A 54,843-nucleotide genomic window follows, 5' to 3' on the forward strand; every position below is an offset into this window, starting at 1 on the left:
GTGTCCCCGCGGCGCTCGTCGTTGGAGAGTCCGAAGCCCACCACCGTCCCCGGGCCGTCCCCGGCGTGCTGGGCGGCCAGACGGGCCAGAGCGCGGGCGTCGTAGGGGTGCCGGGTGCGGCTCGCCGCCACCACCACGGCCACGCCGATGCCCTCCTCGGCCGATGCCCGGCGCGCCTCGTCGAGGACGATCTCCAGCGCGGGCGTGATGCCCCCGACGTGCGGGGCGTAGCTCGTGGGGTCCACCTGGATCTCCAGCCAGCGCGACCCCTCGGCGGCGTCGTCCTGCGCGGCCTCGCGCACGATGCGGCGCATGTCGGTCTCGGTCGTCACGCACGCCCTGGCGGCGTCGTAGAGGCGCTGGAAGCGGAACCAGCCGCGCTCGTCGGTGGCACGCAGCACCGGCGGCCAGTCGTCCACGAGCGCGCTCGGCAGCCGCAGGCCCTTCTGCGCGGCCAGCTCGCGCAGGGTGCTGATCCGCATCGACCCCGTGAAGTGCAGGTGCAGGTGCGCCTTGGGCAGGTCCACGACCCTGTCACCGGGCTGGAGCAGGGCGCCCGTGACGAGGTCGTCGGTGCGGGGGGTGGCGGTGCCGGCGTCCATGTCCGGAGTCTGCCACCCGGGCTCGAGCTGCCTCCTCAGGCGTCGTCGGCGTCGACCACGTGGTCCACGGCCGGGTCGCTCATCGCCCCCTCGCCCTCGTCCTCGATGCCGTTGGTGTCCTGCTCGCGGGCCAGGCGGTCGGTCGCGGGCTGGGCAGGGTCGATGCCGGCCAGCGCCCCGTCGGCCTCCCGCCCCGCGTCCTCGACCACCTCGCTGCCGTCCTGCACGAGGTCGTCGGTGCCCAGGTCCTCGGCGGTCACCTCGCCGTACTCCTGCTGGGCGTCCACCTCCTCGGCGGGGCCGTCCGGCTCGTCGTCATAGCTGAGCGTGCCGTCCCCGCTGAACTCCTGGTCGGGGTCCACGAGGTCGTCCACGGCGTCGAGATCGGAGGCGGTGCGGGGGAAGTCCTGGCTCATGGGGGTCTCCTGGGTCGTGTCCACCGGGTCGGCCCGCTGCGGGCGGGGCGTCAGGCCCAGTCTCCGCCCGTGCCCGGCGGTCGTCCACCCGGCGGGGTCCGTCGCGCCACGCGGCGGGGCCGCCCACCACGTGCGTGGTGGGCGGCCCCTGCGGCATCGGTGCGGTGCCGTGTCAGTCGCGGGCCTCGGCCAGCAGCTTCTGGATGCGGCCCACGCCCTCCTCCAGGTCCTCGTCGCCCAGGGCGTAGGAGAGGCGCAGGTAGCCCGAGGGGCCGAAGGCCTCACCGGGCACCACGGCCACCTCGGCCTCCTCGAGGATGAGCGCGGCCAGCTCCAGGGAGGTCTGCGGGCGCTTCCCGCGGATCTCCTTGCCGAGCACGCCCTTGACCGAGGGGTAGGCGTAGAACGCGCCCTCCGGCATCGGGCACTCCACGCCCTCGATCTCGTTGAGCATCCTCACGATGGTCCGGCGGCGGCGGTCGAACGCCTCGTGCATGCGCTCCACGTCCTCCATGCCACCGTTCAGGGCCGCGACGGCGGCGCGCTGCGAGACGTTGGCCACGTTGGAGGTGGCGTGCGACTGCAGGTTGGTGGCGGCCTTGATGACGTCCACGGGGCCGGCCATCCAGCCCACGCGCCAGCCGGTCATGGCGTACGTCTTGGCCACGCCGTTGAGCACCACGCAGGTGTCGGCCAGCTCCGGGACCACCACCGGCATCGAGTGGAACTCCGCGTCGCCGTACACGAGGTACTCGTAGATCTCGTCGGTGACCACCCAGATGCCGTGCTCCACCGCCCAGCGGCCGATGGCCTCGACCTCGTCGCGGGAGTAGACCGCGCCGGTGGGGTTGGAGGGGGAGACGAAGAGCAGCACCTTGGTGCGCTCGGTGCGGGCGGCCTCGAGCTGCTCGACGGTGACCTTGTACTCCTGGGTCTCGTCGGCGAAGACCTCCACGGACGTGCCGCCGGCCAGGGCGATGGCCTCGGGGTAGGTGGTCCAGTAGGGGGCGGGCAGGAGCACCTCGTCGCCCGGGTCGAGCAGGGCGGCGAAGGTGTTGTACACGGCCTGCTTGCCACCGTTGGTCACGAGCACCTGCTGGGGGGTCAGCTCCAGGCCCGTGTGGCGGGCGGTGGCCTCCACGATGGCCTGCTTGAGCTCGGGCAGGCCGCCGGCGGCGGTGTACCGGTGGTTGGCCGGGTCGTGGCAGGCGGCCGCGGCGGCCTCCACCACGTGGGCGGGGGTCGGGAAGTCCGGCTCGCCGGCGCCGAAGCCGATGACCGGTCGGCCCTGGGCCTTGAGCTCCTTGGCCTTCGCGGTGACGGCCAGGGTCGCGGACTCGGCGATCGCGGCCAGGCGGCGGGACACTCGGGCGGGCTGCTGGGCGGGGGACTGGTCGCTTGTCATGCCCGCCATTCTGGCAGCCGGCCCCGCACGGCCGGGGCCCCGTGGGGGTGCCGGCCGGGGCGCGGAACCACCGCCGAGGGGGCGGCAGGGGCCTCGGGTGGAAATCAGGTGCCGCCCTGCAGTAGAGTGCCCGGTCGGTGCACCACCGTGCGCCGACCACGGCGGTCGACCCACCGGCCGCCGAAGGGCATTAGCTCAATTGGTAGAGCACCGGTCTCCAAAACCGGGGGTTGGGGGTTCGAGTCCCTCATGCCCTGCGCAGTCCGTCCCCGCGGAACCAGCACGTGAAGGAGTGAGCGTGACCGAGCCCAGCGCGGCAGCAGCCGAGCGCAGCACGGCCCCGGCCGACCACTCCGAGGTCCCCCTGCGTGAGCGGAAGGCCCAGGGGAGCAACCCGGTCTCCCGCTTCTTCAACTCCATCGTGCTGTTCCTGCAGCAGATCGCGGACGAGTTGAGCAAGGTCGTGCGTCCCACGCGCGAGGAGCTCGTCAGCTACACGCTGGTGGTGCTCGTCTTCGTGGGGGCGATGATGGCCTTCGTCTTCGGACTCGACCAGCTGTTCTCGCGCCTGATCGACCTCGTCTTCGGCTGAGGCCCGGCGCAGGACCCCCGGGGTCGATGCCGACGGGCCCCGCGCCCGTGGCCGACGAGGCCCGCCCCAGCACCGGCAACCAGCACACGTGGAGGAACCAGAGCATGTCCGAGGAGACGCCCGACCAGGCGACCGAGCTCGAGGCCGACCAGGCCGTCGAGGAGTCCGCTGTGGCCGACGAGGTCGAGGCCCCGGAGGCCGACGCCACCGTCGAGGGTGAGCAGGCCGAGGCCGCGGACGACGCCGCCGAGGTGTCCGAGGAGGACGCCGCCCCCACCGCCGAGGACCAGGCCGAGGAGTTCCGCGCCATGCTGCGCGACCAGTTCGGTGACTGGTACGTGCTCCACACCTACGCCGGCTACGAGAAGCGCGTGAAGGCCAACCTGGAGCAGCGTGCGGTCTCCATGAACATGGAGGACTACATCTTCCAGGCCGAGGTGCCCATGGAGACGGTCACCGAGATCAAGAACAACCAGAAGAAGACGGTCGAGCGCGTGCGCATGCCCGGCTACTGCCTGGTGCGCATGGACCTCACCAACGCCTCCTGGGGCACCGTCCGCAACACCCCGGGCGTCACCGGCTTCGTGGGCAACGCCACCGACCCGGTGCCGCTGAGCCTGGACGAGGTCTTCGACATGATGGCCCCCGACTTCGAGTCCCAGGCCGAGGCGGCCGCCGGCTCGCAGGAGGGCGCCACCACGGTCGAGCCGCAGGCAGGCACCCCGCAGATGCCGCTCGTCGACTTCGAGGTCGGCGAGGCCGTCACCGTCATGGAGGGTCCGTTCGAGACCCTTCCTGCCACGATCTCCGAGATCAACGTCGAAGCCCGCAAGGTGCAGGTGCTGGTCTCGATCTTCGGCCGGGAGACCCCGGTCGAGCTCGCGTTCAACCAGGTCTCCAAGATCTGATGCGCGGCGGGGCCGCGGCCCCGCACCCGGACCCCTCGGGGTCCTGACCTGCCACCGCCCGGCGGTGGCGATGCAACCGGGTCATCGCCCACGGCGTCGGCCCACGACCAAGGAGCAACAACATGGCCCCCAAGAAGAAGGTCGCCAGCTTCATCAAGCTGCAGATCGAGGCCGGCGCCGCCACCCCGGCGCCCCCGGTCGGTCCCGCGCTCGGTGCCGCCGGTGTCAACATCATGGACTTCGTCAAGGCGTACAACGCCGCCACGGAGTCGCAGCGCGGCAACATCATCCCGGTGGAGATCACGGTCTACGAGGACCGCTCCTTCACCTTCATCACCAAGACCCCGCCGGCCGCCCAGCTCATCAAGAAGGCTGCCGGCGTGCCCAAGGGTTCCGGCGAGCCGCACGTGAACAAGGTCGGCAAGATCACGGACGCCCAGGTGGCCGAGATCGCCGAGACCAAGATGAAGGACCTCAACGCCAACGACCTCGACATGGCCAAGCGCATCATCGCCGGCACCGCCCGTTCCATGGGCATCACCGTCGAGGGCTGAGGCCCCCTGCGGTGACGGCACCCGCCGTCACCGCGCCCCAGTGGTAGGGCCGGCGCTGGCCCGCACGACCACGACTCCCACCCCTTTCCCGAGGAGAGAACCATGAAGCGCAGCAAGAACTACCGCGCCGCAGCGGAGAAGATCGAGGCCGGCAAGGCCTACACCCCCCGTGAGGCCATCGCCCTGGCCCAGGAGATCGCCACCACCAAGTGGGACTCCACCGTCGACGTCTCCCTGCGTCTGGGCATCGACCCGCGCAAGGCCGACCAGATGGTCCGCGGCACCGTGAACCTGCCGAACGGCACCGGTAAGACCGCCCGCGTGGTCGTGCTGGCCAACGGTGACAAGGCCGAGGCCGCTCGCGAGGCGGGTGCCGACCACGTCGGCTCCGACGAGCTCGTCGAGAAGATCGCCGGCGGCTGGCTCGACTTCGACGCCGTCGTCGCCACCCCGGACCTCATGGGCAAGGTCGGCCGTCTGGGCAAGGTGCTGGGTCCGCGTGGCCTCATGCCGAACCCGAAGACCGGCACCGTGACCATGGACGTGGCCAAGGCCGTCACCGACATCAAGGGCGGCAAGATCGAGTTCCGCAACGACAAGCACGCCAACGTGCAGTTCATCATCGGCAAGGCGTCGTTCTCGACCGACCAGCTGGTGGAGAACTTCAACGCCGCGATGGACGAGGTCATGCGCCTGAAGCCGAACGCCGCCAAGGGTCGCTACATCACCCGTTCGGTGCTCTCCACCACGATGGGTCCCGGCATCCCGCTGGACCTGGGTGCCAAGGCCGACGCCTGAGCCACCCCGTGACGGTCTCGCCGCGGCCGTGAGCACCGCGAAGGGCCCCTCCCGCTCGGGAGGGGCCCTTCGGCGTCGTCGGTCCCGGGGTGTCCGGTGGTGGCGGGCCGTGTCAGGCGCCCTGTCCGTCCGGGGTGTCGGCCTCGTGCTGGGGCTCCTCCTCGGAACGCCCCGTCATGAACCCGAACAGCAAGGCGACGACGATCCCCGTCACCAGCGCCATGCCGGGGTCGAGGACGTTGAGCCAGGTGAGGCCGAGCGTCGCGGCGGTCGCGGCGCCGAGCTGCTGCACCTTGCGCTCGTTCCAGCGGGTGTCCCACGGGGCGAGCGGCGTGCCGGCGGTGCTGCGGGCGCCCTTCAGCGGCGCGAACCACGCGGCCACCATGAGCGCCAGGCTGCTGAGCGCGCTCACGAGCAGTGCGGGCAGGGCCGACTCGACGGTCAGGGCGTCGACACGGTGGACGGCCAGGCCGAGGGTGAGCACGGTGCCGAGGGTCAGGGTCCAGAGGAGCGGGGTTCGCATGGCCCCAGTCTTGAGCGGGGGCGGGCTCGTGGGGCATGACATCCGTCATGGGACGGGGTGAGCGGCCTCACCGTTGCCGAGTTGGTGCGCGGCGTGGGCCTCCGCTACTCTTGCCTGACCAATGACCGCCGGTCGTTGGTGCCCGCACGCCGGAGACGGAGTGGGAGCACCACCGAAGGTTCCGCTCGACGGACGGCCCGCGTAGGTGTGAGACGAGTTCCCGGACCGCTGCGTCCGCCCGTGAGGGTGTCGACGCGGGGTGTCGAGGAGTTTGCCCCGTGCCTGCGCACGGGGTTTTTTCGTTCGTGGGGCCCGGCACCACCACTGTAAGGAGGCCCACATGGCGAATCCCGAGAAGGATGCCGTCATCGCCGAGATCGCGGCTCAGCTTCGCGACTCGAACGCGGCCGTGCTGACCGAGTACCGCGGCCTGACCGTCGCGCAGATGGCGGAGCTCCGCTCCAAGCTGCGCGGCAACGCGACGTACTCCGTGGTGAAGAACACGCTGACCGCCCGTGCGGCGGCCGAGGTGGGCGTCGACGCGTTCGACGGTCACCTGTCCGGCCCCACCGCCATCGCCTTCGTCACCGGTGACCCGGTCGAGGTGGCCAAGGGCCTGCGTGACTTCGCCAAGGAGAACGAGGCCCTGGTCCTCAAGGCTGGTCTCGTCGACGGCCAGGCGTTCAGCGCCGCCGACATCGAGAAGCTCGCCAGCCTGGAGAGCCGCGAGACGCTGCTGGCCAAGCTGGCCGGTGCGATGAAGGCTCCGATGGCCAACACCGCCGCTCTGCTCAACGGCGCCCCGGCCCAGATGGCACGTCTGGCCGAGGCCCTGCGTCAGAAGGTCGAGACCGAGGGCCCGGTGTCCGGCGCCCCGGCCGCTGCGGACGCGCCCGCCGAGGACGCTGCCGCGGACTCCGAGGAGTCCACCACCGACGTCGCCGAGGGTGGCGACGACAACTGATCGCCCGGGCTCCCGCCCAGCGACCAGCCACCACAACTCGCCCGGCCCGCCGGGCACGCCACTCACGGCAGTAACGAAAGGAAGCCACCATGGCCAAGCTCAGCAACGACGAGCTCATCGAGCAGTTCAAGGAGATGACGCTGATCGAGCTCTCCGAGTTCGTGAAGCAGTTCGAGGAGGTCTTCGAGGTCACCGCCGCCGCCCCCGTCGCGGTTGCCGGTGCGGCCCCGGCCGCTGGCGGCGACGCCGGCGCCGCCGCCGAGGAGAAGACCGAGTTCGACGTCATCCTGGCTGCCGCCGGTGACAAGAAGATCGGCGTCATCAAGGAGGTGCGCGGTCTGACCTCCCTGGGTCTGAAGGAGGCCAAGGACCTCGTGGACGGCGCCCCCAAGCCCGTCCTGGAGGGTGTCTCCAAGGAGGAGGCCGACAAGGCCAAGGAGGCCCTCGAGGGCGCCGGCGCCACCGTCGAGATCAAGTGATCTCCGGGGGTCACTGACCCCCTCGCCGCACTGCGGTCACAGCGGGCCCCACCGTCACGGTGGGGCCCGCTGTCGCATGTCCGGAGGGTGCGGAAAACCAGGTGAGCTCGTCGGTGCCGGGGCATAGGCTGACCCCATGCCCGACCCCTCGCGCCCCACCGCCGTCCACGCTGCCGAACGGGCCGGCGCCACCGCGCGTCCCGTCACCTGGCGACGCCTGCTCACGCCGGCGTCCGCCGTGGCGCTGGCCGTGCTGACCGTGGGCGGCGTGGGCCAGTCCGTGGGGGCCGTCCTGGCCGGTCGCCTCGCTCAGGACCCGCAGGCGCCCCTCGTGGGGTGGCTCGCCCTGGCCCTCGTGGGTGGCGTGGTGCTCGATGCCGTGGGCCGCCTGCTGTGGGTGGGGGAGGTCGACCGCGCCGAGGGCGAGCTGCGCCGCGACGTGTTGACCGCCGTGACCGCGCAACCGGTGGCGGCCCTGGGCGACCAGGCGGTCGGTGAGCTGCTCGACCGCATCGACGACGACGCCACGGAGATCGGCTCGCTGAGCCGGGACATGCTGTGGAACGTCCTGTCCACCTTGGTGGCCGTTGTGCCGATGTGGGTCGTGGCCGGGCTCACCTGGTGGCCCGCCTGGTTCCTCTTCCCGGTGGTCGGCGCCGCCACCCTGCTCGTGGTGCGCCCGTTGCTGCCCCGGATCGCCGAGCTCAAGGTGCACGAGGAGGCCGCGTTCACCGCGCACGCCGCGGCCCTCGAGGAGGGCATCGCCGCCCGGGACGACCTGCGCACCAGCCTCGGCCAGCCGTTCGCCGTGCGCCGCCTGGCCGAGCTCTCCGCCGAGGTCCACCGCCGCTTCCGGGCGGTGCTGGGCCAGGAGGTCGCGGTCATCCTCCGTAGCGGGCTGGTGCTGCAGCTGCTCATGGTGGTGCTCGTGGTCGGGGGTGCCTGGGCCGTGGAGGGCGGGCACCTGGGCATCTCCGCGCTGGTCACCCTCTTCCTCGTGAGCAGCCGCTTCGTCGGCGTCATGTCGCAGCTGTCCGAACAGCTGCCGGAGCTCCAGGCCGGTATGGGAGCAGTCATCCGCGTGCGGCAGGCCATCGCCTCCGAGGCCGAGCCCGTCGGGGGTGACCCGCTGCCCGAGGGGCCGCTCGACCTGCGCTTCGCCGACCTGGACTTCTCCTACGGGCAGGGCACCTTCGCGCTGCGGGGCATCGACCTCCACGTGCCGGCCGGCCAGACGCTGGCCCTGGTGGGGCGCACCGGGTCGGGCAAGTCCACCCTCGCCTCGATGGTGACGCGCGCCATCGAGCCCCCGGCCGGCACCGTGCTGCTCGGCGGGCAGGACGTGGGCACCACCGACCTCGCGGCCCTCCGCGGGGGCGTGGGCACGGTCACCCAGCGCACCGAGGTGCTCGCCGGCACGCTGGCGCAGAACATCACGCTCTTCGAGGACCTCGGCGACGAGCACGTGCAGGCCGTCGTCGACGAGCTGGGTCTCACCGACTGGGTGGCCGCGCTGCCCGACGGCCTGCACACCCTGCTCGGCCCGGGCGGCCTGACGCTCTCGGCGGGGGAGGAGCAGCTGCTCGCCTTCGCGCGCTTGCTGGCCCGTGACGTGCAGGTGGTGGTGCTCGACGAGGCCACCGCCCGGATGGACCCGGTCACCGAGCAACGCGTGGTGCGCGCCTCCGAGCGCCTGCTCTCGGGGCGCACCGGCGTGCTCGTGGCCCACCGGCTCGGGACGATCGAGCGGGCCGACCTCGTGGCCGTGCTCCAGGACGGTCGCGTGCTCCAGCACGGCACCCACGCGCAGCTGTCCGCCGACGACGGCGCCTTCCGCGACCTCCTGCGCGCGGCCACCGCCGGGGACCACGCCGCGCAGGAGGAGCCCGACCCCACCGAGGACGAGGCCACCCAGCACGCGGTGGGTACGGCCCGTCGCCTCACCACGCCGCCCCCCCACCCGCGACGCCGGCCGCGCACCGTCGCTGGCCCGTGCGGTCTGGCGCGCCATCACGGCGCGGCCGGCCTGGGGCCTGGTGTCCATCCCGCTGTTCCTCGCGCTCTCGCTCAGCGGCGCCGTCGGAGCGGGGACGGCCTGGGCCTGGGGTCGGCTCGTCGAGGTGCTCGCCTCCGGGGGCTCCCCGTGGGGGTGGGTGACGGCGATCGTGGTGTTGCTGGTCTCGGCCCCGCTGCTGCTGGGGGCGGCGATCCTGCGCTACCCCCGGTGGTGGGTGGAGCTCATGCTGCGCATCCGCATGGCCGTGCTCGTGGGGCAGACCGAGCAACGACGCACGGAGAAGCTGCCGCCCGGCGAGGTGGTGGCCCGGGCCATGGACGGCGAGCGGTACATTCGCTACACCGACCGGTGGGTGGACCTCGTCAACGGTCTGCTCATCGCGCTGTTCACCGCCCTCGTCTCCGGGCACGCCACGAGCGGCCTGGTGCTGCTGGCCGTGCTCGCTGGATCGGCCCTGGTCTCCGCCCTCGGGCGGCCCCTGGCCGGCCGGTCGGCCACGGCGGCCTCCGCCCTGCGGGCCGAGTTCGGGCGTGCGGTCGGCTCCGCCCTGGAGTCCGCGCGCACGGTGAAGCTCTCCGGGCGGATGCCCCAGGTGCGCCGCCACCTGCTGTCACTCGACCGGCGCCGCGTGGAGGCCGCGGTCCTGGAGCACCGCGTGGCCGCAGGCCTCAAGGGCCTGCCGCCGATCCTGCTCCAGCTGGCCGCCGTGGGCGCCTGGTGGGCCCACCAGCAGGGGTACTGGGACCTCTCCACCACCCTGCTCGTGGCCAGCACCGTGCTCGGGTTCGTCTGGTTCGGGCAGGTGGCCGGTGCGGTGATCACCGAGGCCCCCGGTGTGCGCTCGTGGCAGCAGGCCACCCACGGCATGGCCGGTGGCCGCGACCTGGTGTCCCTCCCCGAGGGCGTGGACCTCGTGTCCGGACGGGCACCCGGTCCCGCACCCGTGGAGGTGGAGCCGCTGCGGGCGCTGACGCTCCAGGGGCTGGACGTCGTCCACGACGACGGCACGGTCGGTGTGGAGGGCGTGGACCTCACGGTGCACGCCGGCGAGCTCGTGCTCCTCGTGGGACCGGTGGGTTCCGGCAAGTCCAGCCTCCTGCGGGGCCTGGCCGGCCTGGAGCACACCCGCGGCACGCTGCGCTGGAACGACCGGGCCGTCGACGACCCCGAGACCTTCCTGCGCCCCGGTCAGGTGGCGTGGGTCGCGCAGGTCCCGCGGGTCCTCTCGGGCAGCTTCGCCGAGAACCTCCGGCTCGACCACGAGCGTGCGGTCGAGGCGGCCGTGGACGTGGCCCGCCTTGGCCCGGATCTCACCGCGGCCGGCGGCTCCGAGGCCCTCGTGGGCCACCGCGGGGTGCGCCTCTCCGGCGGCCAGGTGCAGCGCCTGGCGCTGGCCCGTGCACTGGCGGCGGACGCGCAGCTGGTGCTGGCCGACGACGTCTCGTCGGCGCTGGACGCCCGCACCGAGGTGGAGCTCTGGGAGGCCCTGCGCGCGGGGGGCACCACGGTGGTGGGTGCCACGTCCAAGCGGTCGGCCCTCCAGCGGGCGGACCGGGTGGCGGTGCTCCGCGGCGGGCGCGTGGTGGCCACCGGCCCGTGGAGCGAGCTCGAGCGCCAGTGGGGGCACCTCGCGGGGTGAGCACCTGGGTCCGGGCCGGGCCGGGCAGGGCGGTCCGGACCCAGGCCCCGGGTGCGTGTCGGGATTGACCGGGGCCGGTGGTGTGGGGCACAGTTCAACCGCTCGTCGGGGCGGGGGCGGTCCCACGACGCGGACCGACGCCGGGGGAAGGCGGCGGCACGTCGTCGGCGTTTGACGGGCCCTTGACAGGGGTGTACTGTGACTCGTTGCGCTGCCCCTTTGTCTCCAACCCCACCCCCGACGCCCGCGCGCCAGACGTCCGCCGACACCTCCGCCTCGCGTGTGGGGATCCGTGACCGCCCGGCGGGGGCGCAGGCCGACCGGTGCGGGGGAGGAGTTCCCGCGGTGGCGTGACCGCACCGAACATGCACGGCCTTGAGGAAGGACACTCCTTGGCTGCCTCGCGCACTGCTGACCAGAACGTCTCGACCGCACGCACCGCTTCCGGGCGTCTGTCGTTCTCCCGCATCCACGAGCCCCTGGAGGTGCCGGACCTCCTGGCGCTCCAGACCGAGAGCTTCGACTGGCTCCTCGGCAACGAGGCATGGCAGGAGCGGGTGGCCGAGGCGAAGGCCGCCGGCCGCACCGACATCTCCCTGACCTCGGGCTTGGAGGACATCTTCGAGGAGATCTCCCCCATCGAGGACTTCTCGGAGACCATGTCGCTGAGCTTCTCCGAGCACCGCTTCGAGGAGATCAAGTACACCGAGGACGAGTGCATCGAGCGGGACATGACCTACTCGGCGCCCCTGTTCGTCACCGCCGAGTTCATGAACGGCGAGACCGGTGAGATCAAGTCGCAGACCGTGTTCATGGGCGACTTCCCGCTCATGACCAAGCGCGGCACCTTCATCATCAACGGCACCGAGCGTGTCGTCGTCTCCCAGATCGTGCGTTCGCCGGGCGTCTACTTCGAGCGCTCCTTCGACCGCGCGACCGACAAGGAGATCTACTCCGCCAAGATCATCCCCAGCCGTGGTGCGTGGCTGGAGTTCGAGGTCGACAAGAAGGACATGGTCGGTGTCCGTGTCGACCGCAAGCGCAAGCAGTCCGTGACCGTGCTGCTCAAGGCGCTGGGGTGGACCGAGGCGCAGATCCTCGAGGAGTTCGGCCAGTACGAGTCCATCCGCGCGACGCTGGAGAAGGACCACACGGCCAACCAGGACGAGGCCCTGCTGGACATCTACCGCAAGCTGCGTCCGGGGGAGCCCCCGACGGTCGAGGCCGCCCAGAACCTCCTGGACAACCTCTACTTCAACGGCAAGCGCTACGACCTGGCCAAGGTCGGCCGCTACAAGATCAACAAGAAGCTGGGCATCGACGCCGAGCTCACCGACTCCACCCTGGGCGTGGACGACATCGTCCGCACCATCAAGTACATCGTCGCGCTGCACGCCGGCGAGACCACGATGGAGGGCGTGCGCCACGGCGAGGCGGTCGACCTGCGCGTCGAGACCGATGACATCGACCACTTCGGCAACCGCCGCCTGCGCACGGTCGGCGAGCTGATCCAGAACCAGGTCCGCACCGGCCTGTCGCGCATGGAGCGCGTCGTCCGTGAGCGCATGACCACCCAGGACGTCGAGGCCATCACGCCGCAGACGCTCATCAACATCCGCCCGGTGGTCGCCGCGATCCGCGAGTTCTTCGGCACCAGCCAGCTCTCGCAGTTCATGGACCAGAACAACCCGCTGGCCGGTCTGACGCACAAGCGTCGCCTGTCCGCGCTGGGCCCCGGTGGTCTGTCCCGTGACCGCGCCGGCATGGAGGTCCGCGACGTCCACCCGTCGCACTACGGCCGCATGTGCCCCATCGAGACGCCGGAAGGCCCGAACATCGGTCTGATCGGTGCGCTGGCGTCCTACGGCCGCATCAACCCCTTCGGCTTCGTCGAGACCCCCTACCGCAAGGTCAAGGAGGGCTACGTCACCGATGACGTGGAGTACCTGACCGCGGACGAGGAGGACGACTACGTGATCGCCCAGGCGAACGCGCCCCTCACCGAGGATGGCCAGTTCGCCGGGGAGCGCGTGCTCGTGCGCTCGAAGGGCGGCGAGGTCGAGTTCGTGCCGCGCGACGAGGTCCACTACATGGACGTCTCCCCGCGCCAGATGGTGTCCGCGGCCACCGCGATGATCCCCTTCCTCGAGCACGACGACGCCAACCGCGCGCTCATGGGTGCCAACATGCAGCGCCAGGGCGTGCCGCTGGTGCAGGCCGAGGCCCCGCTGGTGGGCACCGGCATCGAGCACCGAGCCGCGCTGGACACCGGTGACGTGGTCCGCGCCGACAAGGCCGGTGTGGTGCAGTCCGTCTCGGCCGACCTGGTGCAGGTCACGAACGACGACGGCACCTACCTGAACTACGCCATCGACAAGTTCAACCGCTCCAACCAGGGCACCTGCTACAACCAGCGGGTCGTGGTCTCGGCGGGCGACCGTGTGGAGAAGGGCGACCTCATCGCCGACGGTCCGTCGACCGACAATGGCGAGATGGCCCTGGGCAAGAACCTGCTCGTGGCCTTCATGCCGTGGGAGGGCTACAACTACGAGGACGCGATCATCCTGTCGCAGCGCCTCGTGCAGGACGACACCCTCTCCTCGATCCACATCGAGGAGCACGAGATCGACGCCCGCGACACCAAGCTGGGCCCGGAGGAGATCACCCGGGACATCCCGAACGTCTCCGACGACGTGCTGGCCGACCTGGACGAGCGCGGCATCATCCGCATCGGTGCCGAGGTCCGCGACGGCGACCTGCTGGTCGGCAAGGTGACCCCCAAGGGTGAGACCGAGCTGACCCCGGAGGAGCGCCTGCTGCGCGCCATCTTCGGCGAGAAGGCCCGCGAGGTGCGCGACACCTCCATGAAGGTGCCCCACGGTGAGACCGGCACGGTCATCGGCGTCAAGGTGTTCGACCGCGAGGAGGGCGACGAGCTGCCCCCGGGCGTGAACCAGATGGTGCGCGTCCACGTGGCGAACAAGCGCAAGATCACTGACGGTGACAAGCTCGCCGGCCGTCACGGCAACAAGGGCGTCATCTCCAAGATCCTGCCGGTCGAGGACATGCCCTTCCTGCCCGACGGCACCCCGGTGGACGTCGTGCTCAACCCGCTGGGTGTGCCCAGCCGCATGAACGTCGGCCAGGTGCTCGAGCTGCACCTCGGCTGGGCCGCGGCCAACGGCTGGAAGATCGAGGGCACCCCGGAGTGGGCCGAGAACCTTGCCGAGGAGCACCAGGAGGCCGGTCCGTGGACCCGCGTGGCCACCCCGGTGTTCGACGGTGCCCGCGAGGAGGAGATCACGGGTCTGCTCGACTCGACGCTGCCCTCGCGCGACGGCCAGCGCCTCATCGACGGTTCGGGCAAGGCGCAGCTGTTCGACGGCCGCACCGGTGAGCCGTACCCGGACCCGGTGTCCGTGGGCTACATGTACATCCTCAAGCTCCACCACCTGGTGGACGAGAAGATCCACGCCCGCTCCACCGGCCCGTACTCGATGATCACGCAGCAGCCGCTGGGTGGTAAGGCGCAGTTCGGTGGTCAGCGCTTCGGTGAGATGGAGGTGTGGGCCCTCGAGGCCTACGGCGCCGCTTACGCACTGCAGGAGCTGCTGACGATCAAGTCCGACGATGTCACCGGCCGCGTCAAGGTGTACGAGTCCATCGTCAAGGGCGACAACGTCCCCGAGCCCGGCATCCCCGAGTCCTTCAAGGTGCTCATCAAGGAGATGCAGTCCCTGTGCCTGAACGTCGAGGTCCTCTCGACCGACGGCCAGAACATCGACCTGCGAGAGCAGGACCAGGAGGTCTTCCGCGCGGCGGAGGAGCTCGGCATCGACCTGAGCCGGCGTGAGCCGAGCTCGGTCGAAGAGGTCTGAGAAGACCCGAGCGAACCCTCTAGCCCCCGGAACACGAGAGAAGGACACCTGTGCTCGACGTCAACTTCTTCGACGAGCTTCGCATCGGCCAGGCCACGGCCGACGACATCCGCCAGTGGAGCCACGGCGAGGTCAAGAAGCCGGAGACCATCAACTACCGCACCCTGAAGCCCGAGAAGGACGGACTCTTCTGCGAGAAGATCTTCGGTCCGACCCGCGACTGGGAGTGCTACTGCGGCAAGTACAAGCGCGTGCGCTTCAAGGGCATCATCTGTGAGCGCTGCGGCGTCGAGGTGACCCGCTCGGCCGTGCGCCGTGAGCGCATGGGCCACATCGAGCTGGCCGCCCCGGTGACGCACATCTGGTACTTCAAGGGCGTGCCCAGCCGTCTGGGCTACCTGCTGGACCTGGCGCCGAAGGACCTCGAGAAGGTCATCTACTTCGCCGCGTACGTCATCACCTCGGTGGACGAGGAGGGTCGCCACAACGACCTGCCGTCCCTCGAGGCCGAGATCCAGTCCGAGATCAAGGCCACCGAGAACCGTCGCGACGCCGACGTGGAGGCCCGCGCCAAGAAGCTGGAGCAGGACATCGCCGCGCTCGAGGCCGAGGGCGCCAAGTCCGACGCCAAGCGCAAGGTCCGCGACTCCGCCGAGCGCGAGATGAACCAGATCCGCAAGCGTGCCGACCAGCAGGTCGAGCGCGTGGAGCAGGTGTGGGACCGCTTCAAGAACCTCAAGGTCCAGGACCTCGAGGGCGACGAGATGCTGTTCCGCGAGATGCGCGACCGCTTCGGCATGTACTTCGAGGGCGGCATGGGTGCCGCGGCCCTGCAGAAGCTGCTGCAGGACTTCGACCTCGAGGCCGAGGCCGAGAAGCTCCGCGAGATCATCGCCACCGGCAAGGGCCAGAAGAAGACCCGTGCCCTCAAGCGCCTCAAGGTGGTCACGGCCTTCCTGACCACCGACAACGAGCCGCAGGGCATGGTCCTGGATGCCGTCCCGGTGATCCCGCCGGACCTGCGTCCGATGGTGCAGCTGGACGGTGGCCGCTTCGCGACCTCCGACCTCAACGACCTGTACCGCCGCGTCATCAACCGCAACAACCGCCTCAAGCGCCTTCTCGACCTCGGTGCCCCCGAGATCATCATCAACAACGAGAAGCGCATGCTGCAGGAGTCCGTGGACTCCCTGTTCGACAACGGTCGTCGCGGTCGTCCGGTCACCGGTCCGGGCAACCGCCCGCTGAAGTCGCTCTCCGACATGCTCAAGGGCAAGCAGGGTCGCTTCCGCCAGAACCTGCTCGGCAAGCGCGTCGACTACTCGGGCCGTTCGGTCATCGTGGTCGGCCCGACCCTCAAGCTGCACCAGTGCGGTCTGCCCAAGCAGATGGCCCTGGAGCTCTTCAAGCCGTTCGTGATGAAGCGCCTGGTCGACCTCGACCACGCGCAGAACATCAAGTCGGCCAAGCGCATGGTCGAGCGCCACAACCCGATGGTGTGGGACGTGCTCGAGGAGGTCATCACCGAGCACCCGGTGCTGCTGAACCGTGCACCCACGCTGCACCGTCTGGGCATCCAGGCCTTCGAGCCGCAGCTCGTCGAGGGCAAGGCCATCCAGATCCACCCGCTGGTCTGCACCGCCTTCAACGCCGACTTCGACGGTGACCAGATGGCCGTGCACGTGCCGCTGTCCGCCGAGGCCCAGGCCGAGGCGCGCATCCTGATGCTCTCGAGCAACAACATCCTCAAGCCGGCGGACGGTCGCCCGGTGACCATGCCCACCCAGGACATGATCATCGGCCTGTACCACCTGACCTCCCAGGTGCTCGGCACCGAGGACACGCCGGTGGAGGAGATGCGCCACTTCACCAGCCAGGCCGAGGCCCGCCTGGCCTTCGACCGCGGTGAGATCAAGCTGGGCACCCCCGTCGTCATGCGCCTGCCGCGCGTCGTGCCGCCGGCCGACTTCGAGGGCGAGGTGGAGCTCGACGAGAAGGGCTACGCCCCGGTGCTCACGCTGCAGACCACGCTGGGTCGGGCGATCTTCAACGAGTCCCTGCCGGAGAACTTCCCGTTCGTCAACAACCCGGTGGACAAGAAGGTCCTGTCCAACATCATCAACGCCCTGGCCGAGCGCTACGACAAGGTCGACGTCGCCGCCTCGCTGGACGCGCTGAAGGAGAACGGCTTCTACTGGGCGTCCCGCTCGGGCACCACGGTGGCCATCTCCGACGTGGTGGTGCCGGACAACAAGTCCGAGCTGCTCGAGGCCTACGAGAGCAAGGCCGCCAAGGTCCAGGTGCAGTACGAGCGCGGTCTGATCACCGACGACGAGCGCCGTCAGGAGCTCATCGAGATCTGGACGCAGGCCACCAACGAGGTCGCCAAGGCGATGGAGGCCAACTTCCCGGCCGACAACCCGATCTACCGCATGGTCACCTCCGGTGCCCGTGGTAACTGGTTCCAGCTGCGCCAGATCGCCGGCATGCGTGGCCTCATGGCCAACCCGAAGGGCGAGATCATCCCGCGCCCGATCAAGGCCTCGTTCCGCGAGGGCCTGACGGTGCTGGAGTTCTTCATCTCGACGCACGGTGCCCGCAAGGGTCTGGCCGACACCGCCCTGCGTACCGCCGACTCGGGTTACCTGACCCGTCGTCTGGTGGACGTGTCGCAGGACGTCATCGTCCGCGAGTCCGACTGCGGCACCGGTCGTGGCGTGAAGGTCACCATCGGCCAGCACGGCGCCGACGGCACCGTGGTCGTGGACGACGAGGTCGAGTCCAGCGCCTACGCCCGCACCGTGGCCGAGGACGTCGTCGTGGACGGCACCACGGTCGCCACCGCGGGTGACGACCTGGGTGACGTGCTCATCGAGGAGCTCGTGGCCGCCGGTGTCGAGACCGTCAAGGTGCGCTCCGTGCTCACCTGCGAGTCCTCGGTCGGCACCTGCGCCAAGTGCTACGGCCGCTCGCTGGCCACCGGCCAGCTGGTCGACATCGGCGAGGCCGTCGGCATCGTCGCCGCGCAGTCGATCGGTGAGCCCGGTACCCAGCTGACGATGCGTACCTTCCACACCGGTGGTGTGGCCGGTGACGACATCACGCAGGGTCTGCCGCGTGTGGTCGAGCTGTTCGAGGCCCGCACCCCCAAGGGTGTGGCCCCGATCGCCGAGGCCGCCGGCCGCATCCGCATCGAGGACGCGGACAAGCAGCGCCGCATCATCCTGGTGCCGGACGACGGCACGGAGGAGCACGCCTACCTGGTCGGCAAGCGCACGCGCCTGCTCGTCGAGGAGGGCCAGTCGGTCCCGGCCGGTGAGCAGCTCGTGGTCGGCGCCGTCGACCCCAAGCAGGTCCTGCGCATCCTCGGCCCGCGCGCGGTGCAGCAGCACCTCGTGGACGAGGTGCAGGGCGTGTACCGCCAGCAGGGTGTGTCCATCCACCAGAAGCACATCGAGGTCATCGTGCGGCAGATGCTGCGCCGCATCACGATCATCGAGGAGGGGGACACCTCCCTCCTGGCCGGTGACCTGGTGGAGCGTTCCCGTTTCGAGACCGAGAACCGCCGTGTGGTGGCCGAGGGCAGCAAGCCCGCCTCCGGTCGTCCCGAGCTGATGGGCATCACCAAGGCCTCGCTGGCCACGGAGTCCTGGCTGTCGGCCGCCTCCTTCCAGGAGACGACCCGCGTCCTCACCGAGGCCGCGATGCACGGCAAGGGCGACCCGCTGCTGGGCCTCAAGGAGAACGTCATCCTCGGAAAGCTCATCCCGGCCGGTACCGGGCTGCAGCGCTACCGCAACGTGACGGTGGAGCCCACCGAGGAGGCCAAGGCGGCCGCGTACGCCATGACCGACTTCGAGGGCTTCGACTTCGCCCAGTTCGGCGAGGGCACCGGCCAGGCCGTGCCCCTCGACGAGGTGGACACCGGCGAGTACCGCTGGTGACCTGCTGACCCGGTCCCCGTGACCGGTGCGGTCCTGCGAGGGCCCCTCCCGCCGGGAGGGGCCCTCGCTGCGTTCCGTACCCCGTCCGCCCCTTCTGGATTTGGAGCCACGCCGCATCTGCCATAAAGTTGCCGATTGGCGTGGGCTCGCCCGCGCCGCCCTCCACCGGGCAGTCGACCTCCACGAGGCCGCCGGCGGTGCTCGACATCCCATCGATGCCGGCAGTCGGCCACGGGTGTGGATCGGAAGTGCAGGTGGGGGAGCGTGTGGCCATCGGCCGCCGGCTCCGCGGGGGTTCCCACCCCGCCGGGTCCCGGGACGGGCCACGCGACTCATCCAGGAGCCGCCACCGCGGCGACAACGACGAAACACGGAGTTTCATCAGTGCCTACCATCAACCAGCTGGTCCGCAAGGGCCGCCGGGACAAGGTCAAGAAGTTTGACGCCCCGGCCCTCAAGGGCTCGCCCCAGCGTCGTGGCGTGTGCACCCGCGTGTACACCACCACCCCCAAGAAGCCGAACTCGGCCCTCCGCAAGGTCGCGCGTGTGCGCCTGACCAGCGGCATCGAGGTCACCGCGTACATCCCCGGCGTCGGCCACAACCTGCAGGAGCACTCCATCGTGCTCGTGCGTGGCGGCGGCGTGAAGGACCTCCCCGGTGTCCGCTACAAGATCATCCGCGGTGCCCTCGACGCCCAGGGCGTCAAGGACCGCAACCAGGCTCGTTCCCACTACGGCGCCAAGAAGGAGAAGAAGTAATGCCTCGTAAGGGCCCCGCTCCCAAGCGCCCCCTGGCCGTCGACCCGGTGCACGGGTCGCAGCTGGTGACCCAGCTGGTGAACAAGATCCTGCTGGACGGCAAGAAGTCCGTCGCCGAGTCCATCGTCTACGGCGCCCTCGAGGGCGTCCAGGAGAAGACCGGCACCGACCCCGTCCAGACCCTCAAGCGTGCGCTGGACAACATCCGTCCGGCCCTCGAGGTCAAGTCCCGCCGTGTCGGTGGCGCGACCTACCAGGTGCCGATCGAGGTCAAGCCGGCCCGCGCGACCACCCTCTCCCTGCGCTGGCTCGTGGGCTACGCCCGCCAGCGTCGTGAGAAGACCATGACCGAGCGCCTCATGAACGAGATCCTCGACGCCTCCAACGGCCTGGGTGCCGCGGTGAAGCGCCGCGAGGACACCCACAAGATGGCCGAGGCCAACAAGGCGTTCGCCCACTACCGCTGGTGATGTACTGGTCACCGGTGGTGGCCCCATGCCACCATCGGTGACCGTCTGCCGTTCCGGCAGGTACCCGCAGCACACCCTGAAGAGCACACCCTCGAGCGAGAAGAGAGACCGTGGCACAGGACGTCCTCACGGACCTCAAGCAGGTCCGCAACATCGGCATCATGGCGCACATCGATGCCGGCAAGACCACGACCACCGAGCGCATCCTGTTCTACACGGGTGTGAACCACAAGATGGGTGAGACCCACGACGGTGCGTCGACGACCGACTGGATGGAGCAGGAGAAGGAGCGTGGTATCACCATCACCTCCGCCGCCGTGACCTCCTTCTGGAAGGGCACCCAGATCAACCTGATCGACACGCCCGGCCACGTCGACTTCACGGTCGAGGTCGAGCGCAACCTCCGCGTCCTGGACGGCGCCGTCGCCGTCTTCGACGGCAAGGAGGGTGTGGAGCCGCAGTCCGAGACCGTGTGGCGCCAGGCCGACAAGTACGGCGTCCCGCGCATGTGCTTCATCAACAAGATGGACAAGATGGGCGCGGACTTCTACTACTCCGTGCAGACTATGGTGGACCGCCTCGGCGCGACCCCGCTGGTCATGCAGCTGCCCATCGGTGCCGAGTCCGACTTCATCGGCATGGTCGACCTGGTCACCATGAAGGCCTTCACCTGGTCCAAGGAGACCCCGCTGGGCGAGGCCTACGAGATCGAGGAGATCCCGGCCGACCTGCAGGACAAGGCCGAGGAGTACCGCACCCAGCTCATCGAGACCGTCGCCGAGAGCTCCGAGGAGCTCATGGAGAAGTACCTGGGTGGCGAGGAGCTGACCGAGGACGAGATCCACGCCGGCGTGCGCACCCTGACCCTCGCGGGCGAGGTGAACCCGGTGTTCTGCGGTACCGCGTTCAAGAACAAGGGTGTGCAGCCCCTGCTCGACGCGATCGTGGCCTACCTGCCGTCCCCTGTGGACCTGCCCCCGATCGATGGCCACCTGCCGAACGACGAGGAGACCACCGTCTCCCGCGCGCCGTCGGCCGACGAGCCCTTCGCGGCCCTGGCCTTCAAGATCGCCACGCACCCCTTCTTCGGCACGCTGACCTACATCCGCGTGTACTCCGGTGAGATCGCCTCCGGTGCTGCCGTCCTGAACGCCACCAAGGGCAAGAAGGAGCGTCTGGGCAAGCTGTTCCAGATGCACGCCAACAAGGAGAACCCGGTGGAGAAGGTGACCGCTGGTCACATCTACGCCGTGATCGGCCTCAAGGACACCACCACCGGTGACACCCTGTGCGCGCCGGAGTCCCCGGTCGTGCTGGAGTCCATGACCTTCCCGGCGCCGGTGATCCACGTGGCCATCGAGCCGAAGACCAAGGGCGACCAGGAGAAGCTGTCCACCGCCATCCAGAAGCTGGCCGAGGAGGACCCCACCTTCACGGTCAACCTGGACGAGGAGACCGGCCAGACCGTCATCGGCGGCATGGGCGAGCTCCACCTGGACATCCTCGTGGACCGCATGAAGCGCGAGTTCAAGGTCGAGGCCAACGTCGGCGCCCCGCAGGTGGCCTACCGCGAGACCATCCGCCGCCCGGTGGAGAAGCTCGACTACACCCACAAGAAGCAGACCGGTGGTTCGGGTCAGTTCGCCAAGGTGCAGCTGTCCTTCGAGCCGCTGACCGGCACCGACGAGGACGGCGAGGCCGCGCTCTACGAGTTCGAGAACGCCGTCACCGGTGGTCGCGTGCCCAAGGAGTACATCCCGTCCGTGGACCAGGGCATCCAGGAGGCCATGCAGCTGGGTGTGCTCGCCGGCTACCCGCTGGTGGGCATCAAGGCCACGCTGCTGGACGGCGCCTACCACGACGTCGACTCCAGCGAGATGGCGTTCAAGATCGCCGGTTCGATGGCGCTCAAGGAGGCCGTCCGCAAGGCCGACCCGGTCCTGCTCGAGCCGATGATGGCCGTCGAAGTGCGTACGCCCGAGGAGTACATGGGCGACGTCATCGGCGACATCAACTCGCGTCGAGGCACCATCCAGTCCATGGAGGACGTCTCGGGCTCCAAGGTCGTCCGCGGCACCGTGCCGCTGTCGGAGATGTTCGGGTACGTGGGTGACCTGCGGTCCAAGACCCAGGGTCGCGCCAACTACTCGATGCAGTTCGACTCCTACGGTGAGGTTCCCAAGAACGTCGCCGAGGAGATCGTGAAGAAGGTTCGTGGTGAGTGACCCTCGCGGGTAGACTCTTCCAGCCTGATTCGCAACAGTTCCCTAAAATCAGCAATACTCACGCACTGACCACCGCAATCCCGCGGTGACCCCAGCGTGACAACACCACAGTCCAACAGGAGGACCCCAGTGGCGAAGGCAAAGTTCGAGCGGAGCAAGCCGCACGTCAACATCGGCACCATCGGTCACATCGACCACGGCAAGACCACGCTGACGGCTGCCATCTCCAAGGTTCTGCACGACCGTTTCCCGGAGCTGAACGAGGCGTCGCCGTTCGACACCATCGACAAGGCGCCCGAGGAGAAGCAGCGCGGTATCACCATCTCGATCGCGCACATCGAGTACCAGACGGAGGCGCGTCACTACGCCCACGTCGACTGCCCCGGTCACGCTGACTACGTGAAGAACATGATCACCGGTGCTGCCCAGATGGACGGCGCCATCCTCGTGGTCGCGGCGACCGACGGTCCGATGCCGCAGACCAAGGAGCACGTGCTCCTGGCCCGCCAGGTCGGCGTGCCCTACATCGTGGTGGCCCTGAACAAGGCCGACATGGTGGACGACGAGGAGATCATGGAGCTCGTCGAGATGGAGGTCCGCGAGCTGCTGTCCTCCTACGACTTCCCGGGCGACGACGTGCCGGTGGTCCAGGTGTCCGCTCTCAAGGCGCTCGAGGGCGACCAGGAGTGGGGCGACAAGCTCATGGAGCTCATGTCCGCCGTCGACGAGGCCATCCCGGACCCGGAGCGCGACATCGACAAGCCGTTCCTGATGCCGGTGGAGGACGTCTTCACCATCACCGGTCGCGGCACCGTGGCCACCGGCCGCATCGAGCGCGGTGTGCTTGCCGTGAACGACGAGGTCGAGATCGTCGGTATCCGCGACGACAAGCAGACGACCACCGTCACCGGCATCGAGATGTTCCGCAAGCTGCTCGACGAGGGCCGCGCCGGTGAGAACGTCGGTCTGCTGCTCCGTGGTACCAAGCGCGAGGACATCGAGCGCGGCCAGGTCATCTGCAAGCCGGGCTCCATCACCCCGCACAAGAAGTTCGAGGGCTCGGTCTACATCCTGTCCAAGGACGAGGGCGGCCGTCACACCCCGTTCTACGACAACTACCGTCCGCAGTTCTACTTCCGCACCACCGACGTGACCGGTGTGGTGAACCTGCCGGAGGGCACCGAGATGGTCATGCCTGGTGACAACACCGAGATGAGCGTCGAGCTGATCCAGCCCGTCGCCATGGAGGAGGGCCTGAAGTTCGCCATCCGTGAGGGTGGTCGCACCGTCGGCGCCGGCCAGGTCACCAAGATCCTGGACTGATCCAGCGCCCACTCGGGCACTGATCGCCGACGTGGCCCGCCACGTCACCGAGACCCCCTGATCCCCACCGGGACCAGGGGGTCTCGTGCGTGCCGGGGCAGTCGTCGACGGGGACGTGTCCTCTGCGCGTGGATGGACTCTTCCCGGGCGCGGGCACCCTCATCAACGTCGTGGCCGTGCTCGTGGGGGCGACCTGCGGCATGGCCTTCGGGGCGCGGCTGCCGCAACGCGTGCACGACCTGGTCACCGACGCGCTCGGTCTGGTGACGCTGCTCATGGCGGGACTCTCCGCGGTCGCCGTCGGGTCGAGCGCGCTGGAGGCAGCCGTGGGGGAGGGGGTGCCGATCCTGCTGGTGCTGGGGGCCCTGCTCCTCGGGGGCGTATCGGGCTCCCTGTTGCGCCTCGAGGCGCGGCTCGAGGTGCTGGCCGGGGGGATGCAGGCCCGGCAGGCGCGTGGGCACGGGGGAGGCCCGGGGCCGCTGAACGACGGCTTGGGCAACGGCATCGACCAGCTGGCCCTGACGTCGGCGCTCGACCTCTTTGCCGCCCTCGCCCTCGCGTCGGCGTTCGGGGTGGGGGTGCTGCTCTCGGCGGTCTCGGTGCTGGTGGTGCAGGGCCTGCTGACCCTGCTGGGGGCGACCCTCGGGGAAGTGGTCCCCGTCTACGCCGTGGACGCGATGACGGCGGTGGGCGGACTGCTCCTCGTGGGCATCGCGCTGGGCCTCCTGCGCATCCGGAGCCTGCCGGTCGGTGAGCTGCTGCCGGCCCTCGTGCTGACCCCGGTGGGGGCCTGGCTGCTGGCGGCCGACTGAGCCGATTTGGCTGCCGGGGCACTGTGTGCCACACTTGGGAAGTTGCTTGTTGGGCGATGGCACTGCGTGTCCCCACCGAGTGTCCCCCAGGCCGGGTCTCCGGAACCGCGGGACGCCGACGCGGACGCAGGACATCGCCTTTCTGGACGAGGCAGGTCCGACCGCGGAGTCGTGCTCCACTTCCACACCCGGTGTGGAGGTCACTGCCCGTCCGGAGCACGAACCCGGTCATGCGGGGAACGGAACTCCGGTCCCCCTCCCAGGAACGGCTGACGCAGCCGTGGTGCGGCCCGCAAGGGCGACACACCCGAGTGCGTGGGTCGGGGAATGACCGCCAAGACCATTAGCGGTACGACGAGAGAGAGTCAACGAACCGATGGCGGGACAGAAGATCCGCATCCGGCTGAAGTCGTATGACCACGAGGTCATCGACTCCTCGGCGCGGAAGATCGTGGACACCGTGACCCGTGCGGGCGCGACCGTTGTGGGCCCTGTGCCCCTGCCGACGGAGAAGAATGTCTTCTGCGTCATCCGGTCCCCGCACAAGTACAAGGACAGCCGAGAGCACTTCGAGATGCGGACGCACAAGCGTCTGATCGACATCGTGGACCCGACCCCCAAGGCCGTGGACTCCCTGATGCGTCTCGACCTGCCGGCTGACGTGAACATCGAGATCAAGCTGTGAGCGCCACCATGACTGAGAACACCATGCAGCGCACCGTCGCCGGCGTTCTGGGCACCAAGCTCGGCATGACCCAGGTCTGGGACGCGGAGAACCGCCTCGTTCCGGTGACCGTCGTGCAGATCGCCCCGAACGTGGTGACGCAGGTCCGCACCCAGGACACCGACGGCTACGGGGCCGTGCAGATCGCCACCGGCGACATCGACCCCCGCAAGGTCAGCAAGCCCCTGCGTGGTCACTTCGAGAAGGCCGGGGTCACCCCGCGTCGTCACGTGACCGAGCTGCGCACCGCTGACGCGGCCTCCTACGAGCTGGGCCAGGAGCTCACCGTGGAGACCTTCGAGGCCGGCGCCGTCGTGGACGTCACCGGCACCACCAAGGGCAAGGGCTTCGCGGGCGTCATGAAGCGCCACGGCTTCGCCGGCGTGAGCGCCTCCCACGGTGCCCACCGCAACCACCGCAAGCCCGGTTCCATCGGTGGCTGCGCCACCCCCGGTCGCGTCTTCCGCGGCACCCGCATGGCGGGTCGCATGGGCGGCGAGCGTCAGACCACCCAGAACCTCACCATCCACGCCGTGGACGCCGACAAGGGTCTGCTGCTGATCAAGGGTGCCGTCCCCGGCGCCCGTGGCGGTCTGGTCCTCGTCCGCTCCGCCGCGAAGGGAGCCTGACATGCCGACGATCGACATCATCAGCCCCGCTGGCAAGGCCGACGGTTCCGTCGAGCTGCCCGCCGAGATCTTCGACGTGGACGCCAACGTGCCGCTGATCCACCAGGTCGTGGTGGCCCAGCTGGCCGCTGCGCGCCAGGGCACGCACGCCACCAAGACCCGCGCCGACGTGCGCGGTGGTGGCCGCAAGCCCTACCGCCAGAAGGGCACCGGCCGCGCCCGCCAGGGTTCGACCCGCGCCCCGCAGTTCGCCGGTGGTGGCGTCGTGCACGGCCCGCAGCCGCGCGACTACGCCCAGCGGACCCCCAAGAAGATGAAGGCCGCCGCCCTGCGCGGTGCGCTGTCCGACCGTGCGCGTCACGGCCGCATCCACGTGCTGAGCGCCGTGCTCGAGGGTGACAAGCCCTCCAGCAAGGCGGTCAACGGCCTGCTGCGCGGTCTCACCGACCGTCGCAACCTGCTGGTCGTGCTGCAGCGCGGCGACGAGCTGGGCCTGCTCAGCCTGCGCAACCTGCAGAACGTGCACGTGCTCTTCGCCGACCAGCTGAACACCTACGACGTCATGTGCGCCGACGACGTGTTCTTCACCGCTGGTGCGCTGGACGCCTTCATCGCCGGTGGCCAGAAGGCCACCGCCGACACGAACGCTGCGACGCAGGAGGTTGCCCAGTGAGCACCCCGATGAACCAGTCGAGCACCCAGGTCGCCAAGGACCCGCGCGACGTCCTCCTCGCGCCGGTCGTCTCCGAGAAGTCCTATGCCCTGCTGGACGAGGGCAAGTACACCTTCCTGGTCGACCCGCGTGCCAACAAGACCGAGATCAAGCTGGCCGTCGAGAAGGTCTTCGACGTCAAGGTCGACTCGGTCCACACGATGAACCGCCCGGGCAAGGCCCGTCGTACTCGCTTCGGCATCGGCCGTCGCAAGGACACCAAGCGCGCCATCGTCACGCTCAAGGAAGGCTCGATCGACATCTTCGGCGCGGGCAACTGAGCCGCTGAGAAGTCGACACGAGACACGAGTACGGAGCTAGGACCCCAACATGGCAATCCGCAAGCACAAGCCCACGACCCCGGGCCGCCGCGGCTCGAGCGCCGCGGACTTCGTCGAGGTCACGCGCAGCACCCCGGAGAAGTCCCTGGTGCGCCCGCTGACCAAGTCCGGTGGCCGCAACGCCTCCGGTCGTATCACCACCCGCCACATCGGTGGTGGCCACAAGCGCGCCTACCGTCTGATCGACTTCCGTCGTGCGGACAAGGACGGCGTGCCGGCGAAGGTCGCCCACATCGAGTACGACCCCAACCGCACCGCGCGCATCGCGCTGCTGCACTACGCCGACGGTGAGAAGCGCTACATCATCGCGCCGAAGAACCTGGCGCAGGGCGCCCTGGTGGAGTCCGGCCCGACGGCCGACATCAAGCCGGGTAACAACCTGCCGCTGCGCAACATCCCCGTCGGTACCGTCGTCCACGCGATCGAGCTCCGCCCCGGCGGCGGCGCCAAGATCGCGCGTTCGGCGGGTACCCGCGTGCAGCTCGTCGCCAAGGACGGCCCCTACGCGCAGCTGCGCATGCCGTCCGGCGAGATCCGCAATGTCGACGCCCGCTGTCGCGCCTCCATCGGTGAGGTCGGCAACGCCGAGCAGTCCAACATCAACTGGGGCAAGGCCGGCCGCATGCGCTGGAAGGGCAAGCGCCCGACCGTCCGTGGTGTGGTCATGAACCCGGTCGACCACCCGCACGGTGGTGGTGAGGGACGCACCTCTGGTGGTCGCCACCCGGTCAGCCCCTGGGGCAAGCCGGAGGGCCGCACCCGCCAGAAGGGCAAGGCCAGCGACAAGATGATCGTCCGCCGTCGCCGCACCGGCAAGAAGCGCTGATAGGAGCACCTGAGATGCCTCGTAGCCTCAAGAAGGGCCCCTTCGTCGACGACCACCTTGCCAAGAAGGTGGACGCCCAGAACGAAGCCGGCACCAAGAACGTGATCAAGACCTGGTCCCGCCGGTCGATGATCACCCCGGACATGCTCGGTCACACCCTGGCCGTGCACGACGGTCGCAAGCACGTCCCGGTCTTCGTGACCGAGTCGATGGTCGGCCACAAGCTCGGCGAGTTCGCCCCGACGAAGACCTTCCGTGGTCACGTCAAGGACGACCGCAAGGCCCGTCGCTGATCCACAGCACCGTGACCGCCACCGGCGATCACACCACTTACCACCAGAACGACTGAAGAGGGACTGACATGGAAGCCAAGGCGCAGGCGCGGTACGTCCGCGTGACGCCCATGAAGGCTCGCCGCGTCGTGGACCTGATCCGTGGCAAGCAGGCCTCTGAGGCCCTGGCCGTGCTGCAGTTCGCCCCCCAGGGTGCGAGCGAGCCGGTGATGAAGGTGCTGCAGAGCGCTATTGCGAACGCCCGTTTCATGGCCGACCGCGACGCGACCGCCTTCGACGAGAACTCGCTGTACGTCAGCGAGGCCTTCGTCGACGAGGGTCCGAGCATGAAGCGTTTCCGCCCCCGTGCGCAGGGGCGGGCGAGCAAGATCCTGAAGCGCACGAGCCACATCACCGTGCTCGTGTCGCAGAAGACCGACGAGAACGCCAAGGGAGGGACCCGCTGATGGGTCAGAAGATCAACCCGCACGGCTTCCGTCTGGGCATCACCACCGACCACAAGACCCGTTGGTTCGCCGACTCGACCGCCGAGGGCCAGCGCTACGCAGACTTCGTGAAGGAGGACGTGGCCATCCGTCGGCTGCTGTCCACCGGCATGGAGCGCGCGGGCATCGCCAAGGTCGAGATCGAGCGCACCCGTGACCGCGTGCGTGTGGACATCCACACCGCTCGCCCGGGCATCGTCATCGGTCGCCGTGGCGCCGAGGCGGACCGCCTGCGCGGCCAGCTGGAGAAGCTGACCGGCAAGCAGGTGCAGCTCAACATCCTCGAGGTGAAGAACCCCGAGGCCGTGGCCCAGCTCGTGGCCCAGGGCATCGCCGAGCAGCTCTCTGCTCGTGTGTCGACCCGTCGCGCCATGAAGAAGGGCATCCAGTCCGCGCAGCGCGCCGGCGCCAAGGGCATCCGTGTCCAGTGCTCCGGCCGCCTGGGTGGCGCCGAGATGTCCCGCACCGAGTTCTACCGCGAGGGCCGCGTGCCGCTGCACACCCTCCGCGCGAACATCGACTACGGCTTCTACGAGGCCCGCACCACGTTCGGCCGCATCGGCGTGAAGGTCTGGATCTACCAGGGCGACATGACCGACAAGGAGCTCGCTCGCGAGCAGGCCAACGCCCCGCAGCAGCGCCGTGGCCGTGGCGACCGTCCGGGTCGTGGCCGCGGTCGTGGCCCGCGTCGCGACGCCCCGCAGTCCGCGCCGGCCGCTGAGACCAAGGCGCCCGAGGGAGGCGAGAACTGATGCTGATCCCGCGTCGTGTGAAGCACCGCAAGCAGCACCACCCCAAGCGTGGTGGCGCGTCCAAGGGCGGCACCCAGCTGGCCTTCGGTGAGTACGGCATCCAGTGCCTGACGCCGGCCTACGTCACCAACCGCCAGATCGAGTCCGCGCGTATCGCGATGACCCGTTACATCAAGCGAGGCGGAAAGGTGTGGATCAACATCTACCCCGACCGTCCGCTGACCAAGAAGCCTGCCGAGGTCCGCATGGGTTCCGGTAAGGGTTCGGTCGAGTTCTGGGTCGCCAACGTCAAGCCGGGCCGCATCATGTTCGAGCTCTCGGGTGTGACCGACGAGGTCGCTCGCGAGGCGCTCCGCCTGGCCATGCACAAGCTTCCGATGAAGTGCCGCATCGTGGCACGTGAGGGTGGTGACGCCTGATGGCGCTCGGCTCCGACGACAAGACGATGACCGACCTGCGCGGCCTGGACGACCAGGCCCTGCGTGACGCCCTGGCCGAGGCGAAGCAGGAGCTGTTCAACCTGCGTTTCCAGTCCGCCACGGGTCAGCTGTCCAACAGCAGCCGCCTCCGCGCGGTGCGCAAGGACATCGCCCGTATCTACACCGAGATGCGCGAGCGCGAGCTCAACATCGGCCGCGCCGCCCAGGAGGCCTGATGTCCGAGCAGACCACCCCCGAGGTGTCCGAGTCCGGCAAGCTGCTGGCTCCCGGTGGCCGTCAGTTCCGCAAGGAGCGTCGCGGCTACGTCGTGAGCGACAAGATGGAGAAGACCATCACCGTCGCCCTCGAGGAGCACGTGAAGCACGCGCTGTACGGCAAGGTCATCCGCAAGACCAAGAAGGTCAAGGCGCACGACGAGAACAACACCGCCGGCGTCGGCGATCTCGTCCGCATCGCCGAGACCCGCCCGACCTCCGCGACCAAGCGCTGGCGCCTGGTCGAGGTCGTGGAGAAGGCCAAGTAAGACCCATCGATGGTGGGGACCGATCCCGAGGTCCCGCCCGGCCCCAGGCCGGTGGGACCTCGGGTCCCAGCCCCACCTTCAGCCCATCCGGTTCGGCAAGGCTCACCCCCGTACGGCGGGGTGAGAACCTGCTCGACGACAGGAGTTTGCAGTGATCCAGCAGGAGTCGCGACTGCGCGTCGCCGACAACACCGGTGCGAAGGAGCTCCTTTGCATCCGTGTTCTCGGCGGTTCGGGCCGTCGCTACGCCGGCATCGGCGACACGATCGTCGCGTCGGTGAAGGACGCCATTCCCGGCGGCAACGTGAAGAAGGGTGATGTCGTCAAGGCGGTCATCGTCCGCACGACGAAGGAGCGCCGTCGTCCCGACGGCAGCTACATCTCCTTCGACGAGAACGCTGCCGTCATCCTCAAGGCCGACGGGGAGCCCCGCGGCACCCGCATCTTCGGTCCGGTCGGACGCGAGCTGCGTGACAACCAGTTCATGCGCATCGTGTCGCTGGCCCCGGAGGTGATCTGAGCCTTGGCGAAGATGAAGATCAAGAAGAACGACCTGGTCCAGGTGGTGACCGGCCGCAAGCAGGAGAACGGCGGTGACCGCGGCAAGACCGGTCGCGTGATCGAGGTCTACCCCGAGCGCAACCGCGTGCTCGTGGAGGGCATCAACCGCGTCACCAAGCACACCAAGGCCGGTGTGGGCGGCGGCGCCGGCGGCATCCAGACCGTCGAGGCCCCCATCCACGTGTCCAACGTGGCGCTGGTGGACCCGGAGACCAACACCCCGACCCGCGTCCGCACGCGTGTCGAGAACGTCGAGCGCAACGGCCGCACCAAGGCCACCCGGACCCGCGTGTCCGTGCGCTCGGGCAAGGACCTGGCATGAGTGAGACCACCGAGATGACCGAGCAGACCGCGGCCGAGCGCCCGGCGCCCCGTCTGAAGGAGCGCTACCGCTCCGAGATCCGCGACGCGCTGAAGTCCGAGTTCGGCTACGCCAACGTGATGCAGATCCCCGGCGTCACCAAGGTCGTCGTGAACATGGGCGTGGGCGAGGCCGCCCGCGACTCCAAGCTCATCGACGGCGCCATCCGCGACCTGACCACCATCACCGGTCAGAAGCCGCGCGTGAACCGTGCCAAGAAGTCCATCGCGCAGTTCAAGCTGCGTGAGGGCATGCCGATCGGTGCGAACGTCACCCTGCGTGGCGACCGCATGTGGGAGTTCCTGGACCGTCTGGTGTCGGTGGCCCTGCCCCGTATCCGTGACTTCCGCGGCCTCTCCCCGAAGCAGTTCGACGGCAAGGGCAACTACACCTTCGGTCTCACGGAGCAGTCCATGTTCCACGAGATCGACCAGGACAAGATCGACCGCGTCCGCGGCATGGACATCACGGTCGTGACCACCGCCGAGACCGACGACGAGGGCCGTGCGCTGCTGCGCGCTCTGGGCTTCCCGTTCAAGGAGAACTGACGTGGCGAAGACCGCTCTGAAGAACAAGGCCGCGAAGAAGCAGAAGTTCGCCGTGCGTGCCTACACGCGGTGCCAGCGGTGCGGCCGTCCGCACTCCGTGTACCGCAAGTTCGGCCTGTGCCGCATCTGCCTGCGCGAGATGGCCCACGCCGGCCAGCTCCCGGGCGTCACCAAGTCCTCTTGGTGACCACGTTCTGAATCCACTCCACTCCATCACAGGTCCCCGGGTGCGCTGCGGCGCCGCGGGAACGCACCCCCGTTCCACCCGGCGAAACCAGGATGAGGAAGGGCGCGACTGCCCATGACCATGACTGATCCGATCGCGGACATGCTGACCCGCGTGCGCAACGCCAACTCGGCGCAGCACGACGAGGTCCGCATGCCGTTCTCGAAGCTGAAGGCCCACATCGCCGACATCCTCAAGACCGAGGGCTACATCGGCGAGTGGAGCGAGGAGGAGGCGGAGGTCGGCAAGACCCTCGTCATCTCCCTGAAGTACGGCCCGAACCGTGAGCGTTCCATCGCGGGTGTGCGCCGGGTGTCCAAGCCCGGTCTCCGTGTGTACGCCAAGTCGACGAACCTGCCGAAGGTCCTGGGTGGCCTGGGCATCGCGATCCTGTCGACCTCCTCGGGCCTTCTGACCGACAAGCAGGCTGCAGCCAAGGGCGTGGGCGGGGAAGTCCTCGCCTACGTCTGGTGAGCCCAGGACGAGGAAGGAACTAGAGAATGTCTCGTATTGGACGTCTTCCCGTCACTGTGCCCAGTGGTGTCGACGTGACCATCGACGGCCAGGACGTGAAGGTCAAGGGCCCGAAGGGCGAGCTGACCACCACGATCCCTGCGCCGATCACGGCCGCGAAGAACGACGAGGGTGCTGTGGAGCTGTCCCGCCCGGACGACGAGCGCGACTCCCGCGCCCGTCACGGTCTGAGCCGCAGCCTGGTGCAGAACATGGTGACCGGCGTGACCGAGGGCTACTCCAAGACCCTCGAGATCAACGGCACCGGTTACCGCGTGGTGGCCAAGGGCTCGGACCTCGAGTTCGCGCTCGGCTACTCGCACCCGATCCTGGTGAAGGCCCCCGAGGGCATCACCTTCGCCGTGGAGAGCCCCACCAAGTTCTCCGTGAGCGGTATCGACAAGCAGCTCGTGGGTGAGGTCGCCGCCAACATCCGCAAGCTGCGCAAGCCCGACCCGTACAAGGCCAAGGGTGTGCGCTACGAGGGCGAGCACATCCGCCGCAAGGTCGGAAAGGCTGGTAAGTAAGCCATGGCAAAGATCGTGAAGCGCCCCAAGGGCTCCGTCGCCTCGCGCGACCGTCGCCACGCCCGCCTGCGCAAGAAGGTCTCCGGCACCGCCGAGCGTCCGCGCCTGGCGGTGCACCGCTCGAGCCGCCACATGTTCGTCCAGGTGATCGACGACGTGCAGGGCAAGACCCTGGCGTCGGCCTCCACCATGGAGACCGAGCTGCGTGGCGCCGAGATGGACAAGTCCGCCAAGGCCCGCAAGGTCGGCGAGCTCGTCGCCGAGCGTGCCAAGGCCGCTGGTGTCGAGGCCGTCGTGTTCGACCGTGGTGGCAACCGCTACGCCGGTCGAATCGCCGCCGTCGCGGACGGTGCCCGTGAGGGTGGTCTGACGCTGTGATGACCGAGAACACCCGTGCAACCCAGGGAAAGGACCTCTGATGGCTGAGACTCAGCAGGGAGGCGAGCTCACCGGCGCGGAGGCCCAGAAGACCACCGCCGGTGACCGCACCAACGAGCGGTCCAACGACCGCAACAACCGCGGTGGCCGCGGTCAGGGTCGCAACGACCGTGGTGGCCGTGACGGCGGCCGCGGGCGCGGTGGCCGCGACGGCGGTCGCGACGAGGGCAACCAGTACCTCGAGCGCGTCGTCACCATCAACCGTGTCGCCAAGGTCGTGAAGGGTGGTCGTCGCTTCAGCTTCACCGCCCTGGTCGTGGTGGGTGACGGCGACGGCAACGTCGGCGTCGGCTACGGCAAGGCCAAGGAGGTGCCGCTGGCGATCTCCAAGGGCGTCGAGGAGGCGAAGAAGAACTTCTTCCGCGTCCCGCGCATCGGTGGCACCATCCCGCACCCGACCCAGGGTGAGGACGCCGCCGGCATCGTCATGCTGCGCCCGGCCGCGCCCGGTACCGGTGTGATCGCCGGTGGCCCGGTCCGCGCCGTGCTGGAGTGCGCCGGCATCCACGACGTGCTGACCAAGTCGCTGGGTTCGGACAACCAGATCAACATTGTGCACGCCACGGTGCAGGCGCTGAAGCAGCTCGAGCAGCCGGAGGCCGTGGCCGCGCGCCGTGGCCTGCCGCTCGAGGACGTCGCTCCCGCGGCCCTGCTGCGCGCCCGCGCCGCGGCTGCCGGAGAGGGGGCCTGATGGCCACGCTCAAGGTGACCCAGGTCCGTTCCGCCATCGGCGCCAAGCCGCAGCACCGTGAGACGCTGCGCAGCCTGGGCCTGAAGCGGATCGGCCACACGGTCGAGAAGCAGGACCGCCCGGAGATCCGTGGCATGGTCAAGAGCGTCACCCACCTGGTGACGATGGAGGAGGTGAACTGACGATGGCCGACAAGAACACTGTCGAGGTGGAGACCACCGAGGCGACCGAGTCGCCGCTGAAGGTCCACGACCTCCGTCCGGCCCCCGGTGCCAAGAAGGCCAAGACCCGCGTGGGTCGTGGTGAGGCCTCGAAGGGCAAGACCGCCGGTCGCGGTACCAAGGGAACGAAGGCTCGTTACCAGGTGCCCGAGCGGTTCGAGGGTGGCCAGACGCCGATGCACATGCGTCTGCCGAAGCTCCGTGGCTTCAAGAACCCGTTCAAGGTGACCTACCAGGTCGTGAACGTGGACCAGATCGCCACGCACTTCCCGCAGGGCGGCGACGTCACCGTCGACTCCCTGGTCGAGGCCGGTCTGGTGCGCAAGGGCCAGCCCGTCAAGGTGCTGGGCACCGGCGAGATCACTGTGGCGGTCAACCTGACCGCCGACAAGTTCTCGGCCTCCGCCGAGCAGAAGATCGTGGCCGCGGGCGGTTCCACCACCACCCGCTGAGGTCCTCGGACCCGACGCACAGGGCCCCGCACCGTCACCGACGGTGCGGGGCCCTGCTGGTGTTAGGGTCTTCTGGCGCCACGTGCGCCCCAGGGGTCGTCGCCGGACGGCGGCCCACGTCACCCGCAGGTCGTGCCCGCCGGCACGCCCGACCGGACGGCCGCCGCGGGTCGGCCCACAGGAGGTTTCGTGCTCAGCTCATTCGGTCGGGCGTTCCTGACGCCAGACCTGCGTGGCAAGTTGCTGTTCACCCTGGGCATCATGGCCCTCTTCCGCCTGGGCTCGCACGTGCCGGCCCCGGGGATCGACTACCAGCTGGTGCAGAAGTGCCAGTCTCTGGGGTCGGGGAGCAACTCGTTGCTCGGGCTGACCAACATGTTCTCCGGTGGAGCGCTGCTGCAGCTGTCGATCTTCGCGCTGGGGATCATGCCCTACATCACCGCGAGCATCATCGTGCAGCTGCTCACCGTGGTGATCCCGCACTTCGAGCGCCTCAAGCAGGAGGGGGCGGCGGGCCAGGCCAAGATGACGCAGTACACGCGCTATCTCACCATCGGTCTGGCGGTCCTGCAGTCGACCACGCTCATCAGCTTCGCGCGCAACCCCAGCCAGCTCTTCGGCGGCACGCCCATGCAGTGCCCGACCGTCATGCACGACGACTCCCTGTGGAGCGTCAGCCTCCTGGTGCTCACGCTGACCGCCGCCACCGGCCTCATCATGTGGCTGGGCGAGCTCATCACCGAGAAGGGCGTGGGCAACGGCATGTCGCTGCTCATCTTCACGTCCATCGCCGCCGGCTTCCCGGCCTCGCTGTGGGCCATCAAGGACCGTGGCTGGGACAAGTTCGTCCTGGTGCTGCTGCTGGGCCTGGCGATCCTGACCGTCGTGGTGTTCGTCGAGCAGTGCACGCGCCGCATCCCGGTGCAGTACGCCAAGCGGATGGTGGGTCGCCGCATGTACGGGGGCACCTCCACCTACATCCCGCTGAAGATGAACATGGCGAACGTCATCCCCATCATCTTCGCCAGCTCCATCCTCATGCTGCCGATGATGGTGGCCCAGTTCCAGACGCCCAACGACGGCACCCGTCCGCCGGCCTGGGTGGAGTGGGTGTCGCGCCACCTGCAGATGAGCACCGACCCGATCTACGTGGCCATCTACGTCACGCTCATCATCTTCTTCACGTTCTTCTACACGTCGATCACGTTCGACCCGGACGACGTCGCGGACTCCATGAAGCGCTACGGCGGCTTCGTGCCGGGTGTCCGGGCGGGCCGTCCGACCGCACAGTACCTGCGCTACGTGCTCAACCGCATCACGGTGCCCGGCGCCCTGTACCTGGGCATCCTGTCCCTCATCCCGCTCTTCGCCCTCGACCGCCTCGGGTCGATCGGTGACTTCCCGTTCGGCGGTGCCTCGCTGCTCATCGTCGTGGGCGTGGGTCTGCAGACCGTCAAGCAGATCGAGTCGAAGTTGCAGCAGCACGAGTACGAAGGATTCCTCCGATGACCCGCATGATCATCCTCGGCCCCCCCGGGGCCGGCAAGGGCACCCAGGCCTCCGGCATCGCCGAGCGCTACGGCATCCCGGCCATCTCCACCGGCGACATCTTCCGCGCCAACATCAAGGCCGGCACCCCGCTGGGGGAGCAGGTCAAGGAGATCACCGCCTCCGGTGGCCTGGTCCCCGACGAGCTGACCAACCGCATCGTCGCCGACCGCCTCTCGCAGGCCGATGCGCAGGAGGGCTTCCTCCTGGACGGCTACCCCCGCAACCTCGGCCAGGTGGAGGCCCTGGACACGATGCTCTCCGCGACCGGCCAGTCGCTGGACGTCGTGCTCGAGCTCGTGGTGGACACCGAGGAGGTCGTCCAGCGCCTGCTCAAGCGTGCCGAGATCGAGGGCCGCGTGGACGACACCGAGGAGGTGGTCCGCCACCGCATGGACGTGTACGCCGAGCAGACCGCCCCGCTGAGCGACGCCTACGAGAAGCGTGGCCTGCTGCGCCGTGTGGACGGTCTCGGCGAGGTCGACGAGGTCGCCACCCGCATCAACGAGGCGCTCGACGCGGCCACCGGCAGGGCCTGACGTGCTCCGACGGGGGAAACGGCTGCCCGGCAAGACGCCCGAGCAGGTGCTGGCCATGCGCCGCGCCGGGCTGGTGGTGGCGCGCACCCTCGAGGCCGTGGGGCAGGCCCTGGCCCCCGGCCGCACGACCGCCGAGCTCGACGCCGTCGCCGAGGACCTGATCCGCGGCGACGGTGCGGTGCCCAGCTTCAAGGGCTACCAGGGCTTCCCCGCCTCGCTGTGCGTGAGTGTCAACGAGGAGGTCGTGCACGGCATCCCCGGCGAACGGCGCCTCGAGGCGGGTGACCTGGTGAGCGTGGACTGCGGGGCCATCCTGGACGGGTGGCACGGTGACGCCGCCCGGTCGTGGGTGGTGCCCGGGGCGCCCGCGGACACGGCGATCGACGCCCTCGTGGAGGACACCCGCCTGGCCATGTGGCACGGCATCGGGGCGCTGCGTCCCGGGGGCCGCGTGTTCGACATCGGCGACGCGATCCAGGACCTGCTCGAGGAGCGCGAGGAGGAGCGCGGACTCACCTACGGGCTCGTCGAGGACTACGGCGGTCACGGCATCGGGCGGGAGATGCACATGGACCCGTGGATCCCGATGTTCAGCAGCCGCGGCACGAGCGATCGCGTCTCCGAGGGCCTCACCGTGGCCGTGGAGCCGATGGTGACGCTCGGATCGGCGCGCACCCGCACGCTGTCCGACGACTGGACCGTGGTGACGACCGACGCCTCCCGCGCCGCGCACTGGGAGAACACCGTGGCCGTGACGGCCGACGGGCTCTGGGTGCTCACCGAGCTCGACGGGGGAGCGGCCGGCCTGGCCGAGGCCGGTGCGCGCTACGCACCCCTGGGGGACTGACCGCCGGCCACACGCAGCCCGACCCCGCCCCGGATTCGTCTCCGGGCGGGGTTCTGCGTTAGGCTGACCGGCCGGGCACCCGTGCGTCCACGTCCAGTGGCCCACGAGCCCGTCGTCTATGGCCGAACCCAGCAGGGGGGAGGCCGACCAAGTGAGTAGTGGAGGACATGGCCAAGAAGGACGGCGTCATCGAGGTTGAGGGCACGATCGTCGAGGCTCTGCCGAACGCGATGTTCCGCGTGGAGCTGACGAACGGTCACGTGGTCCTCGCCCACATCTCGGGCAAGATGCGACAGCACTACATCCGGATCCTCCCCGAGGACCGTGTGGTGGTGGAGCTCAGCCCGTACGACCTGTCCCGCGGTCGCATCGTCTTCCGCCACCGCTGAGGGTCTCCGGGCCCTTCAGCACTCACCCCATCCGCACCGTCCACGCCTGCCGGTCCCACCGGTGGGCGTGCACGCACGATCCGAAGGCACTGGCACATGAAGGTTCAGCCGAGCGTCAAGAAGATCTGTGACAAGTGCAAGGTGATCCGCCGCAACGGCCGGGTCATGGTGATCTGCGACAACCTGCGCCACAAGCAGCGCCAGGGCTGACGCACCTCACCGCACGCGACACGGATCGCACGCCCCCGCACCGGGGGCGAAGGCACTGAGCAACTCGCACCACCCGACCCCCGCAGAGCTGCGGGACGTCACCCCCGGCGTGGAGGCCGGGGACCGGGACCACTGGATCATCCGAGGCAGTGGCACACCGGGCTGGTGGTGCACCAGACCTCCACGACAACCAGAAGGAACACGATGGCACGTCTCATCGGTGTCGACCTCCCGCGCGACAAGCGCGTCGAGATCGGCCTCACGTACATCTTCGGCGTGGGTCGCACCCGCGCCCTGCAGGCCGTCGAGGCCTGCGGTATCGACCGCTCCACCCGGGTGAAGGACCTGAACGACGAGCAGCTCGTCGCTCTGCGTGACTTCCTCGAGGGCAACTTCCAGCTCGAGGGTGACCTCCGCCGTGAGGTGGCCGCCGACATCCGCCGCAAGGTCGAGATCGGCAGCTACCAGGGTCTGCGCCACCGTCGTGGTCTGCCGGTGCGTGGTCAGCGCACCAAGACCAACGCGCGCACGCGCAAGGGCCCGAAGAAGACCGTCTCCGGCAAGAAGAAGGCCTGAGCCCCGGCTCGGCCTCACCCCCCAGCTCTAGGTAGGAGTACACATGCCCCCCAAGACCCGCGCCGCGGCCTCGCGCACGCGCCGTCGTGTCAAGAAGAACGTCGCGGCTGGCCACGCGCACATCCGCTCGACGTTCAACAACACCATCATCTCGATCACGGACCCCAGCGGCGCCGTGATCTCGTGGGCCTCCGCCGGCCAGGTCGGCTTCAAGGGCTCGCGCAAGTCGACCCCCTACGCCGCGCAGATGGCCGCCGAGGCCGCTGCCCGTCGTGCCATGGAGCACGGCATGAAGAAGGTCGACGTGTTCGTGAAGGGCCCGGGCCCCGGTCGCGAGACCGCCATCCGCTCCCTCACCGCGACCGGCCTGGAGGTCGGCTCCATCTCCGATGTGACGCCCATCGCGCACAACGGTGTCCGCCCGCCCAAGCGTCGTCGGTTCTGAGAGGAAAGGACTGAATCATGGCTCGCTACACCGGCCCCATCACCAAGAAGTCCCGCCGTCTCAAGGTCGACCTCGTCGGCGACGACAAGAGCTTCGACGCGCGTCCGTACCCGCCCGGCATGCACGGGCGTCGCCGGACGCAGGAGAAGGAGTACCTGGCCCAGCTGCAGGAGAAGCAGAAGGCCCGCTTCATGTACGGCGTCATGGAGAAGCAGTTCCGTCGCTACTACGCCGAGGCGGCCCGCCGCCCCGGCAAGACCGGTGACAACCTGCTGACCATCCTCGAGTCGCGTCTGGACAACGTCATCTACCGCGCCGGCCTCGCGCCGACCCGCCGTGCCGCCCGCCAGCTGGTGACCCACGGTCACTTCCTGGTCAACGGCCAGCGCGTCGACGTGCCGTCGATCCAGGTGACGAAGTTCGACATCATCGACGTGCGCCCGAAGTCCGTGGAGACCCAGCCGTTCGAGATCGCGCGCGAGACCTTCGGTGAGCGCCCGGTCCCGGCCTGGATGAAGGTCGTCCCCGGCTCGCTGCGCATCCTGATCTTCGACCGCCCCATGCGCGAGCAGATCGACACCGTTCTGAACGAGCAGCTCATCGTGGAGCTCTACTCCAAGAACTGATCAGCGACTCCGGTCGCCTCCGCACCCCGGCCGTCCCCACGGCCCCGGTGCACCGGTGCCGGTGGTCGACAGATGCCACCGGCACCCCCGGCCCGACGCGTGCGTCGGGTGTCACTGCGAGCAGCGTCATATAGCGGTCGCTGCGCGGAAAGGAACACACGTGCTCATTGCACAGCGCCCCACCCTCTCCGAGGAGAAGGTCTCCGAGGCCCGTTCCCGGTTCACCATCGAGCCGCTGGAGCCCGGCTTCGGCTACACCCTCGGCAACTCCCTGCGTCGCACCCTGCTCTCGAGCATCCCCGGTGCGGCGGTGACCAGCATCCGCATCGACGGCGTGCTGCACGAGTTCTCCACCGTCCCCGGTGTGAAGGAGGACGTCACCGAGCTCATCCTCAACATCAAGGGCCTGGTCGTCTCCTCGGAGCACGACGAGCCCGTGGTGGCCTACCTGCGCAAGCAGGGGGCCGGCGAGATGACCGCGGCCGACATCAGCTGCCCGGCCGGCGTCGAGGTGCACAACCCCGACCTGTACCTGGGTTCGCTGAACGACGAGGGCGCGATCGACCTCGAGCTCACCATCGAGCGTGGCCGCGGCTACGTCTCGGCGCAGCAGAACAAGGGCGGCGAGCAGGAGATCGGCCGGATCCCGGTCGACTCCATCTACTCGCCGGTGCTGTCCGTCACCTACAAGGTGGAGGCCACCCGCGTCGAGCAGCGCACCGACTTCGACAAGCTGGTCGTCGACGTCGAGACCAAGAACTCCATGTCCCCGGCCGACGCCATGGCGTCCGCCGGCAAGACGCTGGTGGAGCTCTTCGGTCTGGCGCGCGACCTCAACGTCGAGGCCGAGGGCATCGAGATGGGCACCGTGCAGACGGACGCCTCGCTGGCCGCCGACCTGGCGCTGCCGGTGGAGGACCTCAACCTGTCGGTGCGTTCCTACAACTGCCTGAAGCGCGAGGGCATCCACACCGTGGGTGAGCTCGTGGCGCGCAGCCAGGCGGACCTGCTCGACATCCGCAACTTCGGCAACAAGTCCATCGACGAGGTGCAGGTGGAGCTCCACAAGCTCGGCCTGGCCCTGAAGGACACCCCCGCCGACTTCGACCCCTCGACCATCGTCCTCGACCGTGAGGACGACGACGAGGAGGCCGAGGCGGTGCTCGAGGACGAGCAGTACTGACCGGTCCGCCGCAGTGACATCCGACGACCGCGCCGCGGGCGTCGCTGACACGTGGAAAGCACAGGAGAATTCACATGCCTACCCCCAAGAAGGGCCCGCGCCTGGGTTCCGGCCCGGCGCACGAGCGGCTGCTGCTGGCCGGCCTGGCCACCCAGCTGTTCGAGCACGACCGCATCACCACCACCGAGGCCAAGGCCAAGCGCCTGCGCCCGCTGGCCGAGCGGATGATCACCTTCGCCAAGAAGGGTGACCTGCACAACCGTCGCAAGGTCATGACCGTCATCCGCGACAAGTCCGTGGTGCACAAGCTGTTCACCGAGATCGCCCCGGACGTGGCCGACCGTGAGGGTGGCTACACCCGCATCGTCAAGCTGGCCCCGCGCAACGGCGACAAGGCCCCGATGGCCGTCATCGAGCTCGTGCGCGAGCCGGTGGCCCGCAAGGCCGTCGTGACCGAGGCGACCCGGGCGACGGAGAACGCCGCCCGCAAGGACGCCGCGTCCGCCGACGAACAGGCCGCCGAGGTGGATGCCGCGTCGGCCGCCGTGCCGGTCGAGGACACCGCCGAGACCCCCGAGGTCCAGGCCGAGGCCACCACCGAGACCGTGGATGCCGCGGACGCCGCCGTGGCCGCCGACGCCGAGGTGCAGGACCAGGCCGAGGGCGACAAGGCCTGAGTCCCCGCTCGACGCACGAGGAAGCCCCCCACCGACTGGTGGGGGGCTTCGTCGTGCGGGCGTGGGTCCTCGTCGGGGGGCGGTCAGTCCGCCGAGCGGTCCCGGGAGGCCACCGGGGTGTCCGGGGTGCTCACCGTCATCGTCGATCCGTCGGCGCGCTGCAGCCCGGAGTGGTCGCCGGGGCGCAGCACGTCCGAGACCACCGGACCCTGACCGTCCAGTGGCACGGTGACCGCCTCGGCGCCGACCTCCACGGCGTGGCCGCGCACGTGGACCGTGACCGGCTGTCCCTCGGTGGCCGGGCCGTCCTCGGCGTGGAACTCCATCGCCTGCGGCAGCACCCGGCACCGCATTCGGGAACCCCGCCACCGGACGCGAAACACGAGCTCGGGCCACTCCCGGGGCAGGCGCGGGTCAAAGTGCAGGCCGTCGTCCTGTGCTCGCATCCCGCCGAAGCCGAACACCAGCCCGGTCCACACCCCGCCGGAGGAGGCGATGTGCATGCCGTCCACGGTGTTGGCGTGGGCGTCGGTCAGGTCGACCATCAGGGCGCGGTGGAAGTAGTCCAGCGCCAGCTCGCGGTGGCCCACCTCGGCGGCGACGATGGACTGCACGACCGCCGACAGGGTCGAGTCACCGGTGGTGATGGGGTCGTAGTAGTCGAAGTCGGCCCGCTTCTCCTGGGCGGTGAACCGGTCACCTTGCAGGAACAGGGCCAGAACGACGTCCGCCTGCTTGAGCACCTGGTAGCGGTAGATCACCAGCGGGTGGTAGTTCAGCAGCAGCGGGTGCTTCTCCGGCGGGGTGGCGGCCAGGTCCCACACCTCGCGGTCCAGGAAGTGCTCATCCTGGGGGTGGATGCCCAGGCCCTCGTCGTACGGGATGTGCATGGCCGCCGCGGCCCGGGTCCACTCGGCCGGCTCGTCGGGGTGCACGTCCAGGCGCTGCATGGCCACCGCGTGGGCCTGCGGCGCGTGGGTCGCCAGGTGCTCCAGCGCCGCGGCGGCCCGCTCCAGGTTGTACCGGGCCATCACGTTGGTGAACAGGTTGTTGTTCACCACGGTGGTGTACTCGTCCGGCCCGGTGACGCCGTGGATGTGGAAGCTCGGCTCGGCGCCGTCGCGCCAGAAGCCCAGGTCGGCCCACATGCGGGCGGTCTCCACCAGCAGGTCCAGGGCGTCGCCGTGGGCGAAGGCGTCGTCACCGGTGGCGTCCAGGTACTTGCTCAGGGCGTAGGCGACGTCGGCGTCGATGTGGTACTGCGCGGTGCCGGCCGCGTAGTAGGCGCTGGCCTCCTCGCCGTTGATGGTGCGCCAGGGGAAGAGGGCGCCCTCCAAGGCCATCTCCTGCGCCCGGCGGCGGGCGGCGGGCAGCATCCGCGCGCGGAACTGCAGCGCGTTGCGGGCCAGGTGTGGCATCGTGTAGGTGAGGAAGGGCACGACGTACGCCTCGGTGTCCCAGAAGTAGTGGCCCTCGTAGCCGCTGCCGGTGACGCCCTTGGCCGGCACGCCCTCCCGGTCGGCCCGGCCGGCGGCCTGGGCCAGGGAGAAGAGGGTGAAGCGCACGGCCTGCTGCAACTCGGGCTGGCCGGGCAGCTCGACGTCGCAGTTCTCCCAGAAGTCCGCCAGCCACGCGGTCTGGGCGGCCTGCACGGCCTCGTAGCCGTCGGCGGTGACCCGGTCGAGGGTGCGGTGGCAGCGGTCGAGCAGCTCGCCACACGGCACCCCGGTGGAGGAGTGGTACACTGCCCACTTGTCCACCGTCAGGGACTGCCCCTCGGCCAGCCGCACGGTGTACACCTGCTTGGACTGGTCGGCATCCAGCACCTGGCCCACCTGCACGTCGGCGTCGCACCGGTGGTGGTGCTCCACGCCCACCCCGAGCGTCATGCCCGAGGACGCGGTGCGCCACCCCTGCAGGAGACGACGCTGCGTGGACTCCTGCGACTGGGGCTGCAGCACGCGGTGGGTGAAGACCGTGCTCTTGCGGGGGTCGAAGCCGCCCCCCATCGCCTCGGCGTCGACGTGGTACTCGTCGGTGCCGTCCTGCCGGTTCAGCACCTGACTGGAGACGGTGATCGCGGCCTCGCCGGAGAGCATCTCGACCTCCAGCCGCATCAGGGCCACGTGGCGCTCGGCGAAGGAGACCATGCGCTCGGAGCGCACCCGCACCCGTTTGCCGGCGGCCGTGCGCCACACGACCTCCCGGCGCAGCACGCCCTCGCGCAGGTCGAGCCGGCGCTCGTAGCCCTCGAGGTCGGCGGTGGCCACGATGAACGGCTCGTCGTCGACGTAGAGCTTCATGAGCTTGGCGTCCGGGGCGTTGACGATCGTCTGCCCCTCGCGGGCGAAGCCGAAGGCCTCCTCGGCGTGCTTGATCCGCCAGGTCTCGTGGAAGCCGTTGACGAAGGTGCCGTGGACGTGGGCCTCGCGGCCCTCCTCGGGGTTCCCGCGCATGCCGAGGTATCCGTTGCCGACGGCGAACAGCGTCTCGGTGACGCCGAGGTCCTCGTCGTCGTGACGGGTCTCCACCAGCGCCCACGGGTCGGTGGGGAAGCGGGTCAGGTCCAGGGTGGCGGCGGGCGAACGGCTCACGGCAGCAGCTCCTCGAGGTCGTCGACGACGATGGTGGCGCCGGAGTCCAGCAGCGCCTGGCGCCCGGCCCCCCGGTTCACACCGATGACGTGGGCGAAGTGCCCGGCCGCGCCGGCGGCCACGCCGGAGGTGGCGTCCTCGAGCACGGCGGACGTCGCCGCGGTCGCGCCCAGACGCTCGGCGGCGTGCAGGAAGGTGTCCGGGGCGGGCTTGCCGGCGAGCTTCTCGGCAGCCGCGACGGCCCCGTCCACCACCTCGGCGAAGAAGTGGTCGATGCCGGCGGTTGCCATCACCGCGGGGGCATTGGCCGAGGAGGACACGACCGCCATCGGGGTCCCGGCGGCGGCCAGGTGCTCGAGGAGACGCACCGACCCCGGGTAGGCCTGCACGCCGTCACGCTCGAGCGCCGTGGTGAAGGCGGAGTTCTTGCGCGCGGCGAGGCCGTGCACGGTCTGGGCGTCCGGGCCGTCGGAGGCGTCCCCCTCCGGGAGGTCGATGCCCCGCGCCTTCAGGACGGTACGCACGCCGTCGAGGCGCGGGCGGCCGTCGAGGTGGTCGAAGTAGTCCTGCCGGGTCCACGCGGCCTGCTCGGTGCCGATCGACTCGGCGTACTCGGCGAGGAAGGCGGAGAACAGGTCAGCCCAAGCGCGCTGGTGCACCTCGGCGGTCGGTGTGAGAACGCCATCCAGGTCGAACAGGACGGCCTTGAGGGTCGTGAGGTCGGGCAGGGAAGGCATGGGGGTGAGCCTAGGCGCTCGGGCAAGTGTTGTTCACGCGGCTGAACAGCGCCTGCACCTCCGCCTCGCTTCGACATCCGTGGAGTGGAAATCGCTGTCACGGTTGGAAATAGCGTTCGCTGTCACCGTTCAATGTGGTGCCAGAGCCAAGACCTTGCCGGCACTGCCGGCCACATCAGAAGGAGTCGATCCCATGACCCAGATCACTCGCCGTTCCGTCGTCAAGGGCGCCGCTTGGTCCGCGCCCGCCGTGGCCGTGGCCTCGCAGGCCCCGACGCTCGCTGCGTCGACCACCTGCGAGCTCACCGATGAGCAGCTCAATGCGGGTGACTGCTCGCAGACCGCTGCCAGCTGGTTCGTCACGGACAACCACACCTACTCGACCACCGGTGGCGGTTCGATCACCCGCGTGAACCAGGCGAACAACATCGGCCTGCGGTCCGACTGCAACTACACCGGTTCGGTGACCTTCAAGATCCACAACAACTCCGGTGAGGCTTACATCCCGGCTCCGACGGCGCAGTTGGCGGACGGCCGGGAGTTCACCGGTGCTGCCACGTTGGGGAATGTCCTCACTGGGATCGCGCAGGTTGGTTGGGACTCCAGCTTCAACATCCGCTGGGAGGACTCCGCCGGGACCAACGTCACCCCGGACCCGTGGGAGGGTGCGCTGATCACCGTCCCCATGGAGCTCAGCTACACCGCCCCCGACGGTTCGGTGCACACCTGCATGGTGGCCCTGCAGTACACGCTGACCGAGGGTCTGACCTCCGGTGCCATTCGGCAGATGACGGGCGCCCAGTTCATCAGCTACTGAGCGACCACTCGCGCTGAGGTCTGACCTCGGGCGAGCGTCAGTCGAAGGGGCGCTCCGGCTCAGCCGGAGCGCCCCTTCGCCGTGGGTCCGGGCGTCGCCGGAACCACTACCCTGCGCTCATGCCCCGACTCCGCCTGGACTTTGCCTATGACGGCCGCGACTTCCACGGATGGGCCGCCCAGCCGGGCCTGCGGACGGTGGAGCAGGAGCTCCAGGAGGCCCTGTGCATGGTGCTGCGGGCCGACTCGTTGGCGTTGACCGTGGCCGGCCGCACCGATGCCGGGGTGCACGCCACGGGGTCGGTGTGCCACGTGGACGTGGATCAGGCTGCCTGGGACGCCGTGCCGGGCCGCTCGGACCGCACCCCCGAGGAGGCCCTCGTGGTTCGGCTGGCCGGCGTGCTGCCCGTGGACCTGGTCGTGCACCGCGTGCAGGGGGTGGGAGCAGACTTCGACGCTCGATTCAGCGCACTGCGCCGCCACTACCGCTACCTGTTGTGGGATCGCACCGAGCACGTGGACCCACGCCTGCGGGGGCTTGTGGTCCGGCATCGCCGCGAGCTCGATGTGGAGGCAATGGACGCCGCAGCTCGTCGTCTGGAGGGACTCAACGACTTCGCGGCCTTCTGCAAGAGGCGGGAGGGGGCCACCACCGTGCGCACACTGGAGCACTTCGCATGGTCCCGCCGGACGGATGGGGTGATTGAGGGCACGGTGGTCGCCGACGCCTTCTGTCACTCGATGGTGCGTGCCCTGGTGGGTGGGGTGGTGCCCGTCGGGGAGGGGCGTCGAGAGGTGGGGTGGCCGCGGGAGGTGCTCGAGGGGCGAGAGCGCATCGGGGCCGTGACGGTCATGCCAGCCCACGGCCTCACGCTGGAGCAGGTGGACTACCCGCCAGCGGACCAGTGGGCGGCTCGACAGGCCGAGGCACGCTCGACCCGCGACGCCCTGGCGTGAGGGGGTAGGGTCCATTGCTCGCCTGACGGGAGGGTCTCGGGGGCTGCCCCTGACGACGGCGACGAGCAGAGCGCTCGAACCCGGAGGGCTCGAGCGCTCTGCTCGTGGTGGACGGTTGCGGTCAGGCGGCCTGACTGCAACCGTCCGGGATCACCAGATGCCGTCGCGGCTCGCGTTGCCGGCGTCGACGCCGGTGCACGCACGCTTGGTGTCGCCGGCCAGGATGCTCTCCAGGGTCGGGATGACCGGGAGGTTCGGGAAGGTGGCGGTCACGGTGAAGTAGTTGTTCCAGCGCTGGGGGCCCGAGATGCCGTCACCACTACCGATGCGCAGGTCCGCCTCGTCGGCGCCGTTGGCGGGCAGCGTGCCGGACATGTTCCAGGTGATGGTGCCCTGCGACGAACCGACCGGGGCGGTGCGCATCACCGGGTCCTCGGCCCAGCTGGAGACCGTGCTCCACGAGGTGGCGCGGTCCATGATGTCGCGGAAGTCCGAGTTGGTGACGACATTGTTGTTGCGGACGTCGACCGCCACGACCATCGGGGCCGCGGCGGCCCAGGCCGCACCCTTGGCCAGCGAGCGGCGCGAGATGCCGTTCGGGGTGGTGTTCATGGGGATCTCCTTGGAAGTCATGTCGTGGCGCTTGCCACATGGGAAAACAGAACCTCACGAGGGGTGCCTTGGGCGCCAAATAAGTGAACATGAGGTGAAGTGCAACAGGATGTGGGATCGGCTTGGCGCACAGTGGCATTCAGCGACAAAGTTGTGAGAGTGCCGAGCGGGAAGACGTTCTGTGAGGGAGATCGCACCGGGGTGATCGGGCCGGGCTGGCCGCCAGCCTCGGCGGTCGTTGTGGGTGAGCCATTTCACACTTTGTGACGACTGCGGCGACCCCGCATGTCACGGAATGGTGAAGTGCCTGTGTCGCATGGAGGCCCAAATGATTTCCATGGGGAGAGAATTGGAGCCCTGAGCTTTTCCAATAGGAGGGGAACGGTGTTGGGGGCTGATGCGCCCATGGGGCATGCTACCTTCGGGCGCGAGGTCGCGTGACTGGCGCTGCCTCCCCCGTTCTCGAAAGGACTTCCCATGACCATCTCCCGTCGTTCCGTGGTGCGTGGCGCCGCGTGGACCGCTCCGGCTGTTGCCATTGCGGCCCAGGCTCCCGCCATCGCCGCCTCTCCTGCCGTCTGCCCCACCGCAGCTTCCATTGCCGCGACCGGTTCGCTGTTCGTGCACACCGGTGCTGGCTACACCGGTTCCGCGTCCACCAACCCGAGCTTCCGGGCGGACACCGCCTACTGGGGTGCGGACGCGGACGCCCGCAACGCCGGTACGCACTACACCATCCGCATCGGCCGCCTGGACCTGCGCAACGCCGCGCCCGAGGGTGCCACCGGTTTCAAGATCGTTGACGACCCGGCCACCGCCATCATTCGCACCCTGAACGGTGTCGAGGGTCAGGCGACCGTCACCGGTTACGCCGTGAACACCGTCCAGCTGCTGACCGCCCCGGTGAACACCGACATGTACATCCAGACCACCATCCCGTGGGTGGAGGCCACCGGTACCGGTGGCCGCGAGGACGGCAACAAGCTGGCCTCCCTGTCCGTGCCGCTGAACATCCAGTTCACCCAGGGCCTCGAGCCGATCGTGGACCCGACCACCGGCGCCGCCTGCCCGCCTGTGACCGTGTACGCGAACTACTGCTACGACGGCGACACCGGCTACTACCTGAGCGCCACCGGTCTGGAGAACGGCCTGCAGGGCTTCAGCTTCTCCGAGGGTCCCGCGAACACCTGCGGTCCGCTCACCACCACGTCCTACCCGGACATCGTCACGCCGAACGACGCGGGCTGGACCTACACCGCTTCCGCTTATGTCGAGCCGGTTCCGGCTGACTGGCCGGGCGCCCCGACCCCGGGCGCCATCGATGGCACCGTCTTCACCGCGCGTCTGGGCCGTCTGGACTTCAGCGGTGTGGCCCCGGCCGGCGCCACCGGCTTCCGCATCCGCCACATGGATGACGCCGTTGTCCGCACGCTGTCCGGGACCGAGGGCACCGCTGATGTCCGCGGCTTCAGCGCCAACGACGTCATGCCGATCGGCGCCCCGTCCGGTGTGGACGCCTACCTCCACACCACCATCCCCTACTCCTGGACCAGTGTGGATGCCAACCGTCTGGCGTCCGCCTCCATCCCGGTGACGATCGAGTTCTACAACGGCCTTACGCTGACCTCGACGGACTCCGACATCTGGCTGAACTACTGCTACAACGTCGGCCGCGCCAAGGCTGAGGCCTCTGGCCTCATCGCCCCGTTTGTGTCCTCCGCCAGCCCGGTGGACCCCTGCGCCTGATCCGCGCAACCGCCCGCAGGGGCGCATGGACCGCTTCGGTCCGTGCGCCCCTGCGGCGTTTTCGGTCTCATCACCCGCTCGGCGGCGCCGCCGCCCGCGGGGGCCGGCCGCTCAATCCACGGGGAGCAGGGCCGTCCAGGCCACCACGCGCTGGGCGCCCGGGGTCCCCTGCCCGATGCGGCGGTACCGCGCCAGCACGGCGTCCAGCTCGGCGCGGAGGGCCACGGCCTGATCCGCGCTGACCAGGACGGTGGCGTCCTGCAGGCCGGTCGCCGCAGCCCAGGTGGGGTCCTCGGTCGCGGTGTCGATGTGGGTGTGCGCCCGCCGGGTGAAGAGGTCCACCAGGTCGTGGTCGAGCCAGGTCGACAGTGCTGCCTCCGTCTCGTCAGCCTCCCCCGCATCTCCCGGCTCCCCGGCCGGGGTCCAGGAGTCCTGGACCGCGGACCAGAAGCGCCGGCGGCCGGGGCCGTCCTCGACGGTGACGAACCCGGCGGCCTCGAGTGCGCGCAGGTGGTAACTGGTCACCCCGGTGTTCGTGTCCAGTCGCCGCGCGAGGTCGGCGGACGTGGCGGTGCCGTGCAGCCGCAGCTCGGTGACGAGGCGGGTCCGCATCGGGTGCGCGAGCGCGCGGGGGTCGGCGCGGCCGGTCCCAGCGGGAGGATGAGGAGGAGCCATGCTGTGCACAATACCTGTGCACAGCATGTGTGCACAGCTCGGTGCGGGACCCGTCGAGGCGGCCGTACGCCGCATCGTTCCAACGATTCGAGCCCCGGCGGCAGCGACTTGGGCGCTGGCGGAGAGGCCCGTAAACTAGGGGGTCGGCGCTGCGCCGGGAGCATCACCACGACGCTGTCCGTCACCTCACCAGGTGGACGAGACCCACTGTGGCCGGCACCCGTCAGCGCGCGACCCCCTGTACGACCCTCGAGAAAGTGCGATTCATGCGTACCCACACCCCGAAGCAGGCGGAGATCCTGGACGGCCGCGTCTGGCACGTCATCGACGCCACCGACGTGGTGCTCGGCCGCCTCGCGAGCCACACCGCAGCGCTGCTGCGCGGCAAGCACAAGGCGAACTTCGCGCCCCACGTCGACACCGGCGACTTCGTCATCATCATCAACGCCGAGAAGGTGGCCCTGACCGGCGCCAAGCTCGCCCAGAAGCGTGCCTACCGCCACTCCGGCTTCCCGGGTGGTCTGCGCTCGGAGACCTACGCCGAGATGCTGGAGAAGCACCCCACCCGCGCGGTGGAGAAGGCCGTGCGCGGCATGCTGCCGAAGAACCGTCTGGGCCGTCAGCAGCTCACCAAGCTGAAGGTCTACGCCGGCGCCGAGCACCCGCACGCCGCCCAGCAGCCCCAGCCCTTCGAGATCACCCAGGTTGCGCAGTAAGGCCACGGGCCCTGCGCAGAGAAGCGACCAAGGAGAAACCCGTGGCTGAGAACACCACCGAGAACACCGCCGTCGAGGCCGACGAGGCCCCGATGACGTCCTACACCTCCGAGTCCGCCCCGGTGGCCACCGAGGAGGGTGCCGAGCGCCGTCCGATGGCCTCCGGCCCCGGCGCCGGCCTGGGCCGACGCAAGCAGGCCGTGGCCCGCGTGCGCCTCGTGCCGGGCTCCGGCCAGTGGACCGTGAACGGCTCCTCCCTGGAGGAGTACTTCCCCAACAAGCTGCACCAGCAGGAGGTCAACGACCCGCTGACCCTGCTGGAGCTCGCCGGTCAGTTCGACGTGATGGTGCGCGTCCACGGCGGCGGCAAGTCCGGCCAGGCCGGCGCCGTCCGTCTGGGTGTGGCCCGCGCGCTGAACGAGATCGACACCGAGCTCAACCGCCCGGCCCTCAAGAAGGCCGGCTTCCTCACGCGTGACCCGCGTGCGACCGAGCGCAAGAAGGCCGGTCTCAAGAAGGCCCGCAAGGCCTCGCAGTTCAGCAAGCGCTGACCACCCGGCACCACCTCGAAGGGCCTCCGCTGCGGTGGGGGCCCTTCGTCGTGCCTGCGTACCCCCTGCCTGTGAAGCCCGCCACGGGCTGGTGGACCGTGAACTGCCTGCTCGCGTCGGTACAGTGCCGGACATGCCTCGACTCTTCGGAACCGACGGCGCTCGCGGACTGGCGAACGCCGACATCACGCCCGAGCTCGCCCTCGGCCTGTCCCTCTCCGCGGCCCGGGAGGTCCTCTCCTCGGCGGATGCCTCCGGCCCCTCGGTGCCTGCCGCCAGCGCCGCGGAGGACCCCGAGCACTCGGTGCGCGCCCACGCCATCGTGGGGCGCGACCCGCGTGCCAGCGGCGAGTTCCTGAGCGCGGCCACGGTCGCCGGCCTCGCCTCGGCGGGCCTGGACGTGTACGACGCCGGCGTGCTGCCCACCCCGGCCATCGCCTTCCTCACCAAGACCACGCACGCCTCCCTGGGGGCCATGCTGTCGGCCTCCCACAACCCGATGCCGGACAACGGCATCAAGTTCTTCGCCGAGGGCGGCTACAAGCTCCCCGACGAGATGGAGGACCGCATCGAGGCGGGCATGGGCGAGCAGTGGGACCGCCCCACCGGGGCCCGCGTGGGGCGCGTGCTGCCCTACGAGCGCGGCGCCGACGCCTACGTGGAGCACCTGCTGGCAGCCCTGCCCAACCGCCTCGACGGCCTGCACGTGGTGATCGACGCAGCCAACGGTGCGGCCAGCGAGGTCGGCCCCCGCGCCTTCCGTGAGGCCGGGGCCAAGGTGACCGTCATCGGCAACGCCCCGGACGGCCTGAACATCAACGACGGCTGCGGGTCCACCCACCTGGGCCCGCTGCAGGCCGCCGTGCCCGCCTACGGCGCCGACTTCGGTGTGGCCTTCGACGGGGACGCCGACCGCTGCCTGGCCGTGGACGCCGAGGGCAACGAGGTGACCGGCGACCAGGTGATGGCGCTGCTGGCGCTGTCCCTGAAGGACCGCGGTGCGCTGGCCAACGACACCCTCGTGGCCACCGTCATGAGCAACCAGGGGCTGGTGCAGGCCATGGAGGCCGCCGGCATCCAGGTGGTGCGCTCCAAGGTGGGGGACCGCTACGTGCTGGAGGACATGCGTGCCGGTGGGCACACCCTGGGCGGTGAGCAGTCCGGCCACGTGATCCTGCTCGACCACGGCACCACGGGTGACGGTGTGCTGACCGGGCTCATGCTGGCGGCGCGGGTGGCCGAGACGCGCACGCCGCTGGCCGAGCTGGCCGCGTGCATGCAGCTGCTGCCGCAGACGCTCATCAACGTGCAGGGCGTGGACAAGGAGCGCCTCGAGGGTGACCCCACGGTCGCTGCCGCCGTGGCCGAGGTGGAGGCCGAGCTGGGCGCCGGCGGGCGTGTGCTGCTGCGAAAGTCCGGCACCGAGCCCGTGGTCCGGGTGATGGTGGAGGCACCCACGCAGGACCTCGCTGCGGCCAAGGCCGAGCAGCTCGCGGACGTGGTGCGCAGCGCGCTCGCCCTCTGATCCGGGTCGTCGACAGGGGTGCACCGGTCCCCGTCGCGACCGGTGCGCCCCTGCATCCACCGCGCCACCCGTCGTGACGTGTCACTCACGCGCGCAAGGGATTTCACCACCATGGCGCGTGTCTCGGATCATATTCGACCCCTTCGGGGGCGAGTACGTGTTCTGCGGGTGTGGTGTCTACCGCATCACCCTGACCCGTCCGATGGCCGCGTGGGCGAACGCCGACTTCATCTGGTCCGACGCCCACTGGTTCGCTCCCGCCGAGCGTGACAGCGTCTCCATCCGTGTGGAGTCCCTCGGTGGCGTGGTGGGCCCGAAAACCGACAACAACCTCGCGGTGTACGACAACAACGGCAAGGGCTTCTGAGTCAGATCCCGCACGAGTGAGCCCCCTCCACCCACTGGGTGGAGGGGGCTCACTCGTTCCACGGTCCCTTCTCAGAGACCGTGCTGGGCCACCACGCGGACCGTGCCGTTGGCCAGGTCGTAGGCCGCCCCGACGATGCCTAGGGTGCCGGACTCCAGGCGCTCGCCGATGAGGCGGGAACGCTCGGGCAGCAGGTCCACCGTGGCGGCCACGTGCTGCTCCATGATCCCGCGCGCGTCGGTGACCTGCTGGCGGTGGGCCGTCAGCACGCTCGGGGTCACCTTCTGCACCACGTCGGAGAGGTGGCCGGGGGGCATGTCGCCGCTGGCGTGCGCGGTCATGGCGGCCTTCACCGCGCCGCACGAGTCGTGCCCGAGCACCACGATGAGGGGGATGTCCAGCACGTGGCTGCCGAACTCGAGGGTGCCCAGCACCGAGGAGTCGAGGATCTGGCCCGCGGTGCGCGTGACGAAGAGGTCGCCGATGCCGCGGTCGAAGATCATCTCCGCGGCCACCCGGGAGTCCGCGCAGCCGAAGACGGTGGCGAAGGGGGCCTGCCCGTGGCTCTGCGTGGCGCGCCGCGCGGCGTCCTGGTTGGGGTGCAGGGGCGAGTCGGCCACGAAGCGGGCGTTGCCCTCGAGCATGATCTTCCACGCCTGGGCGGGAGTCGGGTCGTCGATGCGCATGGGGGTCATCCCACCACGCGATGCTGGGAGGAGTCGCGCTCGGGGCCCGGCGTCGGGCCCCGGGGCCTGCGTCAGAGGACCTCGGCGACCTTCTGCAGGCGGTGGTCGCCCACGACCTCGCGCAGGGTGCCGGAGGCCGAGCGCATCACCAGGGAGTGGGTGCGGGCGCCGTCGGTGCCGAAGCGGACGCCGTCCAGCAGCTCGCCGTCGGTGATGCCGGTGGCGACGAAGTAGCAGTCCCCGGTGACCAGCTGCTCGGTGGTGAGCACGGCGTCCAGGTCGAGGCCGGCGTCGAGGGCCTTCTGGCGCTCGGCGTCGTCCTGCGGCCACAGGCGGCCCTGGATCTCGCCACCCATGCACTTCATGGCGCACGCGGCGATGATGCCCTCCGGGGTGCCGCCAATGCCCATGAGCAGGTCGATGCCGGACTCGGGGCGGGCGGCCATGATGGCGCCGGCCACGTCGCCGTCGGAGATGAAGCGGATGCGGGCACCGGCCTCGCGGATCTCGGCCACGAGCTGGTCGTGGCGGGGGCGGTCGAGCACCACCACGGTGACGTCCTCGACCTGCTTTCCCAGGGCCCTGGCCACGGCGCGCACGTTGTCGCCGGTGGAGGCGGTGATGTCGATGGACCCCTTGGCCTGCGGGCCGACGGCGATCTTCTCCATGTAGAACACGGCGCTCGGGTCGTACATCGCGCCGCGCTCGGCCACGGCCAGCACGGACACCGCGTTGGGCATGCCCTTGGCGGTCAGCGTGGTGCCGTCGATGGGGTCCACGGCCACGTCCACCTCGGCGCCGGAGCCGTCGCCCACGCGCTCGCCGTTGTAGAGCATGGGGGCGTTGTCCTTCTCGCCCTCGCCGATGACGACCACGCCATTCATCGAGACGGTCGCGATCATCTCGCGCATGGCGGCCACGGCGGCGCCGTCGGCGGTGTTCTTCTCGCCGCGGCCCACCCAGCGGGCGCCGGCGATGGAGGCCGCCTCGGTGACGCGGACCAGCTCCATGGCCAGGTTGCGGTCGGCGCGCAGCGGGGACGTGGACGTGGTGGTCATGAACTCTCCTGGGACGTCGTCACCCACGCGTCGGCGGTGACCCGGGGCCCCGTGAGCCTAACGCGTCAGCGGTGGGAGAATGCGCGGCATGACCGACCCCGCCGTGCAGCCCTCGCCCCCTCCTCGTCGTCGTGGGATGGGGTCCTGGCGCAGCATGCTGTGGTCCTCGCTCATCGTGGTGGCCATCGTGCT

The 54,843-nt window shown here is 69.6% G+C and carries 63 protein-coding genes, 1 tRNA gene and 1 pseudogene (2 of these 65 running past the window's edge); 55 read left to right on the forward strand and 10 right to left on the reverse strand.

Annotation, left to right across the window (positions count from 1 at the left end; translation table 11 throughout):
• The 3 genes from CYJ76_RS03110 to CYJ76_RS03120 all read right to left on the reverse strand — a co-directional run.
• Positions 1–482, reverse strand: the 5' portion of a protein-coding gene (locus CYJ76_RS03110; protein WP_238138136.1) for an adenosine deaminase. It extends 484 nt beyond the left edge of the window; 482 of the gene's 966 nt are visible here — the first part of the coding sequence; it begins with the start codon at positions 480–482; its stop codon lies off the left edge, out of view.
• A gap of 155 nt (positions 483–637) precedes the next feature.
• Positions 638–1,018 carry a hypothetical protein gene (locus CYJ76_RS03115; RefSeq protein ID WP_070705824.1) on the reverse strand — a complete coding sequence of 127 codons (381 nt, stop codon included), beginning with the start codon at positions 1,016–1,018 and terminating at the stop codon, positions 638–640.
• Between the two features lie 172 nt (positions 1,019–1,190).
• Positions 1,191–2,423: a pyridoxal phosphate-dependent aminotransferase gene (locus tag CYJ76_RS03120; RefSeq protein ID WP_070705876.1), complete on the reverse strand. Its 1,233-nt coding sequence runs from the start codon at positions 2,421–2,423 to the stop codon at positions 1,191–1,193.
• A gap of 184 nt (positions 2,424–2,607) precedes the next feature.
• Here CYJ76_RS03120 and CYJ76_RS03125 point away from each other — a divergent pair.
• From CYJ76_RS03125 to rplA, 5 genes are all read left to right on the forward strand, one after another.
• A tRNA-Trp gene (locus CYJ76_RS03125) sits at positions 2,608–2,680 on the forward strand.
• 41 nt (positions 2,681–2,721) lie between these two features.
• The gene (gene secE / locus CYJ76_RS03130) at positions 2,722–3,015 is read left to right on the forward strand and encodes a preprotein translocase subunit SecE (protein ID WP_168168518.1); all 294 of its coding nucleotides are present in this window, start codon (positions 2,722–2,724) and stop codon (positions 3,013–3,015) included.
• Between the two features lie 104 nt (positions 3,016–3,119).
• Entirely contained in the window at positions 3,120–3,923 is an 804-nt protein-coding gene (nusG, locus tag CYJ76_RS03135; RefSeq protein ID WP_070705878.1) for a transcription termination/antitermination protein NusG, read from the forward strand.
• 122 nt (positions 3,924–4,045) lie between these two features.
• Entirely contained in the window at positions 4,046–4,477 is a 432-nt protein-coding gene (gene rplK, locus CYJ76_RS03140; RefSeq protein WP_070705848.1) for a 50S ribosomal protein L11, read from the forward strand.
• A 102-nt stretch (positions 4,478–4,579) separates the two neighbouring features.
• Positions 4,580–5,275 (forward strand): 50S ribosomal protein L1, encoded by a 696-nt coding sequence (rplA, locus tag CYJ76_RS03145; protein WP_070705849.1) that lies wholly within the window; start codon positions 4,580–4,582, stop codon positions 5,273–5,275.
• Positions 5,276–5,387: 112 nt separating this feature from the next.
• On the opposite strand, the gene CYJ76_RS03150 is transcribed toward rplA, so the two are convergent.
• Positions 5,388–5,798 carry a hypothetical protein gene (locus CYJ76_RS03150; RefSeq protein WP_070705850.1) on the reverse strand — a complete coding sequence of 137 codons (411 nt, stop codon included), beginning with the start codon at positions 5,796–5,798 and terminating at the stop codon, positions 5,388–5,390.
• Between the two features lie 340 nt (positions 5,799–6,138).
• Between CYJ76_RS03150 and rplJ the strand changes: the two genes are divergently transcribed.
• The 42 genes and pseudogenes from rplJ (at position 6,139) to rplQ (ending at position 41,611) form a co-directional block, all read left to right on the forward strand.
• A complete protein-coding gene (gene rplJ / locus CYJ76_RS03155; protein ID WP_070705851.1) occupies positions 6,139–6,762 on the forward strand; it encodes a 50S ribosomal protein L10 in 624 nt (207 codons plus the stop codon).
• Positions 6,763–6,851: 89 nt separating this feature from the next.
• The gene (gene rplL, locus CYJ76_RS03160; protein ID WP_070705852.1) at positions 6,852–7,241 is read left to right on the forward strand and encodes a 50S ribosomal protein L7/L12; all 390 of its coding nucleotides are present in this window, start codon (positions 6,852–6,854) and stop codon (positions 7,239–7,241) included.
• 136 nt (positions 7,242–7,377) lie between these two features.
• Positions 7,378–8,826: pseudogene (locus tag CYJ76_RS13150) on the forward strand (ATP-binding cassette domain-containing protein); the annotation flags it as partial.
• Positions 8,827–9,277: 451 nt separating this feature from the next.
• Positions 9,278–10,897 carry an ATP-binding cassette domain-containing protein gene (locus tag CYJ76_RS12760; RefSeq protein WP_238138131.1) on the forward strand — a complete coding sequence of 540 codons (1,620 nt, stop codon included), beginning with the start codon at positions 9,278–9,280 and terminating at the stop codon, positions 10,895–10,897.
• Positions 10,898–11,289: 392 nt separating this feature from the next.
• Positions 11,290–14,775 carry a DNA-directed RNA polymerase subunit beta gene (rpoB, locus tag CYJ76_RS03170; RefSeq protein WP_101849229.1) on the forward strand — a complete coding sequence of 1,162 codons (3,486 nt, stop codon included), beginning with the start codon at positions 11,290–11,292 and terminating at the stop codon, positions 14,773–14,775.
• Positions 14,776–14,825: 50 nt separating this feature from the next.
• Positions 14,826–18,719 carry a DNA-directed RNA polymerase subunit beta' gene (locus CYJ76_RS03175; protein WP_101849230.1) on the forward strand — a complete coding sequence of 1,298 codons (3,894 nt, stop codon included), beginning with the start codon at positions 14,826–14,828 and terminating at the stop codon, positions 18,717–18,719.
• Positions 18,720–19,103: 384 nt separating this feature from the next.
• Positions 19,104–19,478: a 30S ribosomal protein S12 gene (rpsL, locus tag CYJ76_RS03180; RefSeq protein ID WP_070705856.1), complete on the forward strand. Its 375-nt coding sequence runs from the start codon at positions 19,104–19,106 to the stop codon at positions 19,476–19,478.
• Positions 19,478–19,948 carry a 30S ribosomal protein S7 gene (rpsG, locus tag CYJ76_RS03185; protein WP_070705857.1) on the forward strand — a complete coding sequence of 157 codons (471 nt, stop codon included), beginning with the start codon at positions 19,478–19,480 and terminating at the stop codon, positions 19,946–19,948. Before rpsL ends, rpsG begins: the two co-directional genes overlap by 1 nt.
• A 110-nt stretch (positions 19,949–20,058) precedes the next feature.
• The gene (gene fusA, locus CYJ76_RS03190; RefSeq protein ID WP_070705858.1) at positions 20,059–22,173 is read left to right on the forward strand and encodes an elongation factor G; all 2,115 of its coding nucleotides are present in this window, start codon (positions 20,059–20,061) and stop codon (positions 22,171–22,173) included.
• Positions 22,174–22,302: 129 nt separating this feature from the next.
• The gene (tuf, locus tag CYJ76_RS03195; protein WP_070705859.1) at positions 22,303–23,496 is read left to right on the forward strand and encodes an elongation factor Tu; all 1,194 of its coding nucleotides are present in this window, start codon (positions 22,303–22,305) and stop codon (positions 23,494–23,496) included.
• A 128-nt stretch (positions 23,497–23,624) separates the two neighbouring features.
• Complete coding sequence (locus CYJ76_RS03200) at positions 23,625–24,308, forward strand: DUF554 family protein (protein ID WP_101849231.1); 684 nt, start codon at positions 23,625–23,627, stop codon at positions 24,306–24,308.
• Between the two features lie 376 nt (positions 24,309–24,684).
• Entirely contained in the window at positions 24,685–24,993 is a 309-nt protein-coding gene (rpsJ, locus tag CYJ76_RS03205) for a 30S ribosomal protein S10 (RefSeq protein ID WP_006946210.1), read from the forward strand.
• Positions 24,994–25,001: 8 nt separating this feature from the next.
• On the forward strand, positions 25,002–25,661 hold the full coding sequence (rplC, locus tag CYJ76_RS03210; protein ID WP_083323708.1) for a 50S ribosomal protein L3: 660 nt from the start codon (positions 25,002–25,004) through the stop codon (positions 25,659–25,661).
• Between the two features lies 1 nt (position 25,662).
• The gene (gene rplD / locus CYJ76_RS03215) at positions 25,663–26,334 is read left to right on the forward strand and encodes a 50S ribosomal protein L4 (protein ID WP_070705860.1); all 672 of its coding nucleotides are present in this window, start codon (positions 25,663–25,665) and stop codon (positions 26,332–26,334) included.
• 8 nt (positions 26,335–26,342) lie between these two features.
• Positions 26,343–26,654: a 50S ribosomal protein L23 gene (gene rplW / locus CYJ76_RS03220; RefSeq protein ID WP_070705881.1), complete on the forward strand. Its 312-nt coding sequence runs from the start codon at positions 26,343–26,345 to the stop codon at positions 26,652–26,654.
• 49 nt (positions 26,655–26,703) lie between these two features.
• Positions 26,704–27,540: a 50S ribosomal protein L2 gene (gene rplB / locus CYJ76_RS03225; protein WP_070705861.1), complete on the forward strand. Its 837-nt coding sequence runs from the start codon at positions 26,704–26,706 to the stop codon at positions 27,538–27,540.
• A 14-nt stretch (positions 27,541–27,554) separates the two neighbouring features.
• Positions 27,555–27,833: a 30S ribosomal protein S19 gene (gene rpsS, locus CYJ76_RS03230; protein WP_070705862.1), complete on the forward strand. Its 279-nt coding sequence runs from the start codon at positions 27,555–27,557 to the stop codon at positions 27,831–27,833.
• A gap of 68 nt (positions 27,834–27,901) precedes the next feature.
• Positions 27,902–28,279, forward strand: coding sequence for a 50S ribosomal protein L22 (gene rplV, locus CYJ76_RS03235; protein ID WP_070705863.1), 378 nt, complete (start codon positions 27,902–27,904; stop codon positions 28,277–28,279).
• Entirely contained in the window at positions 28,279–29,070 is a 792-nt protein-coding gene (rpsC, locus tag CYJ76_RS03240; RefSeq protein ID WP_070705864.1) for a 30S ribosomal protein S3, read from the forward strand. Before rplV ends, rpsC begins: the two co-directional genes overlap by 1 nt.
• Complete coding sequence (gene rplP, locus CYJ76_RS03245) at positions 29,070–29,489, forward strand: 50S ribosomal protein L16 (RefSeq protein WP_101849232.1); 420 nt, start codon at positions 29,070–29,072, stop codon at positions 29,487–29,489. Before rpsC ends, rplP begins: the two co-directional genes overlap by 1 nt.
• Positions 29,489–29,725 carry a 50S ribosomal protein L29 gene (gene rpmC / locus CYJ76_RS03250; protein WP_070705866.1) on the forward strand — a complete coding sequence of 79 codons (237 nt, stop codon included), beginning with the start codon at positions 29,489–29,491 and terminating at the stop codon, positions 29,723–29,725. The genes rplP and rpmC overlap by 1 nt, the downstream gene beginning before the upstream one ends.
• Entirely contained in the window at positions 29,725–30,033 is a 309-nt protein-coding gene (rpsQ, locus tag CYJ76_RS03255; protein WP_070705867.1) for a 30S ribosomal protein S17, read from the forward strand. Before rpmC ends, rpsQ begins: the two co-directional genes overlap by 1 nt.
• A gap of 151 nt (positions 30,034–30,184) precedes the next feature.
• On the forward strand, positions 30,185–30,553 hold the full coding sequence (gene rplN / locus CYJ76_RS03260) for a 50S ribosomal protein L14 (RefSeq protein ID WP_070705868.1): 369 nt from the start codon (positions 30,185–30,187) through the stop codon (positions 30,551–30,553).
• 3 nt (positions 30,554–30,556) lie between these two features.
• Entirely contained in the window at positions 30,557–30,916 is a 360-nt protein-coding gene (gene rplX / locus CYJ76_RS03265; protein WP_015780008.1) for a 50S ribosomal protein L24, read from the forward strand.
• Between the two features lie 14 nt (positions 30,917–30,930).
• On the forward strand, positions 30,931–31,503 hold the full coding sequence (gene rplE, locus CYJ76_RS03270; RefSeq protein WP_070705882.1) for a 50S ribosomal protein L5: 573 nt from the start codon (positions 30,931–30,933) through the stop codon (positions 31,501–31,503).
• Between the two features lies 1 nt (position 31,504).
• On the forward strand, positions 31,505–31,690 hold the full coding sequence (locus CYJ76_RS03275) for a type Z 30S ribosomal protein S14 (RefSeq protein ID WP_015780006.1): 186 nt from the start codon (positions 31,505–31,507) through the stop codon (positions 31,688–31,690).
• A gap of 114 nt (positions 31,691–31,804) precedes the next feature.
• Positions 31,805–32,203, forward strand: a complete 399-nt coding sequence (gene rpsH, locus CYJ76_RS03280; protein ID WP_070705870.1) for a 30S ribosomal protein S8 — start codon at positions 31,805–31,807, stop codon at positions 32,201–32,203.
• A gap of 26 nt (positions 32,204–32,229) precedes the next feature.
• Positions 32,230–32,769, forward strand: coding sequence for a 50S ribosomal protein L6 (rplF, locus tag CYJ76_RS03285; protein WP_070705871.1), 540 nt, complete (start codon positions 32,230–32,232; stop codon positions 32,767–32,769).
• A gap of 3 nt (positions 32,770–32,772) precedes the next feature.
• Complete coding sequence (gene rplR / locus CYJ76_RS03290; RefSeq protein ID WP_070705872.1) at positions 32,773–33,147, forward strand: 50S ribosomal protein L18; 375 nt, start codon at positions 32,773–32,775, stop codon at positions 33,145–33,147.
• A 40-nt stretch (positions 33,148–33,187) separates the two neighbouring features.
• Positions 33,188–33,898: a 30S ribosomal protein S5 gene (rpsE, locus tag CYJ76_RS03295; protein WP_070705873.1), complete on the forward strand. Its 711-nt coding sequence runs from the start codon at positions 33,188–33,190 to the stop codon at positions 33,896–33,898.
• Entirely contained in the window at positions 33,898–34,080 is a 183-nt protein-coding gene (gene rpmD, locus CYJ76_RS03300) for a 50S ribosomal protein L30 (RefSeq protein WP_070705874.1), read from the forward strand. Before rpsE ends, rpmD begins: the two co-directional genes overlap by 1 nt.
• A 2-nt stretch (positions 34,081–34,082) precedes the next feature.
• Complete coding sequence (gene rplO, locus CYJ76_RS03305; protein WP_070705875.1) at positions 34,083–34,571, forward strand: 50S ribosomal protein L15; 489 nt, start codon at positions 34,083–34,085, stop codon at positions 34,569–34,571.
• Between the two features lie 189 nt (positions 34,572–34,760).
• Complete coding sequence (gene secY, locus CYJ76_RS03310) at positions 34,761–36,080, forward strand: preprotein translocase subunit SecY (protein ID WP_070703228.1); 1,320 nt, start codon at positions 34,761–34,763, stop codon at positions 36,078–36,080.
• Entirely contained in the window at positions 36,077–36,658 is a 582-nt protein-coding gene (locus tag CYJ76_RS03315; RefSeq protein ID WP_070703227.1) for an adenylate kinase, read from the forward strand. The genes secY and CYJ76_RS03315 overlap by 4 nt, the downstream gene beginning before the upstream one ends.
• Before the next feature lies 1 nt (position 36,659).
• Positions 36,660–37,505, forward strand: coding sequence for a type I methionyl aminopeptidase (gene map / locus CYJ76_RS03320; RefSeq protein WP_083323350.1), 846 nt, complete (start codon positions 36,660–36,662; stop codon positions 37,503–37,505).
• 167 nt (positions 37,506–37,672) lie between these two features.
• On the forward strand, positions 37,673–37,894 hold the full coding sequence (infA, locus tag CYJ76_RS03325; RefSeq protein ID WP_015779996.1) for a translation initiation factor IF-1: 222 nt from the start codon (positions 37,673–37,675) through the stop codon (positions 37,892–37,894).
• Between the two features lie 96 nt (positions 37,895–37,990).
• Positions 37,991–38,104: a 50S ribosomal protein L36 gene (rpmJ, locus tag CYJ76_RS03330; RefSeq protein WP_007928044.1), complete on the forward strand. Its 114-nt coding sequence runs from the start codon at positions 37,991–37,993 to the stop codon at positions 38,102–38,104.
• A gap of 204 nt (positions 38,105–38,308) precedes the next feature.
• The gene (gene rpsM, locus CYJ76_RS03335; RefSeq protein ID WP_015779995.1) at positions 38,309–38,680 is read left to right on the forward strand and encodes a 30S ribosomal protein S13; all 372 of its coding nucleotides are present in this window, start codon (positions 38,309–38,311) and stop codon (positions 38,678–38,680) included.
• Positions 38,681–38,723: 43 nt separating this feature from the next.
• Complete coding sequence (gene rpsK, locus CYJ76_RS03340; protein WP_070703226.1) at positions 38,724–39,125, forward strand: 30S ribosomal protein S11; 402 nt, start codon at positions 38,724–38,726, stop codon at positions 39,123–39,125.
• Between the two features lie 17 nt (positions 39,126–39,142).
• Positions 39,143–39,751 carry a 30S ribosomal protein S4 gene (gene rpsD / locus CYJ76_RS03345; protein WP_101849233.1) on the forward strand — a complete coding sequence of 203 codons (609 nt, stop codon included), beginning with the start codon at positions 39,143–39,145 and terminating at the stop codon, positions 39,749–39,751.
• Positions 39,752–39,911: 160 nt separating this feature from the next.
• Positions 39,912–40,934 (forward strand): DNA-directed RNA polymerase subunit alpha, encoded by a 1,023-nt coding sequence (locus tag CYJ76_RS03350; protein WP_101849234.1) that lies wholly within the window; start codon positions 39,912–39,914, stop codon positions 40,932–40,934.
• 74 nt (positions 40,935–41,008) lie between these two features.
• Positions 41,009–41,611 (forward strand): 50S ribosomal protein L17, encoded by a 603-nt coding sequence (gene rplQ / locus CYJ76_RS03355; RefSeq protein ID WP_101849235.1) that lies wholly within the window; start codon positions 41,009–41,011, stop codon positions 41,609–41,611.
• Between the two features lie 83 nt (positions 41,612–41,694).
• On the opposite strand, the gene CYJ76_RS03360 is transcribed toward rplQ, so the two are convergent.
• Both CYJ76_RS03360 and CYJ76_RS03365 read right to left on the reverse strand, forming a co-directional pair.
• The gene (locus tag CYJ76_RS03360) at positions 41,695–44,205 is read right to left on the reverse strand and encodes a glycoside hydrolase family 65 protein (protein WP_101849236.1); all 2,511 of its coding nucleotides are present in this window, start codon (positions 44,203–44,205) and stop codon (positions 41,695–41,697) included.
• On the reverse strand, positions 44,202–44,942 hold the full coding sequence (locus tag CYJ76_RS03365; RefSeq protein WP_101849237.1) for a beta-phosphoglucomutase family hydrolase: 741 nt from the start codon (positions 44,940–44,942) through the stop codon (positions 44,202–44,204). The genes CYJ76_RS03360 and CYJ76_RS03365 overlap by 4 nt, the downstream gene beginning before the upstream one ends.
• A 193-nt stretch (positions 44,943–45,135) precedes the next feature.
• Between CYJ76_RS03365 and CYJ76_RS03370 the strand changes: the two genes are divergently transcribed.
• Both CYJ76_RS03370 and truA read left to right on the forward strand, forming a co-directional pair.
• Positions 45,136–45,759, forward strand: a complete 624-nt coding sequence (locus CYJ76_RS03370; protein WP_101849238.1) for a hypothetical protein — start codon at positions 45,136–45,138, stop codon at positions 45,757–45,759.
• 119 nt (positions 45,760–45,878) lie between these two features.
• On the forward strand, positions 45,879–46,715 hold the full coding sequence (gene truA, locus CYJ76_RS03375) for a tRNA pseudouridine(38-40) synthase TruA (RefSeq protein WP_101849239.1): 837 nt from the start codon (positions 45,879–45,881) through the stop codon (positions 46,713–46,715).
• Between the two features lie 150 nt (positions 46,716–46,865).
• Here truA and CYJ76_RS03380 read toward each other — a convergent pair whose 3' ends face one another.
• Entirely contained in the window at positions 46,866–47,327 is a 462-nt protein-coding gene (locus tag CYJ76_RS03380) for a hypothetical protein (protein WP_101849240.1), read from the reverse strand.
• 477 nt (positions 47,328–47,804) lie between these two features.
• Here CYJ76_RS03380 and CYJ76_RS03385 point away from each other — a divergent pair, with 477 nt between their 5' ends.
• Positions 47,805–49,073 (forward strand): hypothetical protein, encoded by a 1,269-nt coding sequence (locus CYJ76_RS03385; RefSeq protein ID WP_144043025.1) that lies wholly within the window; start codon positions 47,805–47,807, stop codon positions 49,071–49,073.
• A gap of 111 nt (positions 49,074–49,184) precedes the next feature.
• Here the strand turns inward: CYJ76_RS03385 and CYJ76_RS03390 are convergent, their stop codons facing one another.
• Positions 49,185–49,685 carry a winged helix-turn-helix domain-containing protein gene (locus tag CYJ76_RS03390; protein ID WP_238138132.1) on the reverse strand — a complete coding sequence of 167 codons (501 nt, stop codon included), beginning with the start codon at positions 49,683–49,685 and terminating at the stop codon, positions 49,185–49,187.
• Positions 49,686–50,014: 329 nt separating this feature from the next.
• Here CYJ76_RS03390 and rplM point away from each other — a divergent pair, with 329 nt between their 5' ends.
• The 4 genes from rplM (at position 50,015) to CYJ76_RS12170 (ending at position 52,907) form a co-directional block, all read left to right on the forward strand.
• Positions 50,015–50,464, forward strand: coding sequence for a 50S ribosomal protein L13 (rplM, locus tag CYJ76_RS03395; RefSeq protein WP_101849243.1), 450 nt, complete (start codon positions 50,015–50,017; stop codon positions 50,462–50,464).
• Positions 50,465–50,505: 41 nt separating this feature from the next.
• Positions 50,506–51,015: a 30S ribosomal protein S9 gene (rpsI, locus tag CYJ76_RS03400; RefSeq protein WP_414467271.1), complete on the forward strand. Its 510-nt coding sequence runs from the start codon at positions 50,506–50,508 to the stop codon at positions 51,013–51,015.
• Between the two features lie 133 nt (positions 51,016–51,148).
• Positions 51,149–52,540 (forward strand): phosphoglucosamine mutase, encoded by a 1,392-nt coding sequence (gene glmM / locus CYJ76_RS03405; RefSeq protein ID WP_070703424.1) that lies wholly within the window; start codon positions 51,149–51,151, stop codon positions 52,538–52,540.
• A gap of 118 nt (positions 52,541–52,658) precedes the next feature.
• The gene (locus CYJ76_RS12170) at positions 52,659–52,907 is read left to right on the forward strand and encodes a hypothetical protein (protein WP_141494172.1); all 249 of its coding nucleotides are present in this window, start codon (positions 52,659–52,661) and stop codon (positions 52,905–52,907) included.
• Positions 52,908–52,978: 71 nt separating this feature from the next.
• Here the strand turns inward: CYJ76_RS12170 and CYJ76_RS03410 are convergent, their stop codons facing one another.
• On the reverse strand, positions 52,979–53,593 hold the full coding sequence (locus CYJ76_RS03410) for a carbonic anhydrase (RefSeq protein WP_180802192.1): 615 nt from the start codon (positions 53,591–53,593) through the stop codon (positions 52,979–52,981).
• 71 nt (positions 53,594–53,664) lie between these two features.
• Positions 53,665–54,651: a class II fructose-bisphosphatase gene (gene glpX, locus CYJ76_RS03415; protein ID WP_070703418.1), complete on the reverse strand. Its 987-nt coding sequence runs from the start codon at positions 54,649–54,651 to the stop codon at positions 53,665–53,667.
• Positions 54,652–54,739: 88 nt separating this feature from the next.
• Between glpX and CYJ76_RS03420 the strand changes: the two genes are divergently transcribed.
• Positions 54,740–54,843 carry the 5' end (the start) of a DUF4245 domain-containing protein gene (locus tag CYJ76_RS03420; RefSeq protein ID WP_180802193.1) on the forward strand. It continues 514 nt past the right edge of the window, so 104 of the gene's 618 nt are visible here — the first part of the coding sequence; the start codon lies at positions 54,740–54,742; its stop codon lies beyond the right edge, outside the window.

The organism is Kytococcus schroeteri (assembly GCF_002847825.1).
In the GTDB taxonomy this organism is placed as follows: domain Bacteria; phylum Actinomycetota; class Actinomycetes; order Actinomycetales; family Dermatophilaceae; genus Kytococcus; species Kytococcus schroeteri.

Coding starts and splice junctions, on each gene's coding strand:
- CYJ76_RS03385 (WP_144043025.1), top strand. CDS start 47,805: ATGACCATCTCCCGTCGTTCCGTGGTGCGTGGCGCCGCGTGGACCGCT.
- truA (WP_101849239.1), top strand. CDS start 45,879: ATGCCCCGACTCCGCCTGGACTTTGCCTATGACGGCCGCGACTTCCAC.
- rplC (WP_083323708.1), top strand. CDS start 25,002: ATGACTGAGAACACCATGCAGCGCACCGTCGCCGGCGTTCTGGGCACC.
- rplL (WP_070705852.1), top strand. CDS start 6,852: ATGGCCAAGCTCAGCAACGACGAGCTCATCGAGCAGTTCAAGGAGATG.
- rplJ (WP_070705851.1), top strand. CDS start 6,139: ATGGCGAATCCCGAGAAGGATGCCGTCATCGCCGAGATCGCGGCTCAG.
- rplK (WP_070705848.1), top strand. CDS start 4,046: ATGGCCCCCAAGAAGAAGGTCGCCAGCTTCATCAAGCTGCAGATCGAG.
- rplD (WP_070705860.1), top strand. CDS start 25,663: ATGCCGACGATCGACATCATCAGCCCCGCTGGCAAGGCCGACGGTTCC.
- rplV (WP_070705863.1), top strand. CDS start 27,902: ATGGAAGCCAAGGCGCAGGCGCGGTACGTCCGCGTGACGCCCATGAAG.
- rplO (WP_070705875.1), top strand. CDS start 34,083: ATGGCCGACAAGAACACTGTCGAGGTGGAGACCACCGAGGCGACCGAG.
- rplF (WP_070705871.1), top strand. CDS start 32,230: ATGTCTCGTATTGGACGTCTTCCCGTCACTGTGCCCAGTGGTGTCGAC.
- rpsK (WP_070703226.1), top strand. CDS start 38,724: ATGCCCCCCAAGACCCGCGCCGCGGCCTCGCGCACGCGCCGTCGTGTC.
- CYJ76_RS03150 (WP_070705850.1), bottom strand. CDS start 5,798: ATGCGAACCCCGCTCCTCTGGACCCTGACCCTCGGCACCGTGCTCACC.
- rplB (WP_070705861.1), top strand. CDS start 26,704: ATGGCAATCCGCAAGCACAAGCCCACGACCCCGGGCCGCCGCGGCTCG.
- rplQ (WP_101849235.1), top strand. CDS start 41,009: ATGCCTACCCCCAAGAAGGGCCCGCGCCTGGGTTCCGGCCCGGCGCAC.
- CYJ76_RS03315 (WP_070703227.1), top strand. CDS start 36,077: ATGACCCGCATGATCATCCTCGGCCCCCCCGGGGCCGGCAAGGGCACC.
- rpsE (WP_070705873.1), top strand. CDS start 33,188: ATGGCTGAGACTCAGCAGGGAGGCGAGCTCACCGGCGCGGAGGCCCAG.
- CYJ76_RS03380 (WP_101849240.1), bottom strand. CDS start 47,327: ATGAACACCACCCCGAACGGCATCTCGCGCCGCTCGCTGGCCAAGGGT.
- infA (WP_015779996.1), top strand. CDS start 37,673: ATGGCCAAGAAGGACGGCGTCATCGAGGTTGAGGGCACGATCGTCGAG.
- rplP (WP_101849232.1), top strand. CDS start 29,070: ATGCTGATCCCGCGTCGTGTGAAGCACCGCAAGCAGCACCACCCCAAG.
- rpmJ (WP_007928044.1), top strand. CDS start 37,991: ATGAAGGTTCAGCCGAGCGTCAAGAAGATCTGTGACAAGTGCAAGGTG.
- rplE (WP_070705882.1), top strand. CDS start 30,931: ATGACCGAGCAGACCGCGGCCGAGCGCCCGGCGCCCCGTCTGAAGGAG.
- rpsJ (WP_006946210.1), top strand. CDS start 24,685: ATGGCGGGACAGAAGATCCGCATCCGGCTGAAGTCGTATGACCACGAG.
- rplM (WP_101849243.1), top strand. CDS start 50,015: ATGCGTACCCACACCCCGAAGCAGGCGGAGATCCTGGACGGCCGCGTC.
- rpsD (WP_101849233.1), top strand. CDS start 39,143: ATGGCTCGCTACACCGGCCCCATCACCAAGAAGTCCCGCCGTCTCAAG.
- CYJ76_RS03410 (WP_180802192.1), bottom strand. CDS start 53,593: ATGCGCATCGACGACCCGACTCCCGCCCAGGCGTGGAAGATCATGCTC.
- rplR (WP_070705872.1), top strand. CDS start 32,773: ATGGCAAAGATCGTGAAGCGCCCCAAGGGCTCCGTCGCCTCGCGCGAC.
- rplW (WP_070705881.1), top strand. CDS start 26,343: ATGAACCAGTCGAGCACCCAGGTCGCCAAGGACCCGCGCGACGTCCTC.
- glmM (WP_070703424.1), top strand. CDS start 51,149: ATGCCTCGACTCTTCGGAACCGACGGCGCTCGCGGACTGGCGAACGCC.
- nusG (WP_070705878.1), top strand. CDS start 3,120: ATGTCCGAGGAGACGCCCGACCAGGCGACCGAGCTCGAGGCCGACCAG.
- CYJ76_RS03365 (WP_101849237.1), bottom strand. CDS start 44,942: ATGCCTTCCCTGCCCGACCTCACGACCCTCAAGGCCGTCCTGTTCGAC.
- rpmD (WP_070705874.1), top strand. CDS start 33,898: ATGGCCACGCTCAAGGTGACCCAGGTCCGTTCCGCCATCGGCGCCAAG.
- CYJ76_RS03115 (WP_070705824.1), bottom strand. CDS start 1,018: ATGAGCCAGGACTTCCCCCGCACCGCCTCCGATCTCGACGCCGTGGAC.
- rplA (WP_070705849.1), top strand. CDS start 4,580: ATGAAGCGCAGCAAGAACTACCGCGCCGCAGCGGAGAAGATCGAGGCC.
- rpsC (WP_070705864.1), top strand. CDS start 28,279: ATGGGTCAGAAGATCAACCCGCACGGCTTCCGTCTGGGCATCACCACC.
- rpsQ (WP_070705867.1), top strand. CDS start 29,725: ATGTCCGAGCAGACCACCCCCGAGGTGTCCGAGTCCGGCAAGCTGCTG.
- rpsH (WP_070705870.1), top strand. CDS start 31,805: ATGACCATGACTGATCCGATCGCGGACATGCTGACCCGCGTGCGCAAC.
- rpsS (WP_070705862.1), top strand. CDS start 27,555: ATGCCTCGTAGCCTCAAGAAGGGCCCCTTCGTCGACGACCACCTTGCC.
- rpsM (WP_015779995.1), top strand. CDS start 38,309: ATGGCACGTCTCATCGGTGTCGACCTCCCGCGCGACAAGCGCGTCGAG.
- rpsG (WP_070705857.1), top strand. CDS start 19,478: ATGCCTCGTAAGGGCCCCGCTCCCAAGCGCCCCCTGGCCGTCGACCCG.
- CYJ76_RS03390 (WP_238138132.1), bottom strand. CDS start 49,685: ATGCGGACCCGCCTCGTCACCGAGCTGCGGCTGCACGGCACCGCCACG.
- glpX (WP_070703418.1), bottom strand. CDS start 54,651: ATGACCACCACGTCCACGTCCCCGCTGCGCGCCGACCGCAACCTGGCC.
- rpmC (WP_070705866.1), top strand. CDS start 29,489: ATGGCGCTCGGCTCCGACGACAAGACGATGACCGACCTGCGCGGCCTG.
- CYJ76_RS03370 (WP_101849238.1), top strand. CDS start 45,136: ATGACCCAGATCACTCGCCGTTCCGTCGTCAAGGGCGCCGCTTGGTCC.
- CYJ76_RS03120 (WP_070705876.1), bottom strand. CDS start 2,423: ATGACAAGCGACCAGTCCCCCGCCCAGCAGCCCGCCCGAGTGTCCCGC.